Source organism: Candidatus Krumholzibacteriia bacterium, from assembly GCA_035268685.1.
Lineage (GTDB): Bacteria > Krumholzibacteriota > Krumholzibacteriia > JAJRXK01 > JAJRXK01 > JAJRXK01.
Window position 1 is genome coordinate 1 of record DATFKK010000037.1, and the last position, 56476, is coordinate 56476.

The 56476-nt window shown below is 69.5% G+C and carries 54 protein-coding genes and 1 pseudogene; 32 read left to right on the forward strand and 23 right to left on the reverse strand.

Features of this window, described 5'->3' with window-relative positions:
• The 4 genes and pseudogenes from VKA86_03985 to kynU all read left to right on the forward strand — a co-directional run.
• Positions 1–1378 (forward strand): tetratricopeptide repeat protein (locus VKA86_03985; protein HKK70353.1); only part of this gene is annotated, 1378 nt, incomplete at its 5' end.
• A gap of 97 nt (positions 1379–1475) precedes the next feature.
• Positions 1476–2441 (forward strand): sodium-dependent bicarbonate transport family permease, encoded by a 966-nt coding sequence (locus tag VKA86_03990; protein ID HKK70354.1) that lies wholly within the window; start codon positions 1476–1478, stop codon positions 2439–2441.
• Positions 2442–2456: 15 nt separating this feature from the next.
• Positions 2457–2759, forward strand: a complete 303-nt coding sequence (locus tag VKA86_03995) for a P-II family nitrogen regulator (GenBank protein HKK70355.1) — start codon at positions 2457–2459, stop codon at positions 2757–2759.
• Between the two features lie 61 nt (positions 2760–2820).
• Positions 2821–3924, forward strand: a pseudogene (kynU, locus tag VKA86_04000) (kynureninase).
• Between the two features lie 38 nt (positions 3925–3962).
• On the opposite strand, the gene VKA86_04005 reads toward kynU, so the two are convergent.
• The 4 genes from VKA86_04005 to VKA86_04020 all read right to left on the reverse strand — a co-directional run bounded on the left by VKA86_04005 (position 3963) and on the right by VKA86_04020 (position 8019).
• The gene (locus VKA86_04005; GenBank protein ID HKK70356.1) at positions 3963–4865 is read right to left on the reverse strand and encodes a FeoB-associated Cys-rich membrane protein; all 903 of its coding nucleotides are present in this window, start codon (positions 4863–4865) and stop codon (positions 3963–3965) included.
• 22 nt (positions 4866–4887) lie between these two features.
• The gene (feoB, locus tag VKA86_04010) at positions 4888–7002 is read right to left on the reverse strand and encodes a ferrous iron transport protein B (protein ID HKK70357.1); all 2115 of its coding nucleotides are present in this window, start codon (positions 7000–7002) and stop codon (positions 4888–4890) included.
• Entirely contained in the window at positions 6999–7247 is a 249-nt protein-coding gene (locus VKA86_04015; GenBank protein ID HKK70358.1) for a ferrous iron transport protein A, read from the reverse strand. The genes feoB and VKA86_04015 overlap by 4 nt, the downstream gene beginning before the upstream one ends.
• Before the next feature lie 211 nt (positions 7248–7458).
• The gene (locus VKA86_04020; protein HKK70359.1) at positions 7459–8019 is read right to left on the reverse strand and encodes a hypothetical protein; all 561 of its coding nucleotides are present in this window, start codon (positions 8017–8019) and stop codon (positions 7459–7461) included.
• Positions 8020–8245: 226 nt separating this feature from the next.
• On the opposite strand from VKA86_04020, the gene VKA86_04025 reads away from it, so the two are divergent.
• Positions 8246–9514, forward strand: coding sequence for a cation:proton antiporter (locus VKA86_04025; protein HKK70360.1), 1269 nt, complete (start codon positions 8246–8248; stop codon positions 9512–9514).
• A gap of 3 nt (positions 9515–9517) precedes the next feature.
• Here the strand turns inward: VKA86_04025 and VKA86_04030 are convergent, their stop codons facing one another.
• The 5 genes from VKA86_04030 to VKA86_04050 form a co-directional block, all read right to left on the reverse strand.
• Entirely contained in the window at positions 9518–12151 is a 2634-nt protein-coding gene (locus VKA86_04030) for a DUF5916 domain-containing protein (protein HKK70361.1), read from the reverse strand.
• 12 nt (positions 12152–12163) lie between these two features.
• A complete protein-coding gene (locus VKA86_04035) occupies positions 12164–15418 on the reverse strand; it encodes a PDZ domain-containing protein (GenBank protein HKK70362.1) in 3255 nt (1084 codons plus the stop codon).
• A gap of 106 nt (positions 15419–15524) precedes the next feature.
• Positions 15525–16391 (reverse strand): DMT family transporter, encoded by an 867-nt coding sequence (locus VKA86_04040; protein ID HKK70363.1) that lies wholly within the window; start codon positions 16389–16391, stop codon positions 15525–15527.
• Between the two features lie 25 nt (positions 16392–16416).
• Entirely contained in the window at positions 16417–17145 is a 729-nt protein-coding gene (locus tag VKA86_04045; GenBank protein HKK70364.1) for an SIMPL domain-containing protein, read from the reverse strand.
• 69 nt (positions 17146–17214) lie between these two features.
• Entirely contained in the window at positions 17215–17895 is a 681-nt protein-coding gene (locus tag VKA86_04050; GenBank protein ID HKK70365.1) for an HAD-IA family hydrolase, read from the reverse strand.
• Between the two features lie 340 nt (positions 17896–18235).
• On the opposite strand from VKA86_04050, the gene VKA86_04055 reads away from it, so the two are divergent.
• From VKA86_04055 to VKA86_04090, 8 genes are all read left to right on the forward strand, one after another.
• Positions 18236–18496, forward strand: a complete 261-nt coding sequence (locus tag VKA86_04055; protein HKK70366.1) for a hypothetical protein — start codon at positions 18236–18238, stop codon at positions 18494–18496.
• 236 nt (positions 18497–18732) lie between these two features.
• Positions 18733–20595 (forward strand): 2-oxoacid:acceptor oxidoreductase subunit alpha, encoded by a 1863-nt coding sequence (locus tag VKA86_04060; protein HKK70367.1) that lies wholly within the window; start codon positions 18733–18735, stop codon positions 20593–20595.
• Positions 20596–20622: 27 nt separating this feature from the next.
• Positions 20623–21651, forward strand: a complete 1029-nt coding sequence (locus VKA86_04065) for a 2-oxoacid:ferredoxin oxidoreductase subunit beta (GenBank protein HKK70368.1) — start codon at positions 20623–20625, stop codon at positions 21649–21651.
• Between the two features lie 18 nt (positions 21652–21669).
• A complete protein-coding gene (locus tag VKA86_04070; protein HKK70369.1) occupies positions 21670–22416 on the forward strand; it encodes an HAD-IIA family hydrolase in 747 nt (248 codons plus the stop codon).
• Positions 22413–23000: an SIS domain-containing protein gene (locus VKA86_04075; GenBank protein HKK70370.1), complete on the forward strand. Its 588-nt coding sequence runs from the start codon at positions 22413–22415 to the stop codon at positions 22998–23000. The genes VKA86_04070 and VKA86_04075 overlap by 4 nt, the downstream gene beginning before the upstream one ends.
• A 48-nt stretch (positions 23001–23048) precedes the next feature.
• Entirely contained in the window at positions 23049–23639 is a 591-nt protein-coding gene (locus VKA86_04080) for a sigma-70 family RNA polymerase sigma factor (GenBank protein HKK70371.1), read from the forward strand.
• A complete protein-coding gene (locus VKA86_04085; protein HKK70372.1) occupies positions 23636–24475 on the forward strand; it encodes a zf-HC2 domain-containing protein in 840 nt (279 codons plus the stop codon). Before VKA86_04080 ends, VKA86_04085 begins: the two co-directional genes overlap by 4 nt.
• A complete protein-coding gene (locus VKA86_04090; GenBank protein ID HKK70373.1) occupies positions 24472–25026 on the forward strand; it encodes a DUF5668 domain-containing protein in 555 nt (184 codons plus the stop codon). Before VKA86_04085 ends, VKA86_04090 begins: the two co-directional genes overlap by 4 nt.
• On the opposite strand, the gene VKA86_04095 is transcribed toward VKA86_04090, so the two are convergent.
• Positions 25017–27224, reverse strand: coding sequence for an MFS transporter (locus tag VKA86_04095; GenBank protein ID HKK70374.1), 2208 nt, complete (start codon positions 27222–27224; stop codon positions 25017–25019). The genes VKA86_04090 and VKA86_04095 overlap by 10 nt on opposite strands.
• Before the next feature lie 170 nt (positions 27225–27394).
• Here VKA86_04095 and egtD point away from each other — a divergent pair, with 170 nt between their 5' ends.
• Positions 27395–28375: an L-histidine N(alpha)-methyltransferase gene (egtD, locus tag VKA86_04100; protein HKK70375.1), complete on the forward strand. Its 981-nt coding sequence runs from the start codon at positions 27395–27397 to the stop codon at positions 28373–28375.
• Between the two features lie 15 nt (positions 28376–28390).
• On the opposite strand, the gene VKA86_04105 is transcribed toward egtD, so the two are convergent.
• On the reverse strand, positions 28391–29317 hold the full coding sequence (locus VKA86_04105; GenBank protein ID HKK70376.1) for a TerB family tellurite resistance protein: 927 nt from the start codon (positions 29315–29317) through the stop codon (positions 28391–28393).
• Positions 29318–29466: 149 nt separating this feature from the next.
• On the opposite strand from VKA86_04105, the gene VKA86_04110 reads away from it, so the two are divergent.
• The 7 genes from VKA86_04110 to VKA86_04140 all read left to right on the forward strand — a co-directional run bounded on the left by VKA86_04110 (position 29467) and on the right by VKA86_04140 (position 34929).
• Positions 29467–30327, forward strand: a complete 861-nt coding sequence (locus VKA86_04110; protein HKK70377.1) for a phosphodiester glycosidase family protein — start codon at positions 29467–29469, stop codon at positions 30325–30327.
• Complete coding sequence (locus tag VKA86_04115) at positions 30324–31745, forward strand: sulfatase (protein HKK70378.1); 1422 nt, start codon at positions 30324–30326, stop codon at positions 31743–31745. Before VKA86_04110 ends, VKA86_04115 begins: the two co-directional genes overlap by 4 nt.
• 133 nt (positions 31746–31878) lie before the next feature.
• Positions 31879–32307 carry a BrxA/BrxB family bacilliredoxin gene (locus tag VKA86_04120; GenBank protein ID HKK70379.1) on the forward strand — a complete coding sequence of 143 codons (429 nt, stop codon included), beginning with the start codon at positions 31879–31881 and terminating at the stop codon, positions 32305–32307.
• A gap of 2 nt (positions 32308–32309) precedes the next feature.
• Entirely contained in the window at positions 32310–32588 is a 279-nt protein-coding gene (locus VKA86_04125; protein ID HKK70380.1) for a hypothetical protein, read from the forward strand.
• A gap of 93 nt (positions 32589–32681) precedes the next feature.
• Positions 32682–33389, forward strand: a complete 708-nt coding sequence (locus tag VKA86_04130) for a phospholipase A (GenBank protein HKK70381.1) — start codon at positions 32682–32684, stop codon at positions 33387–33389.
• A gap of 81 nt (positions 33390–33470) precedes the next feature.
• Complete coding sequence (gpmA, locus tag VKA86_04135) at positions 33471–34217, forward strand: 2,3-diphosphoglycerate-dependent phosphoglycerate mutase (protein ID HKK70382.1); 747 nt, start codon at positions 33471–33473, stop codon at positions 34215–34217.
• Positions 34218–34335: 118 nt separating this feature from the next.
• Positions 34336–34929: a hypothetical protein gene (locus VKA86_04140; protein ID HKK70383.1), complete on the forward strand. Its 594-nt coding sequence runs from the start codon at positions 34336–34338 to the stop codon at positions 34927–34929.
• 9 nt (positions 34930–34938) lie between these two features.
• On the opposite strand, the gene VKA86_04145 is transcribed toward VKA86_04140, so the two are convergent.
• On the reverse strand, positions 34939–35361 hold the full coding sequence (locus VKA86_04145) for a hypothetical protein (protein ID HKK70384.1): 423 nt from the start codon (positions 35359–35361) through the stop codon (positions 34939–34941).
• A 117-nt stretch (positions 35362–35478) separates the two neighbouring features.
• On the opposite strand from VKA86_04145, the gene VKA86_04150 reads away from it, so the two are divergent.
• Together VKA86_04150 and serB are read left to right on the forward strand one after the other, a co-directional pair.
• Positions 35479–37314 (forward strand): ABC-F family ATP-binding cassette domain-containing protein, encoded by a 1836-nt coding sequence (locus VKA86_04150; protein ID HKK70385.1) that lies wholly within the window; start codon positions 35479–35481, stop codon positions 37312–37314.
• The gene (gene serB / locus VKA86_04155) at positions 37311–38192 is read left to right on the forward strand and encodes a phosphoserine phosphatase SerB (protein ID HKK70386.1); all 882 of its coding nucleotides are present in this window, start codon (positions 37311–37313) and stop codon (positions 38190–38192) included. The genes VKA86_04150 and serB overlap by 4 nt, the downstream gene beginning before the upstream one ends.
• A 28-nt stretch (positions 38193–38220) precedes the next feature.
• Here serB and cyoE read toward each other — a convergent pair whose 3' ends face one another.
• The 3 genes from cyoE to VKA86_04170 all read right to left on the reverse strand — a co-directional run bounded on the left by cyoE (position 38221) and on the right by VKA86_04170 (position 40152).
• On the reverse strand, positions 38221–39081 hold the full coding sequence (gene cyoE, locus VKA86_04160; GenBank protein ID HKK70387.1) for a heme o synthase: 861 nt from the start codon (positions 39079–39081) through the stop codon (positions 38221–38223).
• Between the two features lie 120 nt (positions 39082–39201).
• A complete protein-coding gene (locus VKA86_04165) occupies positions 39202–39537 on the reverse strand; it encodes a 4Fe-4S dicluster domain-containing protein (protein ID HKK70388.1) in 336 nt (111 codons plus the stop codon).
• A 165-nt stretch (positions 39538–39702) separates the two neighbouring features.
• Positions 39703–40152 (reverse strand): DUF420 domain-containing protein, encoded by a 450-nt coding sequence (locus tag VKA86_04170; GenBank protein ID HKK70389.1) that lies wholly within the window; start codon positions 40150–40152, stop codon positions 39703–39705.
• Positions 40153–40330: 178 nt separating this feature from the next.
• Here VKA86_04170 and VKA86_04175 point away from each other — a divergent pair, with 178 nt between their 5' ends.
• A complete protein-coding gene (locus tag VKA86_04175; protein ID HKK70390.1) occupies positions 40331–40999 on the forward strand; it encodes a PhoU domain-containing protein in 669 nt (222 codons plus the stop codon).
• On the opposite strand, the gene VKA86_04180 is transcribed toward VKA86_04175, so the two are convergent.
• The 3 genes from VKA86_04180 to VKA86_04190 all read right to left on the reverse strand — a co-directional run bounded on the left by VKA86_04180 (position 40996) and on the right by VKA86_04190 (position 44950).
• Positions 40996–41931, reverse strand: coding sequence for a DUF523 domain-containing protein (locus VKA86_04180; protein HKK70391.1), 936 nt, complete (start codon positions 41929–41931; stop codon positions 40996–40998). The two genes, VKA86_04175 and VKA86_04180, sit on opposite strands and share 4 nt — an antisense overlap.
• Positions 41932–41974: 43 nt before the next feature.
• Positions 41975–44233 carry an aconitate hydratase gene (locus VKA86_04185; protein HKK70392.1) on the reverse strand — a complete coding sequence of 753 codons (2259 nt, stop codon included), beginning with the start codon at positions 44231–44233 and terminating at the stop codon, positions 41975–41977.
• Positions 44234–44374: 141 nt separating this feature from the next.
• Entirely contained in the window at positions 44375–44950 is a 576-nt protein-coding gene (locus VKA86_04190; GenBank protein HKK70393.1) for a hemerythrin domain-containing protein, read from the reverse strand.
• 51 nt (positions 44951–45001) lie between these two features.
• Between VKA86_04190 and VKA86_04195 the strand changes: the two genes are divergently transcribed.
• Positions 45002–45796: a DUF481 domain-containing protein gene (locus VKA86_04195; GenBank protein ID HKK70394.1), complete on the forward strand. Its 795-nt coding sequence runs from the start codon at positions 45002–45004 to the stop codon at positions 45794–45796.
• Here the strand turns inward: VKA86_04195 and VKA86_04200 are convergent.
• From VKA86_04200 to VKA86_04210, 3 genes are read right to left on the reverse strand one after another with little or no spacing between them, the layout of a single operon-like run.
• Positions 45790–47061 carry an MFS transporter gene (locus VKA86_04200; GenBank protein ID HKK70395.1) on the reverse strand — a complete coding sequence of 424 codons (1272 nt, stop codon included), beginning with the start codon at positions 47059–47061 and terminating at the stop codon, positions 45790–45792. The genes VKA86_04195 and VKA86_04200 overlap by 7 nt on opposite strands.
• On the reverse strand, positions 47058–47876 hold the full coding sequence (locus tag VKA86_04205; GenBank protein ID HKK70396.1) for a glycerophosphodiester phosphodiesterase: 819 nt from the start codon (positions 47874–47876) through the stop codon (positions 47058–47060). The genes VKA86_04200 and VKA86_04205 overlap by 4 nt, the downstream gene beginning before the upstream one ends.
• The gene (locus VKA86_04210) at positions 47873–48328 is read right to left on the reverse strand and encodes a hypothetical protein (protein HKK70397.1); all 456 of its coding nucleotides are present in this window, start codon (positions 48326–48328) and stop codon (positions 47873–47875) included. The genes VKA86_04205 and VKA86_04210 overlap by 4 nt, the downstream gene beginning before the upstream one ends.
• A gap of 232 nt (positions 48329–48560) precedes the next feature.
• Here VKA86_04210 and VKA86_04215 point away from each other — a divergent pair, with 232 nt between their 5' ends.
• Positions 48561–49112 carry a DJ-1 family glyoxalase III gene (locus tag VKA86_04215; GenBank protein ID HKK70398.1) on the forward strand — a complete coding sequence of 184 codons (552 nt, stop codon included), beginning with the start codon at positions 48561–48563 and terminating at the stop codon, positions 49110–49112.
• A 2-nt stretch (positions 49113–49114) separates the two neighbouring features.
• Here the strand turns inward: VKA86_04215 and VKA86_04220 are convergent, their stop codons facing one another.
• Both VKA86_04220 and VKA86_04225 read right to left on the reverse strand, forming a co-directional pair.
• Positions 49115–50434: an MATE family efflux transporter gene (locus tag VKA86_04220; GenBank protein ID HKK70399.1), complete on the reverse strand. Its 1320-nt coding sequence runs from the start codon at positions 50432–50434 to the stop codon at positions 49115–49117.
• Positions 50431–51696: a phospholipase D-like domain-containing protein gene (locus VKA86_04225; GenBank protein ID HKK70400.1), complete on the reverse strand. Its 1266-nt coding sequence runs from the start codon at positions 51694–51696 to the stop codon at positions 50431–50433. The genes VKA86_04220 and VKA86_04225 overlap by 4 nt, the downstream gene beginning before the upstream one ends.
• Before the next feature lie 218 nt (positions 51697–51914).
• Between VKA86_04225 and rpiB the strand changes: the two genes are divergently transcribed.
• The 6 genes from rpiB to VKA86_04255 form a co-directional block, all read left to right on the forward strand.
• Positions 51915–52403, forward strand: coding sequence for a ribose 5-phosphate isomerase B (gene rpiB, locus VKA86_04230; protein ID HKK70401.1), 489 nt, complete (start codon positions 51915–51917; stop codon positions 52401–52403).
• Positions 52400–53485 carry a transaldolase gene (gene tal / locus VKA86_04235; GenBank protein HKK70402.1) on the forward strand — a complete coding sequence of 362 codons (1086 nt, stop codon included), beginning with the start codon at positions 52400–52402 and terminating at the stop codon, positions 53483–53485. The genes rpiB and tal overlap by 4 nt, the downstream gene beginning before the upstream one ends.
• A complete protein-coding gene (locus VKA86_04240) occupies positions 53482–54645 on the forward strand; it encodes a Na/Pi symporter (GenBank protein ID HKK70403.1) in 1164 nt (387 codons plus the stop codon). The genes tal and VKA86_04240 overlap by 4 nt, the downstream gene beginning before the upstream one ends.
• Before the next feature lie 109 nt (positions 54646–54754).
• Positions 54755–55342, forward strand: a complete 588-nt coding sequence (locus VKA86_04245) for an outer membrane beta-barrel protein (protein ID HKK70404.1) — start codon at positions 54755–54757, stop codon at positions 55340–55342.
• Positions 55332–55904, forward strand: coding sequence for a hypothetical protein (locus VKA86_04250; protein HKK70405.1), 573 nt, complete (start codon positions 55332–55334; stop codon positions 55902–55904). The genes VKA86_04245 and VKA86_04250 overlap by 11 nt, the downstream gene beginning before the upstream one ends.
• Positions 55894–56476, forward strand: a 583-nt coding sequence (locus VKA86_04255) for a hypothetical protein (GenBank protein ID HKK70406.1), incomplete at its 3' end; no start/stop codon positions are given. The genes VKA86_04250 and VKA86_04255, both read left to right, overlap by 11 nt.

The following is a 56476-nucleotide window of genomic DNA, read 5'->3' on the forward strand; positions in this document are numbered from 1 at the left end:
CGGCGACGTGCTCGAGGACGCCTACACCGAGGAGTTCCTGGCGTCGAATCCGGTCGAGCGGATCGAGACCTACGAGACCGGCACGTGGGACCGCGGCGACGACATCGTGATCGACCCCGAAGCCGGCGAGAGCATGGAGGAGATGCTCCGCTCGCTCGGCTACATCAGTGGTGGGGGCGATGACGAGGACGGTGGCGACGACACCGTCGCCAGCGGAGGCGGCATGAGCGTGGAGCACGCGGTGAACCTGGCCAACGTGCTCCGCGGCCAAGGGCGCCTGCAGGAAGCCGCCGCCACGCTCGAGGAGCAACTGGAGCGGAACCCGCGCCACGTCGAGTCGCGCATGAACCTGGCGCAGGTCCACGGCGAGATGGGGGACTTCGATCGCTCGCTGGAGCTGTTCGCCGAACTGCACCGCGAGCGTCCCGAGGACCTCGACGTGATCGAGGACTACGCCCTGGGCCTGGCCCGGGCCGGCCGGATCGAGGACGTCGTCCAGCTCTACCGCAAGGGGCTGGAGATCGATCCCGACTGGGCGGTGGGTCTGGCCGGACAGGGTCTGGCCGAGCACCGGCTGGGCCGCAGCGAGGAAGGACTGCGCAAGATCCGTCGGGCGGTGGAGATCGACCCGCGTTTCGCGCGGGCGCACTTCTACCTGGCCGCGGTCCTGCGCGACCGCGGGGATCTGGACGGCGCGCGCGATCAACTCGAGCGGACCCTCGAACTCGATCCCACGCACGAGCAGGCCGCGCTGCAGCTCGCGCAGTTCCTGCAGACCCGCGGGCAGGCCGATCGGGCCCGCACCTTCCTCGAGGACTTCCTCGAGAAGTCGGGAGCGAGCAGTGTGGTCAGTGCCGAGATCGCGGCCATCGACCTGCGGGCGGGCCGCCCGGAGCAGGCGCTGCCGATTCTGGAGGAGGCGGTGAGCGACTTCCCGCGCGACACCGATCTGCTCGGCAACCTCGGCATGGCCTACGCCATGACCGAGAACCTGCCGCGGGCGCGCGCCACCTTCGAGCGGCTGCTCGAGGTCGATCCGAACTCCGCCGAGGCGCACGCGCAGCTCGGGCAGTTCCTCCTGCAGAGCGGCGACACCGAGGCCGCGCGGCGTCATCTCGAGCGGGCGGCCGAACTCGCGCCCGACGACAGCGGCGTTCAGATCGCGCTGGCGACCTTCCACCATCGTCGCGGGCAGTTGGACGAGGCCATGCAGATCTACGAGGACGTGCTCGAACGCGAGCCCGAGAACGCGCTCGCCCTGTACCAGCTGGCGCTGGCCACCGGCGCGAGGGGGGACGAGGACACCGCACTCGAACTGCTCGAGCGAGCACGCGAACTCGACCCCACGTTGCCGATGCCGCAGCGCAAGAGCCAGTGACCATACGGCGGCGTCGCGGACCTTCCGCTTGACGCCGCCGAGTGGCCTCCGGACACTGCCCGTCGCCGCCCGTCCTCTCCGTCCGGGAACCCTGCGCATGGCGTCGCTCGACCTCCTTCTTGCGAATCTCCTGTCGCCGGTGGTGCTGGCCTTCGCGCTGGGCGTCCTGGCGAGGGTGGTGCGCAGCGACCTCGAGTTCCCCGCGCCGCTCTACGACGCACTGTCGATCTACCTGCTCCTGGCGATCGGGCTGAAGGGCGGGGCCGAGCTGAGTGTGACCCCCTTGCTGGAGTTCGCCGCTCCGGCGGGGCTCACCCTGGCGTTGGGTGTGGTGACGCCGCTGATCGCCTACGGAATCCTGCGGAAGCTCGGCCGCTTCGACCGTACGAACGCCGCCGCGGTGGCCGCGCACTACGGTTCGGTGTCGGCGGTGACCTTCATCGCGGCCACGGCCTTCGCCCAGCGGGCCGGGCTCGCTCCCGAGGGCTTCATGCCGGCCCTGGTGGCCCTGCTCGAGGTGCCTGCGATCGTGGTGGCCCTGATGATCGCCCACGTGCGTTCGGGGGCGGCGGGAACGTGGGGCGAGGCCCTGCACGAGATCATGGCCGGACGCAGTGTCGTTCTGCTCCTGGGCGGGCTGGCGATCGGTTGGTTGGCGGGCAAGGAGGGCATCGCACCCGTCGCGCCCTTCTTCGTGGAGGGGTTCCAGGGCGCGCTCACGCTCTTCCTGCTCGAGATGGGCATGGCGGCCGCGGCGCGGCTGCGCGATCTGCGTCGGGTCGGCGTGTTCCTCGTGATCTTCGGCGTGGTCCTGCCGATCCTGCACGGGGCGCTGGCGATCTGGCTGGGTGGACTGGTCGGCCTGTCACCCGGCGGCAGCGCCGTGTTCGGGGCGATGGTCTCGAGCGCCTCGTACATCGCCGCCCCGGCCGCGGTGCGCATCGCGCTTCCCCAGGCCAGCCCCACGCTCTACCTCACGGCGTCGCTGGGGATCACCTTCCCCTTCAACCTCACGCTGGGAATCCCCCTGTACTACGATCTGGCCATTCGTCTGGCCGGCTGATCCCGGAGGTGGACCGTGCACACCGTCGCCCTGAAGCTCGTGACCGTGATCACCGAACGTCTGTTGCGGGATCGAATCGTCGACGAACTGCGCAAGTGCGGTGCGAAGGGCTTCACCGTGAGCGACGTCTCGGGGGAAGGGTCGCGCGGGGTGCGCGCCAGCGAGTGGGAGGGACAGAACCTCCGGATCGAATCGGTGGTCAGCCCCGACGTCGCCGATCGCGTGGTCGAGCGGATCGCTGACGACTTCTTCGAGAACTACGCGGTGATCGTCTACCTGCAGGACGTCGAGGTGGTGCGCGGCGACAAGTACGTGTGACGCGGCGGCGGGACCCGCGCCGCTGTGTTAGCCTGACCGCTGGCGCGCCCAGCCCCACCGTTCGGCCGAACGGATCGAGGCCGTGCGACGCCAGTGGCGCGACGACCTGATCAACGCCTGGAACGAGCACCGCTGGATCCATCTGCCGCGAGAGATGGGCGCGCGCATCGCGCCGCTGATCGGGGCCGACGCCGACGAGGTGGCGGTGGCCGACTCGACCTCGGTCAACCTGTTCAAGATCGTGTCCGCGGCCCTGCGTCTGCGCCCCGATCGCCGGGTGATCGTGAGCGAGCGCGACAACTTTCCCAGCAACATCTACATGACGCAGGGTCTGATCGACCTGCTCGGGCGTGACCACGAGCTGCGCCTGGCCGAGCCCGGTGAGGTGGACGCCTGCATCGACGACGACGTGGCCGTGGTCTGCCTCACGCACGTGAACTTCCGCACCGGCGCCATGCACGACCTGCCCGCGGTCACCGAGCGCACCCACGCGGTCGGCGCGATCTCCGTGTGGGACCTGTCGCACAGCGCCGGCTCGGTGCCGATCGGCCTCGACGCCGCCGACGTCGACCTGGCCACGGGTTGTGGCTACAAGTTCCTCAACGGCGGCCCGGGGGCCCCGTCGTTCTTCTACGTGAACCGTCGCCTCCACGATTCCTGGGCCCAGCCGTTGACGGGCTGGCTCGGCCACGCGGCTCCCTTCGACTTCGTGCCCGACTACGAACCGGCGCCGGGTATCGCCCGCGGACTGTGCGGCACGCCGCCGATCCTGAGCATGGCCTCGCTCGACGCCGCGCTCGAGATCTTCGACGGGGTCGACATGGAGCAGGTGCGCGCGAAGTCGATGCGGCTGGGCGACCTGTTCCTCGACCTGGTCGAGGGCCGGTGCGCCGCGCACGGCTTCGAGGTGGTCTGCCCGCGCGAGGCCGACCGCCGGGGAAGTCAGGTGTGTCTGGGGCATCCGGAGGGCTACCGGATCATGCGCGCGTTGATCGACCGTGGAGTGATCGGGGACTTCCGCGCCCCGAACGTCCTGCGCTTCGGTCTGACCCCGCTCTACCAGCGCTACGTCGACGCGTACGACGCGGTGGAGACGCTGCGCGAGGTGATGGACGGCGAACTCTGGCGGGATCCGGCGTACGAGCGCCGGGACCTGGTGACCTGACCGCGCCGGCCGGGAAGGCGCGGTCAGGCGCGGTCTCCTCAGTTGCCGGTGGGCAGGCCCGCGATGAAGCCCAGGGTGAAGCTCCATGTGGCGTCCTGACCCGTCGGCGGCACGTCGCGGTGCAACTGGGTGACCAGCTCGAGCGACGGGGTCACGAGGCTGTTCATGCCGATGGCGAATCCGTGCACGGTCTCGTCGGCGGTACGGTCGTCGCCCACGCCCATCGTGCGGTCGTACTCCACCAGCAGTTCGTGGCGCTCGGTCAGGCGCAGGTAGGCACCCGGATTGACGGTGAAGTCGACGAGGCGCCGGGCGCTGCTGCTACCCAGCGCCGGATCACCGGATCCACCGTAGGCCGAGTAGCCACCGCGCAGGTACAGACCCCAGCTGCCCATCTCGGGATCGTGGTCGTAGTTGATTTCGGCCATGGGACTGAGGCTCAGGGTTCCGAGACCGTCGCCGGCCGCGCCGACGTCCAGCGCCAGGTCGACGTCGACGTGGTCGGTCTCGAGCGGAGTGCTGATCAGACCGAAGCACAGGCTCGATTCGCCGCGGAAGTACTGCTGGTCGACGGCGACGCAGGTGCCGAGGTAGGCCGCGAATCCGTTCATGAGACCGTAGCCGAGCACGATCTCGTTGGAGAGTTCGCGGTCGGCCGCGGCCTGACCCATTCCGCCGTAGCCCAGGTAGTACTCGGCGTCGGTGGCACCGGCGTCGTAGGGCTCGACGGTGTCGAGGGCGGCGGCCGGGGTCACGAGCAGGGCCAGGACGGCTCCGGTGATCGCCAGCTTCGACTTCAGGTCGCAGCCGAGGTTGCAGCCTCCGCATCCTCCGCCGCAGGGCGAGTCGTTCTTCGCGTTCTTCCGCGTCCCACGGATGGCCGGGGCCAGGACCGCGAAGGCGGCAACGGTGACGATGACGGTGACGAGTGCGTGTTCCATGATCGTTCCTTTCTCTCGCGGTTCAGACCAGCAGGCGGCCGACCTGGGAAACGGTGAGCGAGACGAAGTAGGCGACCACGGTGAGGCCGCCGAGTTGGAGGAGCGCCCAGCGCCAACGGCCCGACTCGCGCCGGGTGACGGCGATGGTCGCCATGCAGGGAGTGGAGATCAGCAGGAAGAGGATGAGCGAGATCCCGGTGACGATGGAGTACTCGCTGCGGATGGCGTCGCGCAGCGACGTGGACTCCTCGTCGGTCTCGCCCATCGAGTAGACGATGCCCATCTGCGAGACGAAGACCTCCTTGGCCGCGAAGGCGCCGACCATGGCGGTCCCCATCTTCCAGTCGAAGCCCAGCGGTTCGATCACGGGCGCCATGGCGTGACCGATGCGGCCGGCGATCGAGAAGCGCAGGTCCTCGGCCGCGCGGGCGTTCTCGATCTGCGCGTCGGTGAGCTGCACGGTGCCCGCCTCGACGGCCGCGTCGACGTCGTAGACGTCCTTCTTCGGGTAGGCCGTGATCGCCCACATGAGGATCGAGATCGCCAGGATGATCGTTCCCGCCTTGCGCAGGTAGATCCACGCACGGTCGCCGATCCGGGTGAGCACGCCGCGCAGCGTGGGCACGCGGTAGGGCGGCAGCTCCATCACGAAGGGAGCGTCGTCACCGCGCAGCACCGACTTGCGGAGCACCAGCGCCAGCGTCAGCGCCGCGAGCACGCCGAAGGCGTAGATCCCGAACAGCGCCGGCGCCTGCCACTTCGGGGCGAAGAAGGCCGGTACCAGGAGCAACCAGATCGGCAGACGCGCGCCGCACGACATGAGCGGCAGCACGAGCATCGTGGTGAGACGGTCGCGTTCGTTCTCGAGCGTGCGCGTGGCCATGATCCCCGGAATGGAGCAACCGAAGCCGGTGACCATGGGCATGAAGCTCTTGCCGTGCAGACCGAATCGGTGCATCACGCGGTCCATGAGGAAGGCCGCGCGCGCCATGTATCCGGTGTCCTCCAGGATCGCCAGTCCCAGGAAGAGCAGCACCACGTTGGGCAGGAACACGAGCACGCCGCCCACGCCGCCGATGATCCCGTCGACCAGCAGCGAGCGCAGCGGCGACTCCGATCCCGGAGCCCAGAGCCCGTCGACGACTCCGGCGAGCCGCGCGAAGCCCGACTCGATCCATTCCATGGGCAGGGCGCCCACGGTGAAGGTGAGCCAGAAGATGCCGTAGATGGCCGCGGCGAACAGCGGCAGTCCGAGCCAGCGGTTCACGGCCACGCGGTCGACAGCGTCGGAGAAGGCGCGGGCGTCGGCGCGCTGGGGGCGCAGCGTGACCTCGGTGAGCAGACCGTCGACGAAGCCGAAGTACTGCTCCATGAGGTACACCGAGACCTCGCGGCCCGTTTCGGCCTCGAGGCGTACGCGCTGGGCGGCGGCCACGTCGCAGACCTTGCGCGGGGCGGTCTCGTCGAGCACGCCCTCGTCGCCGGCGAGCAGGCGCGTGGCCCGCCAGTCGAGGCCCGTCGTCCGGGTCGGGAGCTCGGCGGCCACGGCCGCGATCGCATCGTGCAGGCGATCACCGAGGACCACGCGATCGGCCACGGGGCGGAGAGCGGTCGCGCGCTCGATGGCGTCGACGAGTTCCCGCATCCCCAGACGGCGGTGCGCGACGGTCGACACCACGGGGATGCCCAGGAGTTCTTCCATGGCTCCGAGGTCCAGACGCTGTCCCGCCTGTTCGGCCTCGTCGGCCATGTTCAGGCACAGCACCGCGCGGTTGCCCGTCTGCATGATCTGGGCGAGCAGCACGAGACTGCGCCGCAGCAGGGTGGAGTCGGCGACGACGACCACCACGTCGAGGTCGTCGCGCAGCAACTCCTCCTGCGCGATGCGCTCCTCGGGCGAGTACGAACTCAGGCTGTAGGTGCCGGGGAGATCGAGGAACTCGAGGCGGTTGGTGTCGGTGTTCCGGTGCCCGAGCCGCTTCTCGACCGTGACGCCCGCGTAGTTGCCGACGCGCTGGCGTGATCCGGTGAGCGCGTTGAACAGCGAGGTCTTGCCGCTGTTCGGGTTGCCGGCCAGGGCGACCCGCAGGGTCGCCGGGGCCTCGGTCGTGGTCGTCGGTTCGAGGACCGTGCTCATCGTCCTGCCTCCTCGTTGCCGGAGAGGTCGTCGAGCACGACCGCGTCGGCCTCGCTGCGCCGCAACGCCACCTGTCCGCCGCAGATCCGCACCCAGACGGGCTCGCCCGTCGGGGCCACGCGCTCCATCCGGACGGGCGTGCTCGGAAGGAATCCCATGTCCATGAGGCGCTGCCGCACGGCACCGTTGCCCTGGATCTCCCGGACCACCCCGTCGCGTCGGGGATCGAGCCCACTCAGTTTCATGTCGCCCTCCTGATCGGGGTGGAATTGAATATCGTTTTCAGTGATGAAATCTGGACTCACCAGGTCCTGAATGCCATTCGAAAACTGTGACGCGCGTCACGCGGGCCCGGAGCGGGCGTTTCCGGGCAGACGCAGGCCGGCCCGGCGCCGCATGGGCACCGGGCCGGGGTCCGGGCGGGAGTGTCGGGAGCGCGCCGGGCGGCGCGCGGGATCAGCTGCGGCCGGCGACGAAAGTGCCGCGCAGGACCGATCCGTCGGAGAACTCGATGTCGAAGGATCCCTCGACGGCCTTCTCGCTCACGTCGAGGAAGACCGCGCCGTCGACCCCGTAACGGGTCGCGCGGCCCTCGACCTCATCGGGCTCGAGGTACGAGGCGAAGAAGCCGTAGGGGGATTCGAGGTCGCGCCCGGCTTCGATCCCGAATCCACCGGTGACCGGTCGGGACTCGGTCCGGGCGCGGCCGAGCCGGAGCTCGGCGCCTCGGTGGTCCTGCAGGGTCAGCAGGCTGAAGTAGACGGTTCGCCCGTTCGGCGCGATCCGCTCGTCGAGGTCGTGGAAGACCCCGCGGAACGAGGTCTCCGACGCGGACAGGTCGGCCGCGACCGATCCCTCGAAGGGAACGGGCTCGGAATCGGGAGCCCGGAAGGTGGCGCGGAATTCACCGGGAGCCAGGGCCTCGTCGTCCGGGGCCGTGGCCGGGTTGGTGGAGTCGGAATCGCCGCAGGCGGCGAGGAACACGAGCGCGAACAGGGAGACGACCAGACGGGTCATGGCGAGAACCTCCTGAGGGCGTGGCGCGCATCGGCACGGTACCCGGCGTTCCTCACACGTGTCAATTCGGACGCGGCGATCGGGCGATTCGCGCCCCGGGGATCCGACCACCGCGCGATCGGGACCTTCCCGGATCGCCGCCGAGCCCCGTCGGCACGTGGATGTTGCCAGTTCCGGCCGCGCCTCGCGTGGCCCGCCGCCTTCCATGCGCCCGCGAGAGGTCTCCGTGGAACTCCTGCTGATCATGCTGCTGGTGCTGCTGGCCCTCAGCCGGGCCTTCGCCGAGGTGGCCGAACGCCTCGGCCAGCCCGGGCTGGTGGGAGAGCTGGCCGCGGGCATCCTGCTGGGTCTGCTGGCCGCGCCGGTGGCCCGGGTGTCGGGCGTTCCCATCGACTTCGTCCACGACGTGCAGGAGACGCACGCCTTCGAGGCCATCACCGAGCTGGGGATCTTCTTCCTCATGCTGCTCGGTGGCCTCGACCTGCGGCCGCGCGACATGGCGCAGGCCTCGCGCAGCGCCTTCGTCATCGCCCTCGGTGGTCTGTTGGTCCCGCTCGCAGCCGGGCTGGCCCTGGGCTGGTGGCTGCTGCCCGCCTCCGACGTGAAGACGGCGCAGTCCGTGTTCCTGGGCACGGCCCTGGCGATCACCGCGGTCCCGGTGTCGATCCGCGTGCTGCGCGACCTCGGCCGACTCGACACGCGCGTGGGCAGCGTGGTCGTGTCGGCGGCGGTGTACGACGACGTGCTCAGTCTGGTCCTTCTGGCCGTTCTGACGGCCCTGTTGAAGACCGGCGCCTGGCCGTCGGCAGCCGGTCTGTTGCTGCTCGGCGGCAAGGTCCTGCTGTTCTTCGCCGTGACCGTCGGCTTCGGGCGCTGGATCCTGCCGCGCATCGGTCGGGTGCTGCACCTCTCGCGGGCCAGCGAGTTCCCCTTCAGCACCGTGCTGGTCACCGCGCTCGCCTTCGGTGTGCTGGCCGAGCAGCTGGGCATGCACTTCATCCTGGGCGCTTTCATGGCGGGCCTGTTCTTCCAGCGCGGAACCCTGGACGACGAGGCGTTCGAGTCGGTCCGCCGGCGCACCGAGGGCATCACCACCGGATTCCTCGCACCGATCTTCTTCGCCTCGATCGGTCTGCACCTGACGGGATCGGCGGTGGTCGAGACCCCGTGGTTCCTCGTGGCGCTGCTGGTGATCGCCTTCTTCGCGAAGTTGCTCGGCGGTGGTCTCGTGGCCTATCTGATGGAACGTGACCCGGCCGGTGCGGCGGTGGTGGGCTCGGCCATGAGCGCGCGGGGCGCGGTCGAACTGATCATCGCCGACATCGCGCTGCGCGCCGGACTGTTCGACGCACCCACGCCGACGCCACCGATCGTCGAGAACATGTTCTCCGCGGTGGTGATCATGGCCGTGGTGACCACGGTGGCCACGCCGGTGGCCGTGAACTGGATCCTGCGGTGGGACGCGGCGCGGGACTCGAAGATGCTCGAGCAGTGAGCCCTACAGAGACCACCAGTAGCTGAGCTTCACCAGGAAGGTGTTCACCGGCCGGTTGCGGAAGAGCGCGTCGGCGTCGAAGCGGTCGCTGAACGTGCGTCCGTCGTCGAAGGCGCTGCCACGGGTCAGGTTGCCGTCGCGCGCGTGGGTCCACACCAGGAAGAGGGCCGACCCGGGGCGGTACTCCCAGCGGTAGACCACGTTCAGGTTGATCGAGGCCAGGCGGAAGTCCTCGTCGCGGATGTCGAAGTCCCGACCCACGAGGTCTCCGTCGTCGTCCTCCTCGAGCACGGTCTCGACCGGCGCGAAGTCGTAGCTCCCCGGGCGGGTCAGCGCTCGCGGGCGCGAGAAGGATCCGCGCGCCAGGAAGGGCTGCGCGTACAGCTCGAGGCTCTGGTTGCGCGTGAACAGGACGTTGCTGCGAAGGGTGAGGTCGAGGGTCTCACTGTCGAGCTCGCCGAACACGTAGCTCACCCCGCCGATGCCGGGCTGGCCGTCGGCGGTCGCGTAGTTGCCGACCCACTGGGCATCGGTGGTGGCCGTGTTCCAGCTCGCGCTCAGGCGATGGTTCATGCGTGTGTTCTGGATCCAGCGCAGCGACGCGCGCAGGTCCCGCGTGTGCGAGCCGGCTTCGGTTCCGCGCTCGTTCCACTCGGCCTCGAGCACCAGATCGCGCCGGAAGTCCGAGTTGAAACCGAGCCAGAATCCGCTGCGTGCCGGCGTCTCGATCAGGGGACCGCGGACACCGTCGAAGAAGCGGGTCTCGAACTTCGACACGCCCTCGACGTCGTGCCACAGCCCGAGCCAGCCGCGCCACCGCGATCGGGTCTGGATCGATGCGTTGACGTTCCCGCCGCCACCCGACGGCACACCGCCGCCGTAGGAGAACAGGGTGCCACCGGGATCGGTGGGGTCGATGACGCTGCGGCCGGCGTAGAGCCACTTCCGATGCAGGCTGAGTTCCACGCTGCCGTCGGTGATCGCGTCACCCTCGCCGCCTCCGAGCCGGCGCTGCAACCACAGCGAGCCGAACATCTCGTCGGCGGCGGCCAGGCGGCCGGCGTCGTTGGGGTCGAAGCGATCGCCTTCCCATCGACCACGCAGCGACCCGCGCCAGCGGCCGCCGTACTTGCCGACCCGCAGCTGCCCGGCCGTTCCGACCACCGGCTCGTGGTCGACGGGAGTGCCGTCGGCCACGGGTGCGTCGTCGATCACCGTCGCCACCATGCTGCCCTGCACGCGGTACGCGCGCTCGTCGAAGGTCAGTTCGAAGTCGGCACCCGAGCCGTAGGCGTCGCGCGAGCGGCGGGTGTCGGCGTCGAGATCGGTGCGGGTGTCGCCGTCGCGCAGCACGGCGGTCTGCATGAAGTTCACGCGATGGTCGCCGTGGGCGAACTCCTTGCCGAAGCGGGTGACCGCGTACCAGGTCTGGTCGTCGCCGTCGGCGAAGGGATTGTGGGCCCGGCCGGGAAGCGTGCGGTCGGTGGTGGCGAGCAGGGTGGCGACCGAGACGTCGCCGGCGGTCTTGCCGATCACCTTGCCGGCGAACTTGATGCGCGTGTTCTCGCCGCCCTCGCCGATGCGTCGCGAGTAGAAGAGGTTGAAGTCGGGGTGCTGGAAGGCGCGCGCGCCCTCGACGAAGAACGGGCGGCGCTCGTCGAAGAAGTTCTCGAAGGGACCCAGGTTGAGCACGGCCGGGTCCGCCTCGACCTGGCCGAAGTCGGGCTGCAGGGTGGCGTTCAGCGTGAGGTCTGCGGTCAGGCCGTAGCGGAGGTCGGCGCCGAAGTTCTGGAAGTCGCTCAGATCGCCGGCCCGGCCGCCGAAGTCCGGATTCGTCGAGCGCGCCACGACGTAGGGGATCACTTCGACCTGCTTGGCCGCGGGCACGCTGCGCAGGCCCCGGAGTTCGCCGAAGCGACTGACGAAGCCGGCGTCGTCGCGGTCCCAGTGCGCCCATCCGGTGTCGACGCCGCGGCCGTGCATCCAGCGGTAGACCTGCAGGCCCCAGGTCATCTCGTCGGCCGGTCGGTAGCGGATGGCCGCGAAGGGGATCCGCATCTCCGTCGACCAGCCGCGCTCGTCGCGGAAGGTCTCGGCCGTCCACACGGCGTCCCAGTCGGAATCGCGGTTGCCGTCGTCGAAGACATAGGCGTCGGCCTGCGATCCGTCGGGGTTGACGCGGAAATTGTAGCCCGTGGTGCGGTCGTGGTAGGGGTCGACGTACACGCTCACGAGGTCGGAGTTCTGCAGGTTGTCGCGGCGGCAGAGGGTCGACGACGTCAACGACGGATCGCGTTCGAAGCACGCCACGGCGAAGTACAACGCCTCGTCGTCGTAGGCCACGCGGAACACGGTGGTCTCGTCGGCGGCTACGCCGCGGTCGGGCTCGTGCTCGACGAATCCCCAGCCGGAGGGGATCGTCGACCACACCGGGTCGTCGAGTCTTCCGTCGAGCTCGATCGACCCGGGATCCACCCGTTGGGCGTGCACGTACGGGCGCTCGTGCAGTCGTCCGCTCGCGTGGGTGGGGTGGAGAGAAGACTCGGTGCGGTTGGGCACGAACGAGTCGAAGGCCATCGCGCTCGGACCGTACAGGCCGAGCGCGACGACCACGAGGAGTCCCAGGCGCAGGGTCACGTCGTTCCGACCTCAGCGCCGGGGCCGTGCCGGCCGCGGGTACGATGGCCTTTCGACCTCGATCTCCGGTGCGGCCTCGAGCAGACGCAGCGCTTCGTCCACTGCGCGTTCCAGTTGCGGGTCGCGGCCCTCGGCTGCCGAGCGGGCGTCCAGGCGCACCTCGATGTCGGGCGGCACGCCTTCGTTCTCGGCCACGTACTCGCCGGCGACAGGGTCGAAGACCGCGTTGTCGGGTGCGGTGAGCACGCCGCCGTCGATCATCGGGTAGTGGACCGACGACTTCACGAGCCCGCCCCAGGTACGGGTGCCGATCAACGGCCCGACCTCCTGCTGGCGGAAGGCCCAGGGGAAGTAGTCCCCGCCCGATCCGGCCAGGGCGTTGATCAGTAGCACCTTCGGTCCGAGCACACCGGTCGGAAGGACCATGGGCTGGCCACCCTCGGCCTCGTTGGTCAGGGCCGCGCGCAGACCGCGGGTCATGAGATCGACCATGTAGTCGTCGAGCAGACCGCCGCCGTTGTACCGCGCGTCGATCACGGCGCCCTGCTTGTCCTGTTGGGCGAAGAAGTAGCGGTTGAACGAGACGAATCCGGGTCCGGCGGTGTTCGGCACCCACACGTAGGCCAGGCGCCCGTCGGACAGTTCGTCGACACGGCGGCGGTTGTCCTCGACCCAGGCGCGCAGGCGCAACCGGCGCTCGCTGCGGATGGGCTCGACGGTCACCGTCCAGGCCTCGTCCATGGTGGGTTCGTCGTTCAGGTGCACCAGGGTCTGACGGCCGGCCGTGCCGTCGAGCCGACGGTAGGGATCGTCGTCGTCGGTCAGCTCGACGCCGTTCACGGCGAGCAGGTAGTCGCCCTCGTCGGCGCGCAGTCCGGGCCGGGCGAGCGGAGCGGACAGGCCGGGGTTCCAGCTCTCGAGCGTGTAGATGCGGTCGATGCGCCAGCGCCCGTCGTGGGCGACGAGGTCGGCCCCGAGCAGCCCGACCCCGGAGTCGTCGACGTCGGGCAGGTCGCCGCCGCCGACGAAGCTGTGGCCCACGGCGAGTTCGCCGTTCATCTGGTCGAGGACGTAGGTCAGATCGGCGCGGTGGCGCACGTGTTCGACCAACGGACGGTAGCGATCGCGCACCGCGTCCCAGTCGGCGCCGTGCAGGCCGGGGTCGTAGAAGAAGTCCCGCTCGTAGCGCCAGGCCTCGTCGAACAGCTGCTGCCACTCGGCGCGGCGGTCGAGGCGCATCTGCAGGTCGAGATCGAGCGCGCCGTCGCCCGGCTGCGGGGGCGACGCGGTCGACACCACGCTCCAGCCGCCCGGCGTGCGATGGATCATCGATTCACCGTCGTTCGACACGGCGACCGAACGCACCCCCTCGGCGAAGGTCTCGGCCTCGCGCTCCTCGAGCGAGAACTTCTGCAGCCGCAGTCCCGGCGCATCCTCGACCTGCTCGCCGAGGAACACCGTCCCCTCGGGACCGGCGACCGCGATCCGATAGCGGGCGGCCGGCACGGGGAGCGCCACGATCCGCTCGTGGATCCCCTCGACGTCGATGCGGACGTCCTCGTCCTCCGTCCCTTCGCCGTCCTCGCCGTCTTCGGGCTCCTCGGAGCCGGTCTCTTCCTCTTCTTCGACGACGACCTCCTCCTCGTCGCTGCGCAACGGGAAGGGCGTGGGGTCGTCGGCGCGCAGGATCATGACCCACGCGGCGTAGGTCGGGTCGGCGGGGATCGAACTCGTGTTGGCCCAGCCCGAGCCCAGGGCGAGGTCGGTGCTGGCGAGGAAGTAGAGGTGCCGGCCGTCGCGGTCGAACGCGGGGGCGGTGGAGTCGGCCAGGGGATCGGTGAGCACGGAGGTGTCGTCGGACTCGACCGACCACACGACGATGCGGCGGAAGTCGTTCTCGAAGGTCTTCGCGTAGGCCAGCCACTGCGAGTCGGGCGACCAGGTCAGGCCCATGTCGCCGCGCTCGAGATTCGTACCGCCGACGTCGACGGTCTCGACGTCGCCCGACTCGACCTCGACCACACGCACCCGGACGTCGTCGTCGACGAAGGCGATGCGTTCGCCGTCGGGCGACCACGTGACCTCCCAGGCCATCTTCGATTCGCCGATGTCGATGCGGCGCGGCTCCGACAGGCCGTCCTGGTCGGTGAGGACCAGTTCGTAGCCGTCGCCGTCGTCGCGGAACCACGCGATCGTGCCGCCGTCGGGTGACCACACCGGCGTGCGGTCGTGGGCGCCGGAGCTGCGCGAGAGGTTGCGCGCGTCGCCGTGCTCGACGGGCACGGTGAAGACCTCGCCGCGCGCCTGGACCACGGCGCGCTTGCCCGTCGGCGAGAGCCGCGCCCACGAGACCGAACCGCCCACGTCCTCCCACTGCGGCCGTGCCCAGGGGAAGTCCCCGCGCACGGTGATCCGCAGGCGCTCCACGTCGCCCGACGCCGGATCGAGGAGGTGCACGAAGCCGTCACGTTCGAACACCAGTCCCTGCGTTCCACCGTCGAGGGTCTTCACGTCGGTGCCCTCGAAGTCGGTGATCTGCTCGAGCGCGCCGGTCGCGACGTCGTAGGACCACACGTTCATGGTCCAGTCACGGTCGCTGAGGAAGACCACGCGGTCGCCGACCCACACCGGGTGGCGGTCGGTCGAGCGATCGGGATTCGGCAGCCAGGTCTCCTCGAGCGATTCGAGGTCGAGGATCACCAGCGGCGTGTTCTGTCCGCCGCGGTAGTTCTGCCACTCCCAGTCCCAGCGGGTCACGCGGTCGATCACGATACGCTCGCCGTCGCCCGCGAAGGAGCCGTCCCAGGCCCAGGGCGCGGGCAGCACGGTCGACGGACCGCCGTCGGCGTCCACCGTCCAGAGCCGGCCGTAGCCGCGGGGCGCGGTACCGCGGGTCGACATGTACAGGATGCGGTCGCCGTCGGGCGACCAGCCCCGCGCGGCGCTCCCGGCCGGATGCCAGGTCAGTCGTCGCGGCGTGCCACCCTCGATGCCCACCACGTACACGGCCGGGGTGCCGTCGCGGTTCGAGGTGAAGGCGATCCACCGTCCGTCGGGAGAGAAGTGCGGATCGCTCTCCACGGCCGCCGTGGCGGTGAGACGCCGGGCGACGCCGCCGTCGCGGCCCACGATCCACAGATCGGAGCCGTGGGTGAAGGCCACGTGCTCGGCGCTCAGCGTCGGCTGGCGGAGCAGGCGCGTGTCGTCGTCGGCGGTGGTGGTGGTCGGAACGGCGAGCAGGAGCAGTGGCAGGATGCGGAGCAGCACGGAGGTCTCCCCGGGAAGGGAACGGAACGAGGACGTCGACTTCGGGCGGGGACCGCGCACAAGGTCGGGTGCAGTCCGCACGCTGGCCACGCCGGGTTGCGCGGGATCACTTCTTCGCAGGATCCACCGGGGCGGAAGGTCGTGAACGCGCCGACAGCGTGACGGCGACGCCTCCGAGGATCAGCATCGCGGCGACCGCAAGCCGCAGCGTGAAGGGCTCGCCGAGCAGGAGCAGACCTCCCACCGCGGCGATCACCGGCACGGTGAGCTGCACGGCCGCGGCGCGCGTGGCCGTCAGTCCGCGCAGGGCGTCGTACCAGATCACGTAGCCCAGGCCGCTCGCCAGCGCGCCCGAGGCCACGGCCAGCAGCGCGCCCCGGGGTTCGAGGTCGACGGTCGACAGGGCCACGACCACGAGCACCCCGACCATCGGCACCGACCGGACGAAGTTGTCGGTCGTCCGCACGACGGGATCGCCCGGACCACGCCCGCGCAGCGAGTACACGCCCCAGGCGACGCCGGCGCCGGCCATGGCGACGGTGCCGAACGGCGACGGCGCGGCCATGCCCGGCGACACGAGGTAGGCCAGTCCGCCGAGGGCGAGCAGGATCCCGATCCACTGCCGCGGGCGGGGGCGTTCGCCGCGCGCGATTCCCCAGGTGATCATGGTCACCTGCACCAGCGCGAACAGGATCAACGCGCCGGTCCCCGCCGGCAGCTCCAGATAGGCGAAGGAGAAGAGGGCCGCGTAGGCGAAGAGCGCGGCGGCCGACGTCCAGTCGCCGCGGTCGACCGGCGTTCGCCGGCGCCCGCGGGCCCGCGCGACGACGAGCAGGGTCACCGCACCCGAGGTCAGGCGCAGTCCGGTGAAGCTCGCCGCGTCGATGTCGGGCGGGTCGAGGGCCAGGCGGGTCAGGACCGAGTTGGCGGCGAAGGCCACCATGGCCAGCGAGGTGATCAGGAGCGTGCGCATCCGCAATGGGTCCGTCGGCACCGGATCAGTCCGCCAGGTAGTAGTCGATCGTCGACACCACGCGGACCTTCTTCACGTGCGGCGTGCTGGCGTCGCGGTCGGTGATCGTGAACTGCCCCTGGCGCGCGCGGCGGATGCGTCCCACCCGGCTCTGCGAATCCTCGGCGAACTTCCGGGCGACCTCGCGCGCGGCCAGCGTGGCCTCTTCGATCATCGCGGGCTTGATGTCGTTCAGCCCGGTGAACAGGAACTGGGGTCGGGCCTGGTGGTGATCGGTCTCGAACACGATGCCCTCGCGGCCGAGTTCCTCGAGCCGGGACATGGTCTCGCGCACGCGGTCGACGTCGCCGGTGTACACCGTGATCGTCCGCGACGCCGTGTAGCGCAGACCGACGTCGCCCGGGCTTCCGTAGCGCTGGGCGAGCTTGTCGACCACCGCGGGCGGCGACACGGTGACGTCCTCGTCGGCGAAGCCGGCCTCGCGCAGGAAGGTCACGATGCGCGCGGTCTTCTCCTCGAGCGTGCGGTACAGGGCCGAGTAGTCGTCGCCGGCGTCGACGAAGCGCAGCGGCCAGATCGCGACGTCGGCCGCGACCTCGCGTTCGGCCAGCCCTTTCACCGTGACCACACGGTCGCGCTCCTTGAACTCGACGATGCCCCGGTGGAGCTGCTGGCCGAGCAGGAACAGACCCGCCACGAGCGCGATCGACAGGAACAGGAACGACGGCGAGCGTTCGGGGCGGACGACGTTCATGGGGCTCCTCGGTGGTGGCGGCTCGGTGATTCTACCGGATCGGCGCTGAAGCGTTCCCGGTGATCGTGATCAGACGACGGGATCGGAGTCCACCACGCCGAGTTCCCGCCCCAGGGTCGGGACGTCGGCCACGACGACCCGGGCACCGGCGGTGAGCAGCCGGTCGGGGTCGTGCGATCCCCACCCGACGCCGACCGCTTCGGTCCCGGCGGAGAGGGCAGCGCCCACGTCGTGGATCGAATCGCCGACGACGACGGTGGCCTCGGCGGGGACCCCCGCCTCGTCCATGGCCCGGAGGATCATGCCGGGATGCGGCTTGCTCGGCGCGTCGTCGGCGGTTTGCAGGGTCACGAAGTGCCGCTGCAGGTCGTGTTCCTCGATCACCGACAGCAGGCCGCGGCGCGACTTCCCCGTGGCGACACCGAGCAGGACGCCGCGGTCGAGCAGCCGGTCGAGCAGATCGCCGATCCCGTCGAAGAGGTGATCCCGGCCGTCCCGCTCCTGGGCCGCTACGTGCTCCTCGCGGTAGGACGTGATCAGGGCGTCGACCCGATCCGGAGGCAGACCGCCGATCAGGTCCTCGACGAAGGCCGACAGCGACAGCCCGACGCGCTCGCGCACGGCGTTCGCGGAGGGGACCGGCAGGCCCTGGCGGGCGAAGGCGCGCTGCACGTTCCGCACGATCGCGTGGTGGCTGTCGACGAGGGTGCCGTCGCAGTCGAAGACGACGAGGCGAGGGGCGGCGTGCAAGGTCCTGGAGCTCCTGGTTGGCCACGAATCCATGGATTCGTGGTCGAATTCGTGGTTCTCGGATCGGGGGCGAACGAGTGTCCGCGCCTCGCCCGGCGGCCGAATTCGGTCGCGAATCCTGCCCTAGCTACGAAAAAAACGCATTTCCGCGCGAGAAATACCTTGTACCGACCGCTGAATTGCCGTAAATCCGCCCGCAGTGAGCACAGGCGACGGTTCTCGCCGGGCAGGACCCGGTCCCCGACCGCGCCGCTCGCCCATCCCCGCGCGTGACGGGCCGGATCGTCCGGCCGGCGCCGAGGCCGATCAAGGACGAAACGAAAGCCCAAGGAGGGTCACCATGGCCAAGAAGGTCGCCAGGAAGAAGAAGACCGCCGCCAAGAAGAAGAAGACCGCCGCCCGCCGGAAGCCGGCGAAGCAGCAGGAGATGCTGCTGGTCGGCAGCAAGACCAAGGCGGCCCTGAAGGACCACGGTCTGAACGTCGCGGGCGATGCCCTGGACAGCCTGAACGCCGTGATCTACCAGTACATCGATCAGGCGGCGAAGCGCGCTTCGGCCAATGGTCGCAAGACCGTCCGCGGGCACGACTTCCACGTCTGAGCCCGGGGCCAGACCGATGGTTCCGAGCGGCCGGAGCACGGGCTCCGGCCGTTCGCGTATGGTCTTGGTGCGAGAGGGGCGACGGCGAGGTGCCGTGACTCCTCAAGTGTGATATCCATAGGGGCCGGAGGGCGCTCCCATTGTCCCCCGCGCGGCCCGCGCATAGTCTTTGCCCGCGAGGCGTTCGAGCCCGCTTCGCATCCCCCCTATCGCCAATCTCCAGAGGACCGAGGACCATGACGGAACGAGTCGTCCAGGAAGTCGAGAGCGTCTGCATCCGCTTCGCAGGGGACTCCGGTGACGGCATGCAGCTCACCGGCACGCGCTTCACCGACACCGCGGCCCTGATCGGCAACGACGTCGCCACCTTCCCCGACTTCCCGGCGGAGATCCGGGCTCCGGCCGGCTCGCTGCCCGGCGTCAGCGGTTTCCAGGTCCAGTTCAGCGCCCGTGACATCCACACGCCGGGGGATCGCCCCGACGTCCTGGTGGCCATGAATCCGGCTGCTCTGAAGACCAATCTGAAGGAACTGCCCCTGGGTGGGACCCTCTTCCTCGACGTCGACGCCTTCACGCCCGCCAACCTGAAGATGGCCGGCTACGAGGAGAGCCCGCTCGAGGACGGCTCGCTGTCCGACTACCGCACCTTCGAGGTCAAGATGACCAGCATGACGCTGGAAGCGGTGTCGGAGGTCGGGCTCGGCAAGAAGGCCGCGGCACGCTGCAAGAACTTCTTCGCCCTCGGCATGCTGTACTTCCTGTACGAGCGCCCGATCGACCCCACCGTGGAGTGGATCGAGGACAAGTTCGCCAAGTCGCCCGACCTGGTCCGCGCGAACGTCCTCGCGCTGAAGGCCGGCTACAACTTCGCCGACACGCTCGAGGCCTTCCAGGAGGTCTACCGGATCAAGAAGGCGACGCTGCCGCCGGGGACCTACCGGAGTGTGAACGGCAATCTGGCCACGGCCTACGGCTGCGCGGTCGCCGCGAAGAAGGCCGGCCTGAACCTGTTCTACGCCAGCTACCCGATCACCCCGGCCAGTGACATCCTCCACGAGCTGTCGCGGTTGCGCGCCTTCGACGTGCGCACCTTCCAGGCCGAGGACGAGATCGCGGCCATGGGTGCCACCATCGGCGCCGCGTTCGCAGGGACCGCGGCGGTCACCGGGACCAGTGGTCCGGGCGTGGCGTTGAAGTCCGAGGCCCTGGGCCTGGCCGTCATGACCGAACTGCCCATGCTGATCGTGAACGTGCAGCGTGGCGGGCCGAGCACGGGCCTGCCGACCAAGACCGAGCAGGCCGACCTGTTCCAGGCGGTGTTCGGACGCAACGGCGAATGCCCCATGCCGGTGATCGCCCCGAACAGCCCGGCCGACTGCTTCGCCACCGCGATCGATGCCATGCGGATCGCCCTGCGCTACATGACCCCGGTGCTCATCCTCAGTGACGGTTACGTGGCGAACGGGGCCGAACCGTGGCGGATCCCCGACCTGGACGAGATCGAGGACTTCCCGGTGCGTTTCAAGACGAGCGCCGACGTCCCCGAGGGCGAGCCCTATCTTCCCTACGAGCGCGATGAGAAGACGCTCGGCCGGCCGTGGGCGACTCCGGGGACCGAGGGACTCATGCACCGGATCGGTGGCCTGGAGAAGGACCACCTGACCGGGAACGTGAGCTACGTGCCCGAGAACCACTTCGAGATGGTGAAGACCCGCCAGGAGAAGGTGGACCGGGTCGCGCAGGACTACCCCGCGACGAGGGTCGAGGGCCCGCAGTCGGGTCCGCTGCTGGTGCTCGGATGGGGCAGTACCTACGGAAGCATCACCGGTGCCTGCGAGCGCATGCGCGATCGCGGGCTCGAGGTGGCCAATGCCCACCTGCGCCACATGTATCCCCTGCCGAACGACCTGAAGGACGTGCTCGATCGCTACGAGACCGTTCTGGTTCCCGAGCTGAACATGGGGCAGCTCGCGTTCGTGCTGCGCGGAACCTACCTGCGCGACGTCGTGAGCATGCCGAAGGTGATGGGCCAGCCCTTCAAACTGTCCGAGATCACCGCCAAGGCCGAGGAACTGCTCGGCGTCACGTCGAAGGCCTAGCCCGAGCTCCGAGAGAGGACACCGACCATGACGACGCAGAAGACCGACGCCCCCCAGAAGCTCACCAAGAAGGACTTCGCGAGCGATCAGGAAGTCCGCTGGTGCCCGGGTTGCGGGGACTACTCGATCCTGGCCCAGGTGCAGAAGACCCTGCCCGAGCTGGGGATCGCGCGCGAGAACATCGTCTTCATCAGCGGGATCGGCTGCAGCAGCCGCTTTCCGTACTACATGGAGACCTACGGTTTCCACAGCATCCACGGCCGGGCCATGACCCTGGCCTCGGGCGTGCGTCTGGCCAACCCGGACCTGAGCGTGTGGGTGATCACCGGCGACGGCGACGGCCTGTCGATCGGTGGCAACCACTTCCTGCACACGCTGCGGCGCAACTTCGACCTCAACGTGATCCTGTTCAACAACCGGATCTACGGTCTGACGAAGGGCCAGTACTCGCCGACGAGTGAGCAGGGCAAGGTGACCAAGTCGACGCCCGACGGCGTGATCGACCATCCGATCAACCCGGCCCACGCCGCGATCGCGGCCGAGGCCACCTGGGTGGGGCGCGCCTACGACACCGACACCAAGCACCTGCCCGGTCTGGTCGAGAAGATGGCCCAGCACAAGGGGATCTCGTTCCTCGAGGTCTTCCAGAACTGCAACATCTTCAACGACGGTGCCTTCGCCCACTTCACCAGCAAGGAGTTCCGCGAGGACCGGATCCTGCGCCTGGTGCCGGGCGAGCCGATGATCTTCGGCAAGGAGCGCGACAAGGGCATCGTGCTCGAGGGCCGCCACCCGAAGGTCGTGAAGCTGGGCGAGAACGGGATCAGCGCCGACGACCTGATGGTCTACGACGCCACCGATCGCAGTCTGGCCTACATGATCAGCAATCTGGACTACCCCGAGTACCCGGTGCCGATGGGCGTTCTGCTCGACGTCGAGCGCCCGACCTACGAGGACCTGCTCGAGGACCAGGTGCAGAAGGCCCACGACCGTGTGGGCGGGCAGGGCGACCTGCAGGACCTGATCCGCGGTACCAACACCTGGACGGTGGAGTAGCTCGTGGCCGACCACAGCCTGCGCGCCGTCATCTGCGACATCGACGGTGTCCTGTTGCACGACAATCAGGCCATCGACGGCGCGCCGGGCTTCGTCTCGCGCCTTCGCGAGCAGGGCAACCCGCTGGTCCTGCTCACGAACTACCCTTCGCAGACCGCCGGCGATCTGCAGAACCGCCTGGCCGCCTCGGGCTTCGACGTCGCGCCCGAGAACTTCTACACCTCGGCCATGGCCACCGCCGACTTCCTGGCCGCCCAGGACGGGCGCAAGGCCTTCGTGGTGGGCGAGGGCGGGTTGACCAAGGAGCTGTACGACGTCGGCTTCACCATCACCGACATCGATCCCGATTTCGTGGTGGTGGGTGAGACCCGGTCGTACAACTGGGACATGATCCAGAAGGCGGCCTACTTCATCATGCAGGGAGCGCGCTTCATCGCCACGAACCCCGACGTGGCCGGTCCGCGTGGTTTCCCCGCCTGCGGGGCCCTGTGCGCTCCGATCGAGCGGATCACGGGCAAGGAACCGCTGTACATGGGCAAGCCGCAGGCCTGGATGATGCGCTCGGCTCTCAACCGCCTGGGGGCCCATTCGGAGAACGCGATCATCATCGGCGACAACATGCAGACCGACATCCTGGCCGGGATCCAGAGTGGTGTGGAGACCGTGCTCGTCCTGAGCGGCGTGAGCCAGACGGCCGATCTGCCTCGCTACCCCTATCGGCCGCACCACGTGTTCGAGCGGGTGGCCGAGGTCGACATCGTATGAGCGGGCCGCTGCGCCGCGCTCTCGACGAGGCCGCCCGGCTCGTGCAGTGGCTGCACGACGACACCGACGCGCTCGCCACCGTGGACAGCATGGCCGACGAGGTCGCCACCTGTTTCGGTGCCGGTGGCCGGCTGATCGCTTGCGGCAACGGCGGTTCGATGTGCGACGCCATGCATCTGGCCGAGGAACTCAGCGGCCGCTTCCGTGACGACCGCCCGGCTCTCGACGCCACGGCGATCAGCGATCCCGGACACCTGACCTGCGTGGCCAACGACTACGGATTCGAGCGGATCTTCTCCCGGGCCGTCGAAGCCCACGGCCGAGCCGGCGACGTGCTGGTCGGTTTCAGCACGTCGGGCAACAGCCCGAACGTCCTGGCCGCCCTGCGGGCGGGGCGCGAGCGCGGCCTGCGCTGTTTCGGGCTCCTGGGCAAGCGTGGGGGGGCGGCGCTCGAGCTGTGCCACCACGCGGTGGTGGTGCCCGCCGAGGACACCGGTCGCATCCAGGAGATCCACATCAAGATCGTCCACGCGCTGATCGAGGGCGTGGAACGACGGATGTTCCCGGCGAACTACGCGGACTGAATCCTTCGACGGAACCCTCGCTCTGGCCGCTGCGTCTTCTGGATCGAGATGCACGACGACGTCACGCAACTGGTGCGGCGCTGCCGCGAGGGCGACGAACTCGCCTGGGAGGAACTGGTCCGCCGCTTCCAGGGCCGGGTCCTGGGCCTGGTGACCCACTACGTCCGCTCGCGCGAGGACGCCCGCGACGTCGCGCAGGAGGTCTTCATCCGCGTCCACCGCTCGCTGCCGAACTTCGAGCAGGAGGACCGCTTCGTTCCCTGGCTGCTCCGGGTGACGCGGACGTGTGCGATCGACCACACGCGGCGGCGCGCGGCGCGCCCCCCGGCCCAGGACGTTCCGGTGGAGAACGTGCTCGCGCTGGCCGACCCCGCACCCGATCCGGCCGAACACGCGGAGCGTCGCAGTGACCGCGGCCTCGTCCGGCGTGCGCTCGAACGGTGCAGCGAGCTGCATCGCGAGATCCTCGTACTGCGCGACATCCAGGGCATGGCGCTGCAGGACGTGGCCGAGCTGCTGGGAATCCCGGGCGGCACGGCGAAGTCCCGCGCTGCACGGGCCCGGGCGGAGCTGGCGCGGGCAGTCCTCGCACTCGAGGACGAAGAGGCGCGGTCGATGGGAGAGGAGGGAGCGCGATGAACTGCGAAGGACTGCACGAGCATCTCGACGCCTACCTCGCCGGAGCGCTCCGGGGCGACGCATCCGCTGCCGTCGACGCGCATCTGGCCGCGTGTGCCGAGTGCCGCTCGGTGGTCGCGGTCGTGCGCGGCGGCGATCGGCCGTCGATCGTGCAATCGGTCCTGGCGAGCACCACCGGCCGGACCTGTTCCCGCGTGCAGGAGGAGCTGGCTGCCGATGGCCACGAGGTGTTCCTGCAGGACCACGTGGCCGAGTGCGCCCACTGCCGACGCTTCGCCCGCGCCCTGGCCCGGTGTCGGCGGATCCTGCCCGAACTCTCCGAGTTGGAGCCCGATGCCGACTTCGCCTCGGACGTCGTCATGTCGACGGTCGATCGTCCCTCGCTGAGGCACGTGGCGTGGCGACGGGCAGTGGACCGCTGGAACGGATGGATCGATCGCCCGCGAGCCGCGCGCGATCTCGCCGTGATCGTGACGGCGGTGCTGGTGCTCCTGACCTCGAGTCCCTTCGCGCCCTTCCCGCAGCTACCGGGCCGCGCGCTCGACGCCGTGCGTGGCACGGTGGCGGTTCCCGGACGGGCCGCCGACGCCGCGTGGAGTTCCGTGGTCGCCACGCCGACCGTCCGCCACCACGGCCCGCGCCTGATCGAGGAGCTCGACCGTCTCGGCGACGGCCTGGCGCGCGCCGGCACCGGGTTCCTGATCGGCGACGCCGATCGCGTCGTCGAGGGTGCCAGCGAGATCGAGTGCGGGCTGCAGGGTCTGTGGCTGGGACTGCGGTCTCCGGAGGAGCGTCTCGACGGACCGTGTGCACGTGCCCCGGGAGGACGAGCGTGAACGACGAACCGCGGAACGACCCGAACGCGGGGCATTCCCGCTGGGACAACTGGTCGGAGTCGGACAGCGGTCACGACACCGCCGCTCCACCGGCCGAGGAGAAGTCCGCCGTGCTGGCCGCCCTGCTGGGATTCCTGCCGGGTGTCGGTCATCTGTACGTGGGCGCGATCCGGCGGGGTCTGGTATTCGCCGGGGCCTTCGTGGTGCTCCTCTTCTCGCTCAACACCTACGAGTTCCGTCCCCTGTACCCGCTGTTCTCCCTGGCCCTGCCCTTCCTGGTCGTCTACAGCGTGGTCGACGCGGGCCGGGCGGCGCGCGCGATCAACCACGCACGCCGGCTGGGACGCCCGGCGCCACGCTTCGGCGTGCCCTGGGTCGACGACCGTGGCACCGGCGACGGACGCATGTCGGGATGGATCCTCATCGGCATCGGCGTGCTCCTGCTCGGCGTCACCCGCTTCGACATGGATCTGCGCTGGATCGTGGAGTGGTGGCCCGCGATCCTGATCGTCCTCGGTGCGCGGATGATCGGCCGGAGCCGTCAGGACTGAGGCGGTTCGGTGCTCTCGTCGCTCTGCGTCGAGAGCAGGGTGCGGATCCGCTCCCGTGAGCCCATGAGGGTCCGCAGGGCCGAGTCCGGATCGGCGGCCGCCGGTCGCGGTGTTCGCTCGGCGACCTCCAGCTTGGGCCACAGCTGTTGGCGGACGTCGGCGGGCAGGACGCCGTCGAGGTATTCCAGCGCGGTTCCCCGGAGCTGGGGATCCCGCGTGAGAATGCCTTCGAGGCACAGGCCCAGGGCCTCGTGCGGCAGGACCAGTCCCAACAGACAGAACACGTGTCGGAGTCCCGCGGGGGCCTTGCGCACCGCGGGCGAGTCGACGAACCGCGGTCCGCGGTCCTGACCGTCGAGCAGACGGTGGGAGCGCCACAGGGTGTCGGGAACGGCCACCTCGCGTCGCACGTGGTCCATGATCCGGTCGCGCGCGACGGCGGTTCCGTCGTGGACGTGATGACGTGCCAGGGCCTGTCCGCACTGGAAGCGGATCTCGAAGCGGTCGGCCTCCAGACCACGCAGCAGCGCCTCGCGGACCCACGGTTCGTGATGATCGGGAAGTGCGCGGGGCGCCCGACGCCGGACGCTGAAGTCCTCGGCCTCGTCGAGCAGTGCGGACAGCAGGGGTCCGGTGGCGCGCGGACCGGTGTGGCGCAGGCTCTCGATGGCGGTCTCGGCCACGGCGTCCCACGCGAGGAGCGGAACCACGTGGCCGACCAGCTCCGGCGCGAGCGGTGTCGAGGCCGCGAGCGTGCGGACGACGACCTTCGCGTCGCGATTGCGCAGACCTTCCACGGTCTTCAGGACCGGGTCCTCGGTCGGCGGGGAGGGGCGGGGCGGCTCGGGTTCGGTCGCGGGGTCCGGATCGGCCGGACGGGTCCGCAGGACCATGGTGCGCGTGGCGGTGTCGACGACCTCGTCGAGCTCCAGCTTCACGTGTTGCCGCATCAGGCTGCGTTCGAGCGCGTCGATGTAGCCACGGTGCAGGCGCACGGCCATCAGCAGACCGAGGACGCCGGTGATCGCGGTCGTCGCCAGCAGAATCGTGTGCAGGGTCTCGCCGGGAGCCGTCACGGGAAGGGCCAAGAGCAGGACCTGGACCGTCAGTGCGCCGAGAGCATCGCCGAAGCGTTCCCCGCCCACGTCGATCAGACTCTTCGAGGCGCGCTTCTCGTCGGGCGCGAGCGGCGTGTAGAGCGGCTCGTAGGCCGAACGGAAGAGAGAGCTGCGCAGTCCGCTCTCGGCCGCCCGTGCGATCGCCGCCACCGGCCACAGGGGCACCAGCAGGAGCGTGACCGCTCCCAGAGCGAGCCCGGCGGGCAGCGTGGCCAGGGTCCGGGCCAGTCCGGCGTGGCGCAGGAGCACCGGCGCGAAGGCCGATTGCAGCAGGAAGGTCAGCAGGGCGCTCCCGGTGTGGAAGGCGCCGAAGAACGTGACCAGTCCGATGGCCTGTGTCCCGTCGCCGAAACGCTGCTGGGCGAAGTCCTTGAAGACGTAGTCGAGGCAGGCCGCACCCGCGGTGAGAAGGATCACGATCACGGCGAGGTCTCGCACGAAACCCTGCCGCCGCAGCACCTGCCAGCCCTGGCCGACCGGGCCCGGCTCGTTCTCCTCGTCGGCCGAGGTCGAGCCCGAGCGCCCGAAACGATGCACGACCACCGCGGCCACCAGGTGCAGCGCGGCGAGCAGCACCAGCAACCACTGGGCGCCGACGGCGTGGCCCGCTACGAGTGCGACCACGCCCCCCGCCAGACCACCGAAGGTCGCGCCGGTGCCGATACGCCCCGCGCTCCGGCGCGCCGTGCGGGGATCGAAGCGCTCGTTCACGACCGACCAGAAGCCCGAGACCAGGAGCGCCCCCGTCGCGGCCACCAACAGGTAGTAGCCCACCGCGGCCGGGGCGGGAGCCACGCGGGCCCATGCGAAGACCCCGAGCTGCAGGACACCGCTCGCGACCAATGCGGCCGGCACCACGCGTGCCGGACCGAAGCGGGCGATCAGACGGCCGGCCCCGAGCACGAACACCACCGTGACCACCGCCGCCGCAGCCAGGGTGCGGGGCAGCAGCGACACGTCGAAGTTCTCGAGGAACAGCGTGTCGCGCGTGGTCTTCGCGCCCACCTGCTGCGCGATCAACAGCGCCGCGCACAGACTGGCGGCACCGATCGCGTGGGAAGTGGACTCGCGGTCGCTCATGCCGACTCCCGCGGTTGCCGGTGGAAATGCTGCCCGGTATGGTAGACCGAAAGCACGCTTTCGTCGGCGCCGGTCTCGGCGGTGCCCGGATCACCCCCTCGCGATCGCGAAGCCCCACCCCCGCCCGCACGACCGCGCCGGCCCGGACGGCCGCGCGGGGAGGTCATCCCATGGACGAATCGGCCGCCCCTTCCCTGCTCGACCTGCATCCCTCGACGGGGAGTTTCCTCGACGACGTCCGCGCGGGGCTCGAGTCCGATCCCCGGACCCTTCCGTGCAAGTACTTCTACGACGCGAAGGGTTCGCGCCTCTTCGACCGCATCACCGAGCTCGACGAGTACTACCCGGCACGGACCGAGGTCGCGATCCTCGAGTCGAACATGGACGACATCGTCGAGAGTCTCGAGGACGACCCGCTCGTGATCGAATTCGGCAGCGGGAACAGCTCGAAGACGCGCCTGCTGCTCGACCACCTTCCCGAGGCGGCCGGCTACGTTCCCGTGGACATCTCTCGGGACCATCTCGTCGACGCGGCGGCCCGGTTGCAGGGACGGTATCCCGACCTGGAGATCCTGCCGGTCTGTGCCGACTTCACCGAACCGATTCCGATCCCGGAACCGAAGCACCGGCCCGGCCACCGGGTGGTCTTCTTCCCGGGCTCGACCATCGGCAACTTCACGCGGGACGAGGCCGAGCACTTCCTGCGGACCGTCACCGAGGACTGCGGCGACGACGGCGGCCTGCTGGTCGGGGTCGATCTCAAGAAGGATCCCCGGCGCCTCGAACGGGCCTACGACGACCGGGAGGGCGTCACTGCGGCCTTCAACCTGAACCTGCTCGATCGCATCAACCGGGAGCTCGGCGCCGACTTCGACGTCGACGCCTTTCGTCATCGCGCGATCTGGAACGCGGATCTGGGCCGGGTGGAGATGCATCTCGAGTCGCTGCGCGATCAGGAGGTCCGTCTGGACGGACGGACCTATCGTTTCGCGGCGGGTGACACGATCCACACCGAGAATTCGCACAAGTACGAGGTGGACGAGTTCGCGGCCATGGCGCGCGCCGCGGGACTCCGGCTGGCGAAGGTGTGGACCGACCCCGACGAGCAGTTCAGCGTGCACCTGTACTGGGTCGACCGGGCGGCGGCCTGAGTCGCCGTCCCTGGGTCACGTGTCGCGGAATCGGTCGGGCAACGAGAGCTTCGCGGCGATGAAGTGACGGTGCGACAGGAGCAGCCCGCGGCCGATGCGGCGCACCTCCTCGATCTCGTCGAAGCTCGCCCGGCCGTCACCGGCGGCCACGAGGAACACGGCGGCCAGGAAACGCTGGCGGCCGTCTTCATCGGTGACGTCGACGAAATCGCGCATCAGCGTGTGCAGGTCGACACCCCGAGCGGTCTCGTCGAGGGCGAGGTCGGCGACGAGCGTGGCGGCGTTCTCGCCCAGGCCCCACTGCTGGGTGAGTGCGCCGATCAGGGCCTGCCGCTCCCCGGACTCGACCACGTCGTCGAGGCGCACGAGGTGGGCCAGGATTCCGGCACCCAGGGCCAGCCGGCGGAGGGTGGTGTCGTCGGGGTAGGGCTCGTCGTCGGGCCAGTGCGAGCGCAAGCGGCTCTCGAGGGCCAGACGAATCTCCTCTTCCCGGCCCATCGTCTGGCGCAGCCGGCCGGCGTGGCGCCCGAGGGATCCGCCGAAGGCCCGGCGGAAGCGTCCGATCCACCCGCCCTCTCCCGTCTCGTGGGCGGCTTCGGCGCTGGCGGCGTCGACGGCGGCCAGCGCGTCGGCCAGGGCCCGTCCCTCGTCGCTCTCCGGTCCCACGCGATCCATGAGCTGTTGCAACGCCTCGCGCGCCCGCAGACGCGTGTCCGGATCGCCCAGGGCGGCCTCGAGCTCGCGGACCAGGGTCTCGCGGTGGGCGGGGTCGAAGGGACGGCCGAGCTCGCTGCGCAGCGCGCGCCAGGTGTCGGCGTCGAGGTCCGGCATCGAGAACAGCAGGTCCTCGAGGGCGACCCGTTCGTCGGCGCTGAGCTCGCCGTCGGCCCAGGCCGATGCGATGAGGACCCGGCCCAGGGTCAGCGCGAAGGGTGTGCTCACGGCAGATCTCCCGATCGTGGAGGAAGGACCGTTCCGAAGATACGGACGAACCGGAGCACGTCGACCGTCGGGAGCCGGGGCAGGGACTTGACCGGGAGCCGGGGGGGCGCCACCATGCCGCTCGCCCACGCTTCCCCGGGAATCGACTCATGCCGCGCACGCACCCCTCCGCCGCCCGATGGACGCATGCCGCCCTGCTCGGCTGCGCCGCGGCGACCGCGGTCGGCTGCGGGGCGGAGCCGAACGCCGGCGGTGCGCGTCCCCCGTTCGTGACGCTCGAGCCGGGGCTGGAGGTGGTCCGGCGCTGGCCCGAGGGCGGTGCGCAGGGTCGCCAGGATCCCGTGACGCTGGTCCACGTCGACCCCGCCCGCTTCGAGATGCGTCTGCTGACCGCGGCCGAGCACGGAGGCGCGCGTCCGGTCGACCGGTGGGTCGAGGACTTCGACCTCGTCGCGGCGATCAACGCCTCCATGTACCTGCCGAACGAACGCAGCACCGGCTACATGGTCGACGACGAGCGGGTGAACAACCCCGCGGTGAATCCACGGTTCGGAGGGATCCTGGCCTTCGGGGCCCGGAGCGACGACGTGCCGCCCTTCCGGCTGGTGGGTCTGGAGTGCGGTGGCGTGACGTTGGAGGACCTGCAGCGAGACTACCGCGCGATCGTGCAGAACTATCGGCTGCTCGATTGCCGCGGCGAGCCGATCCCGTGGCAGGACCGCAAGCTCTACGCGACGGCGGCGATCGGCGTCGACCAGCGGGGATGGCTCGTTCTGGTGCACAGCGGCGCACCCCAGCAGACGGCGGATCTGGCGCGGTGGTTGGCGCGCGAGGACTGGGGCCTGGTGGCCGCCCACTTCGTCGAGGGGGGACACGATGCCTCGCTCTACGTGACCGGTGGCCGCGAGACGATCTCGGTGGTGGGCCGCTACGAGGGCACGGCCGCTCCCCGCGAGTTCCGCGAGGTGCCGAACGTGCTGGGTGTGGTCCGTCGGGGAACGGCGCGATGAATGGCTCCCGGAGCCGGACGATCCTGGTGGCCGTCCTGGTCCTGCTGGCCGGTTGCGGCCGTGCCGAACGCCGCGAACCCTTGATCGATCCGAGCCTGGGACCGCCGAACGTGCTGTTCCTCGTGCTCGACACCTTCCGGGCCGACCATCTGGGCGTGTACGGCGCGACCGAGGTCGAGACGCCGAACCTCGACGCCTTCGCCGAGGAGGCGATCGTCTTCGACGACGCCGCGTCGACGTCGACCTGGACGCTGCCGAGCATGTCGTCGGTCTACACGGGACGCGAGCCCCAGCACCACACGGCGATCGGCGGCGAGCGCCTGCGGATCCCCGAGTCGATGCCCGTCATGGCCGAGATCCTGCGCACGCGCGGCTACGAGACCTGGGGTCTGGTCGCGGTCGACTACCTGGGCAAGGGCTTCGGCATGGACCGCGGTTTCCAGCAGTTCCGGGCGCAGGTCACCGGCCCGGTCAGCACGCGGCTACGGAACTACCAGTCGAGGGTGGCGGGCACGCTCTCGGTTCCCCCTCGCGAACCCTGGTTCGGACTCGTCCACTACTTCGACGCCCACGACCCCTACCGCCCGCCGAAGCCCTTCGATCGCATGTACTACGAGGGCGAGCCCGACTCGATCCCCGACGATCCGGTGCGCTCGATCGACGTCATCTACAGCGACCGCAATCGCATCGCGCAGAATCCGCGCAAGCGCTACCGGTGGATGCGGGACGTGAAGGACCTGCTGTTCCCGGTGAAGCAGTACGCCGCGGGCGTGACCTATCTCGACGATCATCTCGGCCAGGTGTTCGAGCGGCTGCGCAACAACGGACATCTCGACGACACGATCGTGGTCGTCCTCGCCGACCACGGAGAGCACCTGACCGAGCACGACGTCTACTTCACGCACCGTCTGCCCTACGCCGAGGTCCTGCAGGTCCCCCTCATGATCCGCCTGCCGGGCGGTCGGCTCGGCGGAACGCGCGTGCAGGATCCGGTGAGCCTGGTCGACGTGCTGCCCACGCTCATGGAGCTGTTGGACCAACCGCTGGAGAGCCCGGTGGACGGGGTGAGTCTGGTGCCCGCGATACGCGGCGACGACCTCGGCGAGCGGCTGCTCTTCGCCGAGTACGGGGCCGGCAGCCGGAACTGGGCCAAGTCGGTCTGGAACGCGCAGTGGCGCTACACCGAAATGAGCCTCGACGGCGTGCAGACGGCCGAACTGTTCGACCGACGGTCCGATCCGCGCGAAGAGGAGGACCTGGCCGACATCCGGCCGGAGGTGGTCGGCACCCTGCGCGCGGCGCTCGACCTGCACTTCGGTCCGGAGCGCCGCGTGGTCGCGACCGAGGACGATCGGCCCGCCGACACCATGGACCCCGAGACCGAGGAGCGCCTGCGCGCCCTGGGTTACATCGAGTGAACCGGAGCCGCACCGACCTCTTGCGGCCCTGGTGCAAGTGCACTACTCAATACCTACCAATCAGTAGACTTTCGCGCCGGATCCGCCAGCGCGCGGTGACGGCCGTCCCATGACGACCCGTGGAGGACGTCCGATGCCCTACGATCCGATGCTCGTCGCACCCATGCGCGAGGAACTCACCCGACTCGGTGTGCAGGAGCTGTTGACCGCGGGCGAGGTCGACGAGTGGTTCGCGAACGAGCAGGGCACCGCACTGCTGATCGTGAACTCGGTGTGCGGCTGCGCCGCGGGCCAGGCGCGCCCGTCGGTGGCCGTGGCCCTGCAGCACGGGAACCGACCCGACCGCGTGGCGAGCGTCTTCGCCGGTCAGGACGTCGAGGCCACCGAGAAGGCCCGTTCCCATTTCGCCGACTTCCCGCCGTCGAGCCCGTCGATGGTCCTGTTCAAGGATGGTGAGCTCGTGCACTTCGTGCCGCGCCACCGGATCGAGTCGCGTTCGGCCCAGGAGATCGCCGACGAGTTGACCGAGGCCTTCGACAAGTTCAGTGCAGCCGGAGCCTGATCGTGGGCACCTTCCACGAGGGCAAGGGGCAACTGCACGGGATCACCGTGGTGGTCGACACGGACGGCCCGGAGGTCTGGGTCGGCCGGTGCGACACGATGACCGTCGATCGCATCGTCCTGCTTGGCGCCGATCGGCACGACGAGTCCGAGGGCGCCTCGAGCAAGCAGGAGTGGATCGAACGCGTGGCGACGGTCGGCTTCTTCCCTCGCCACGACCGCGTCGTGCTCGAACTGGGCTCGGTGATCAGCGTGAAGCGCCTGGGCGAGATCGCCGCGTGACATCCGGGCATGGCCGGTGTTCGCTGGACCCCGCCTCCGCGGATCGGAGGCGGGGTTCGTCGTTTCGTCGTCTCGTCGTCCGGAGTCCGACCGGTGGTGCGCCTCTTCCTGACGATCGCGGTGCTCGTGTTCTCGGTCCCCGCCCGGCCGGCGTCGGTGTCCTTCGACGCCGCGGGGGACCCGGCCGACCGTTCGGCGAAGTTCCGACTGCACGTCGATCTCCCGGTGCTCCGTGTGCAGCACACCACGGTCGGCGCCGTCTACGGGCAGCGCTCGTTCTGGGACGTCGACGACGACGACGATCCCTTCCGCGTCGAGACGAACTTCCGGCCCGAGGTGTATCTGCAGACCTCGGCGGCTTCGTGGAGGTGGAGGGGCAGCTACGTCCACGAGTCCAACGGTCTCGAGCAGGGGCTCTCACGCGGATGGAACCGGGTGGTCCTGACCGTGGAACGGCGGTCGGGGTCCTGGCGTGTGACGGCGGCGGCGTGGATCGGCTTCCGGGTCGAGGACACCAACCCCGATCTCCGTCGCACCGTGGGCGACGGGGAGATCCACCTGCGCGGCGACGAGCAGTCGTTCCTGGCGCCCGCGTTCCGGGCCCGCTGGTCGCTCGACCCGGTCGACGACTCGCCGGTCACCAGCATCCGGGCAGCGCTCAGGCTCCCCCTGCCGCACCGGGTCGTCCCCGATCGACGCGTGCGCTTCCTGGTGGAAGTCTTCTGGGGTCGAGGCGAGATGCTGCACGACGACGCACGGATCACCCGTGCGCTGCGGCTGGGCGTGACGCTGGACCGCTGACGCGACACGGTTGCTTCGCTCGCCGACCGCGCTAGACTCCCTCCGAGTCCCGGATCGTTCCCATTCCGCAGGAGCCCCGCCATGCCCACCGTCGTTCTGCTGCGCCACGGTCAGTCCGAATGGAACCTCTCGAACCGCTTCACGGGTTGGACCGACGTGGGTCTGACCGAGCAGGGCGAGGCCGAAGCCCTCGAGGCCGGCCGGATCCTGAAGGCGGAGGGCTACGACTTCGACATCGCCTTCACCTCGGTTCTGCGGCGTGCGATCAAGACGCTGTGGATCACGCTCGAGGAGATGGGACTGGAGTGGATCGACGTGGAGCGTCACTGGCGCCTGAACGAACGGCACTACGGCGCCCTTCAGGGTCTGAACAAGGCGGAGACCGCCGAGGAGCACGGAGACGAACAGGTCCTGATCTGGCGGCGCAGCTACGACGTGCCGCCGCCCGCGCTCGAGCCCGACGACGAGCGTCACCCCTCCCACGATCGGCGCTACGACCACCTGACCAGGGACGAGTTGCCGCTCACCGAGTGTCTGAAGGACACGGTGGAGCGCTTCCTGCCGTACTGGAGCGATCGCATCGCGCCGACGGTGCGCAGTGGCAAACGTGTCCTGATCTGTGCCCACGGGAACTCCTTGCGTGCCCTGGTGAAGTACCTCGACGACGTCAGCGACGACGAGATCGTCGGTCTGAACATTCCGACCGGCGTGCCCCTCGTCTACGAGCTCGACGATGCGTTGCAGCCGATCAAGAGTTTCTACCTGGGCGATCCGGAAGCGGTGGAGGCTCGGGCCAAGGCCGTGGCCGAGCAGGCGAAGAAGAAGTAGCCGCGGCGGATCTGTCCGCTCCGATGACGTTCTCGCGCCGATCCGCGCCTGGGCGTTGACCCGGGGGCGGATCGATCGCTAGCGTGTGCGCACTCGACCTCCCGGGGAGGATGCGCTCATGCGTTCCCCCGTCGTTCCCGTCCTCGTCGTCCTGTCGATCTCGGCGTTCGCACTCGTTCCCGGTTGCGGTGACGACGCCTTGCCCGACGATCCGCGTGGGGACACCTCGGCGCCGCAGCCGACGGTCGATCCCGCGGTGGTCGAACTCCATGCCGTCAGCTCCGAGGTGCTCGGACGTGCGCGCGCGCTCGGCGTGAGCGGCGACGAGTTCCTCGCCCTGTACGATTCCGCCGATCCGCGGGCCCTGGCGAAACGGCTCGGCTTCTCGCTGGCCGAAGAGCAGGACCTCGTGGCTCGCATGGTGCAGGCCCGCGACGACCTGTTCGCGCGTCACCCCGAGTTCGTGGAGCAGGCCCGGCGCGCGGCGCCCTGCACCGACTGCGAACGCGAGGCCGTCGCTCTCGTCGCGAACGCCCTCGACGCACCCGCGCCGGACGAACTCGCACGGCTGCAGATCGTCTGCGACATCCCGGGCCTGATCGGAGACCTCTACGGCTGCATGCGCGCGAGCCTCTGGTCGACGGGCTGCGCGCAGCGGGCGATCTGCACCAACTGCGACGGGTCCGCACTCGATGCCCTGTGCAGCTTCTGACGCGATGTCTCAGTCGTCCCGGGCGCCGTCCTCGATCCACGTACGGATGGTCGTGATCCGGAGACTGTCGAGCGAGCCGAACAGGGGCATGCGGTTGCCGACGTCCGGGTCGCCGATCAGCTTCAGGTACAGCAGCGAGGAATCCGGTTCTCCCGGGACGACGCGGATCCGGTCGGCGTAACCGTCGGCCGGAACGCCCACCAGTCCGGCGTGGCTCGCGCCGGGCGACAGGTCGAGGTTTCCGTTGAGCGTCGGCGGGCTGTGGCAGGCCTGGGTGCAGCGCAGGTCGAAGATCGGCTGGACGTCGGCTTCGAAGCCCACGCCGGCCGGCTCGGGCCCGACCGGATCGTCGGTGTCGTCGTCGCCGCACCCGGCGGCGACGAGGGCGAGCACGACGAGACACGCCGACAACGAGGCCCGGTGACGGCGCACCACGGGTCTCCCGTGGGCGAGGAGGGGTGCGGGGGAGTCCATGGCAGGAGTCTACCGCAGGAAGTCCGGCCACGGCGACCATCGCCGTCGCCGAACGATCGTGCTAGATACGACGGCATGGCCGAACTGCTCCAGATGCGCGGCGTGGGTGCCCACGCCGGACCGCGGGTCCTCTTCCGCGGGATCGACCTGACCCTCCACTCCGGTGACCGTCTGGGTCTGGTCGGACCGAACGGGGCGGGCAAGTCCACGCTGCTTGGCATGCTCGCGGGGGAGGAAGAGCCCTGGGAGGGCGCCCTCAGCGCGCGGCGCGGTCTGCGGGTGGCGTGGTCGCGCCAGGAAGTCGAACTCGACGACCGCGTCGCCGTGGTCGACGTCGTCACCGCCCGGTTGCGGCGCGATCCGGGTCCCCCCGTGGGGACCGACCCCGAGGTGGCCGCGCGCCGCACCCTGGGTCGCTGCGGCTTCGACGACGTCGATGCCCGCGTGTCGAGCCTGTCCGGGGGATGGAAGCGCCGCCTGGCCCTGGCCGCGGAGTTGGCGACCGGCGCTGATCTCCTGTTGCTCGACGAGCCCACGAACCACCTCGATCTCGAGTCGATCGAATGGCTCGAGCGGACCCTCGTCGGCCAGCGCGTGACCTGTGTCGTGATCAGCCACGACCGCCGCTTCCTCGAGACCGTGGCCACGCGCGTCGCCGAGATCGATCCACGGCATCCCGGCTCGTTCTTCGTCTGCGACGGTCATTACAGTGATTTCCTCGAGCAGCGTACCGCGGCCCTCGAGCAGTTGCAGCGCACCGAAGACTCGCTCTCGGCCCAGGTGCGCGAAGAGATCCGCTATCTGCGGCAGGGGCCCAAGGCGCGGCGCAGCAAGTCGCAGACCCGGGTCGACCGCGCGCACGCCACGATCGCCGAACTCGACCGGGTCCGGTCGCTCAATCGTGAGGACCGTGTCGAGGGCTCGTTCACCGACACCGGCCGGCGCACGCGCCGTCTGCTCGTCGCGGAGGGCGCTCGGCAGGAGATCGGTGGCAGCCTCTGCTTCGAGGAGCTCGATCTGGTTCTCGGTCCCGGCCGCCGAGTCGGTCTGGTCGGACCGAACGGCAGTGGGAAGACGACGCTGCTGCGCACACTGCTGGGCGAGATCCCGCCCGAGGAGGGCCGGGTCGACGGGGCGCCCGGTGTCCGTGTCGTCTACTTCGACCAGGAGCGCGAAGAACTCGACGAAACGGTGACCGTGGCCGAGGCCCTCTCGCCGGAGGGCGACCACGTCGAGGTGGCCGGCCGGCGCATGCACGTGAAGAGCTTCGCGCGGCAGTTGCTCTTCCGCGACGACCAGCTCGCCCAGCCCGTCCGCACGCTCTCGGGCGGGGAACGCGCTCGCGTGCTCGTGGCCCGGCTCATGCGCACCCCTGCCGACGTCCTCCTGCTCGACGAACCCACGAACGATCTCGACATTCCGACCCTCGAACAGCTCGAGCGCAGTCTGCTGGACTTCGAGGGCGCGGTCGTCCTGGTCTCGCACGACCGTTTCCTCGTGGACCGGGTGACCACCGACCTGATCGCCCTCGACGGCCACGGTGGCTGGCGCGAGTTGGCCGACCTGTCGCAGTGGGAGGAGATGCGCACCGAACTCCGCCGAGCGGAGACCGAGCGGGCGGGGACGCAGCGGAACCCGTCGACCGCCGTGACGGACACGGCGACTCCCTCGAAGTCCGCGTCGCGGCCGGCCAAGTTGTCGTACAAGGAGAAGCGGGAGCTCGAGTCCATGGAGCCGACGATCCTCGAGGCCGAGGAGCGCGTCGAAGCGCTGGAAGCGCTCAGCCAGGACCCGGCCACGCTCGCCGAGCCCGAGCGCATGCACGAGGTCTACGCCGATCTGAAGGAAGCCCAGGACACCGTGGAGGCGCTGTACGCACGTTGGAGCGAGCTCGAGGAGAAGGCGCCGTGACCGCTGCGGTGATCCGGTGGCTCGCCGACGATGCCCGCGCGGCGACCGAGATCGAGACGATCCTCGATCGGCGCGAGGTGGAGCGTGGTCGCGTCGAACTCTCCGGGGTCGCCGGTCTGACGCGCGCCGAGATCGAGATCGATTCCCATGGGTCGACGCTGCGTGCCGAACTCCTGGCCGCTGCCCGCGAGCACACCTTCAGCGTCGGGTTGGTCCCGGCCGTGCACCGGGACGTGGCACCGGGCTGGATCGCCTTCGACGCCGACTCGACCCTGGTCGATGCCGAAGGGATCGACCGACTGGCCGAGCGGGCGGGGGTCGGACCCGCGGTCTCCGCACTCACCGCCCGCGCCATGCGCGGTGAGCTCGACTACGAGGCGTCGCTGCGCGAACGGACGAAGCGCCTGGCGGGGCTGGCCTGGAGCGAGGTCGAGGCCGAGGCCGCGGACCTTCCACTGGTCCCGGGAGCCATCGAGGCCGTGTCGACCGCCCGCGACCGGGGCTGGCACGTGGCGGTGATCAGTGGAGGCTTCCTGCCACTCGTCGAGGCCGTCGCCCGCCGCCTGCGGCTCGACCATGCCACGGCCCACGAGCTCGAGGTGATCGACGACCGGCTGAGCGGACGGATCTGCGGGCCGGTGATCGATGCGGCCGCCAAGGCGTCGATCCTCGACCGGCTGCGCGCCGGTCGGCCGGCGATCGCGGTGGGCGACGGCGCGAACGACGCCCCGATGCTCGCTTCGGCCGGACTGGGTGTGGCCTTCGGGTCGAAGTCCGTGCTCGACGCCGTGGCCGACGTCGTCGTGCACCGGCACGACCTGCGCGCCACGGTGGCCCTGGCCCTTCCGTCGTCGGGGCACCCACGTCCGTCACGGTGATGGTCGACGAGCCGCGGGTGCGGCGGAATCACAGCCGCACGAACTGGTCGACGACCAGCACGCCCAGCAGGACCGGCAGGTAGATCAGCGTACCGAAGAAGTATCCTCGGGCCCACCGGGGTCCGGAATCCGGGCGCATCCCCCACAGGGCGCCGATCAGCGATCCCGCGGCCAGGAGCAGCGCGGTGATCGTGTAGAGCGGCCCGCCCACGTGGTAGAGGATCGGCAAGAGGCTGGCGACGATCAGGCCCAGGCAGGTCCCGAACATGTGCCAGATACTGTGGCGATGGCCGTACTCCACCGGCAGGACCTTGAGTCCGGCCGCGTCGTACTCGTCGCGCCGGAAGATGCTGATGGCGATGAAGTGGGGAATCTGCCACAGGAACAGGATGGCGAAGAGCGCCAGGGCCGGGCCCTCGAGGGCCCCCGTCGCGGCCGTCCACCCCATGAGCACCGGGGTCGCGCCGGGAACGGCACCCACGTAGACGGCGGCCACACTGCGCCGCTTGAGCGGTGTGTAGGCGAACAGATACACGACCCAGGCCATCAGTCCGAGTCCGGCGGTGAGCAGGTTGACGCGCCAGGCCAGCAGCGGTAGCGAGACCAGCAGCAGCACCACACCGAAGACCAGCGCCACGCGCGGCGACATGCGACCGGTCGGCAGCGGCCGGTCGGCCGTGCGACGCATCAGGCCGTCCACGTCGCGCTCCAGGTACATGTTCAGGGTCGTGCCCGAAGCGACGACCATGGCCGTCAGCAGCATGGCCTCGACAGCCTCGACCATCGGCAGGTCGACGGGGGCCACCAGGATGCCCACGCCCGTGGTGAACAGGACGAGCGTGGCCAGACGGGGCTTGGTGAGCTCGACGAGATCGACGAGGAACTGCATGGGGCGCGTCTCGCAGGCCGGAGGTGCACCGGCGCCGGGCGGCCCTGGTGCAGATGGACTAGTTAGCGGGCGGGTGGCGCCCCGGCAAGGACCGGGGCACCGTGGACCCTCGCGTGGCACCTAGGGGTAGGTCGGAAGCGTGCCTTCCTCTTCCATCTTCTCGAGTTCCTCGAGGGGCTTCGCGGTGGGCAGTGGGTCGATCTTCTCGACGATCGTGTCGTACTGCTCGCACTCCTCCTCGTTGATCTCGGTCCAGTGGGCCCACTTCTCGGGGACCTCGTCCTCCGGATAGATCGCGCTGACCGGGCATGCGGGCACGCAGGCATCGCAGTCGATGCAGGTCTCCGGGTTGATGTACAGCATGCGCGGGCCGATGTGGAAGGCCTCGACGGGGCACACCTCTGCGCAATCGGTGTAGCGGCAGTCCACGCAGTACTGCGTCACGACGTAGGTCATCGGATCTCCTCGAGTCCAGAACGGGCGAGTCGGGGCGGTCGTGGATCCGGTCCGGGTCCGGACCGCCTCGCCAGGGCTTGAATCGACGGTCCCGGAGCGGAGCACCGGGCGTCCGAAAGGTATCACGCCGCAGCCGGATTGCAGCACCCGATGGGGCGCAGTGGGTCAGCCCGCGGCGGCGGTTGCCAGTTCCGCCGACGGAAACCACTGGTAGAGCATGAAATACACGAGTACGCCGGTCACCGACACGAACATCCAGATCGGCCAGGTGACGCGCGCGACCCCGCGGTGACGCTCGAATCGGCCCCGGAGGGCGAACCACAACGTGGCGAGGATCAGCGGAACCTGCACGGTGGCCAGGATCACGTGCGGGATCAGGATCGCGAAGTACACCGTGCGAGCGGTGCCCTGATGCGTGAACGGGACGGATCCGAACCCGAAGTGGTAGATCAGATAGCTGGTCAGGAAGGCGGCGCTGACGGCGGTCGCGGACAGCATGAGCTTCTTGTGCCGCTCGACGTCGCCCCGCTTGATCGCCACGAAGGCGAGAACCAGGAGAACGGCGGCGATGGTGTTCAGGGTGGCGTTCAGCGCCGGGAGATCGCGGACGTCCAAGATGGGGCCTTTCGGCGACATGTGGATGGGGCTCGGCGCTACGCAAACTCGCGAGAGTGGAGTTCGCCACTGCGTGGCGCGCGGATTCCGACCCATGGCACCGTTCTTGATACATGGTGTTATCTTGATCAATGCTTTATATATGATCCTTCCGAGAGTCCACGAGGAGGTCCGTGCCATGTTCAAGTCCCTCTACGACGCGTTGCGTGCCAAGGACCTCCTGGCGCCAGCGGTGGAGATCACCGACGAGAGCCTCGTCCTGGCCGGACGCTTCACCGAGCAGGTGTCGGGCGGTCTGCTCCTCGGTGAACCCGTCGAGCTCGACGTCATGGCCACCGATCAACAGATCAACGCGGCCGAGATCGAGGTGCGGCGCATGGTCTTCGAGCACCTGGTCATGCAGCCCAGCGTGGACCTGACGACCTCGGTGATCCTGTTGTCCACGATCGGTGACGTGGAACGCATCGGCGACTACGCCAAGAACATCGACCAGTTGCGGCCCCGGCTGCGGGGCGCGTGGCCCACGGGTGGGGGCTTCGATCATCTGGTCATGTATCGTGGCGAGCTGCTTTCGCTCTTCGACGACACCATCGAGACCATCCGCAAGGGCGACGTCGATCTGGGCACGCAGGTGATGGACCGTCAGCACGGCCTCGGCCGGCGTTGCGAGGATCTGGTCGACGGCTTTTGCCGGGACGAGAAGGTCCTGGGCTGCAATGCGGTGGTCGGTTCGTTGACCGCACGCTACTTCAAGCGCATCAGTGCCCACCTGTCGAACCTGGCCTCGGGTGTGGTGAATCCGATCGACCGGATCGGATTCGAGCCGGTGCGCGGCGACGGGTCCTAGAGCCCGGCCAACGGCACGGGATCCAGATAGTGCTGTCGGCGCGACCACGCGTCGCCCGCGCGCAGCACGAGCCCGCGGGCGAATTGGCGGGCGACTTCTGTGTCGGTCTCGCCCCGCTCCACCTGATCGATCAACACCCCCAGGCCGGCCCGTTCGTGCGCCGTGACGCCGTGCATGCGATCGAACAGCACGGCGAGGGCGCGCACGTGCCCGACCACGGTGGGATCGGCGTACATGCGTTCGGCGAGGAGCTGGCCGGTGGCCCGCAACGCGGCGTTGTCGGCGCCGCAGCGGTCGAAGGCGATCGGGGTCCGTTCGCGACACGCGAGGAGCAACGCGTGGCGATCGAGGAGATCGGCCACCGCTTCGGCGCGATCGACCGCGTCGGCGGGAAGGGTCGCGATCCGATGCCGCCACCGTGCCCGCGCCTGGGCCCGCTCGAGGAAGTGTCGGCGTCGTTCGGGCACCTGCACGTCGTCTTCGTCGCAGGTCGGCAGTTGGGGGGCGACGGCGAGCAGCCGTTCGGCGAAGAAGCCGCGGGCGCGGTCGATCGCCGTGCCGCCGTCGAAGACGTCGACGCCGTTCACGCCGCAGCTCGGGCTGCGGGCCTTGAACACGTAGCCGTCGAGGGCCTCGAGGTCGAGGTCGCCGAGTCTCTCGTCGGCCCAACCCTGCAGCCGTTCGGTGTGATCGGTCGTCGCCTCGACCTCGCGCACGCGGACCGAACCGTCGGCGCTCTCCAGCTGGATCTTCGGGCGGGGAACGCCGAGTCCGGCCTCGGCCTCGGGGCACACGCGCACCCACTCGACCATGGGACCGAAGCGGTCCGCCACCCAGTGGTCGTGCTCGTCCGACCCGTCGTAGCGAACCGCTTCGCCCAGTAGACAGCTGCTCACGCCCAGCCGGAGCCGGGTCCCGAGCGAGAGATCCATCTCCGCTCCCGTGCTCGCCCGCCGCGCACGGCGGGTGGCCGGATCAGCCCTGTTCCTTCTGGCGGATCAGGTTGAGGGCGCTGCCGGCGCGGAACCACTCGATCTGCTCGTCGGTCAGCGTGTGCTTCGCCTCGAAGCGATCCTCGCTGCCGTCGGCGTGCTTCAGGACGACGGTCACGTTCTTCTTCGGCGCGAGTTCGGTCAACCCGAGAATGTCGACCTGGTCGTCCTCCTGCACCTCGTCGTAGTCGGCGGGGTCGACGAAGGTCAGCGGCAGCACGCCCTGCTTCTTCAGGTTGGTCTCGTGGATGCGCGCGAAGCTGCGCACGAGCACCGCCCGGGCGCCGAGGTGCCGCGGCTCCATGGCCGCGTGCTCGCGGCTGCTGCCCTCGCCGTAGTTGTCGTCGCCCACGGCGATCCAGCCGATGCCCTTGTCCTTGTAGGCGCGGGCGATCTTGCTGTAGCCGTCGATCGAGCCGTCGAGCTGGTTCTTGCCCTTGCCGGGATCGTGGCCGAAGGCGCTGACCGCACCGATGAACATGTTGTCGCTGATGTTGTCGAGATGTCCGCGGAAGCGCAGCCACGGACCGGCCGGGCTGATGTGGTCGGTGGTGCACTTGCCCTGCGCCTTCACCAACACGCGCAGGTCGGAGAAGTCCTTGCCGTCCCACGGCTCGAAGGGTGTGAGCAGCTGCAGGCGCTTGCTGTCGGGCTCGACCACGACCTCCACGGCGCTGCCGTCGGCGGCCGGCGGCTGGTAGCCACGTTCGCCGGCGTCGAAGCCGCCTTCGGGCAGCTCGTTGCCGGTGGGCGGGTCGAGCTTCACCTGCTCGCCCTTCTCGTTGGTCAGCGTGTCGGTGAGCGGGTTGAAGCTCAGCCGGCCGCTCAGGGCGATCGCGGTGACGATCTCGGGGCTGCCGATGAAGGCCAGCGTGTCGGGATTGCCGTCGTTGCGCCGCGGGAAGTTGCGGTTGTAGCTGGTCAGGATCGAGTTCTTCGTGCCCTCGGGCACGTCGTCACGCTGCCACATGCCGATGCACGGACCACAGGCGTTGGCCAGGACCGTTCCACCGATCTCGGTCAGTTCCTGGAGCTGGCCGTCGCGGGCGATGGTCGCGCGGACCTGCTCGCTGCCAGGGGTGACCATGAACTGGGTCGCGGTCTTGAGGCCCTTGTCCCGGGCCTGGCGCGCGATGCTCGCCGAGCGGTCGATGTCCTCGTAGCTGCTGTTCGTGCAACTGCCGATGAGCGTGCTGCTCAATTCGTCGGGATAGTCCTCGTTCTGCACGGCCTTCGCCATCTCGCTGATCGGACGCGCGAGGTCGGGGGTGTGCGGACCCACGATGTGCGGCTCGAGCGTCGACAGATCGATCTCGACGATCTTGTCGTAGTAGGTTTCGGGGTCGGTGTGGATCTCGGGATCGGCCACGAGTTCGGGTGCGTGCTTCTGGGCCAGCGCGGCGACCGCCTCGCGGTCGGTGGCCTCGAGATAGCGGGCCATGGCCTCGTCGAAGGGGAACACGCTGGTGGTGGCCCCCAGCTCGGCGCCCATGTTGCAGATGGTGGCCTTGCCGGTGCAGCTGATCGACTTCGTGCCCTCGCCGAAGTACTCGATGATCGCGCCGGTGCCGCCCTTCACAGTGAGCAGGCCGGCCAGCTTGAGGATGACGTCCTTGGGGGCGGTCCAGCCGCCCATCTTGCCGGTGAGCTTCACGCCGATGATCTTCGGCCACAGCACCTGCCAGGGCATGCCGACCATGGCGTCGACGGCGTCGGCGCCACCCACACCGACAGCGAGCATGCCCAGTCCACCGCCGTTGGGCGTGTGGCTGTCGGTGCCGATGATCAGCTGACCCGGGGCGGCGTAGTTCTCGAGCACGACCTGGTGGATGATGCCCGCGCCGGGCTTCCAGAAGCCGATTCCGTACTTCTCGCTGGCCGATCGCAGGAACTCGTAGACCTCGGAGTTCTCGTCGTTGGCCACGGCCAGATCGGCGTCGGCGCCCACGCGGGCGCGGATCAGGTGATCGCAGTGCACGGTGCTGGGCACGGCCACGGTCGGTTTGCCCGCGCTGATGAACTGGAGGATGGCCATCTGCGCGGTGGCGTCCTGCATGGCCACACGGTCGGGGCGGAGACTGGCGACGGTGACGCCGCGTTCGGGCTTCGCCTTCGGGTCGTCGAGGTGCGCGACCAGGATCTTCTCGGTCAGGGTCAGGGCTCGACCGTAGGTCTGGCGTCCGATCGCGTGTCGTTCGGCGAACGACCCGTAGAGGGTCTCGAGGGCCTTGATCGTCTCCATGTTCTGCCTCGCGAAGGAAGAAAGGGCACAGGCGGCGCGGAATCGGGTGGTCGCGCCGGGCGCACGCGCACAGGATAGTGCGATCGTGCGCGAGGTCCACCGGGCCAGCCCCTTTCCGTAGCGACAGAGGCGGTCTGCGGGTCAGCCCTCGGATTCGGCGGCGCTGGGGGGCGGTTCGCCGTCGGCGCGCTCCAGGATCGCCCGGCGCAGACTCTGGTAGCGCTCCTCGGCCGGCTGGTCGAAGACGGGGTCGGGCTGATCGAACATGGTGAAGTCGATCACTTCCCAGTCTTCTGCGCCCAACATGCGCTCGGCGGTGGGGAAGAAGACCCGTTCCTCGGTCTCGAGGTGTTCGCGATAGACCTCGGAGAAGTGCCGCAATTCTGGGGCGAGCGACGGATCGGGTCGGCCGGCGGCGCGGCGGGCACGGTCGGCGGTCCGGCGTGTGAGCGCGGTGAGTTCTTCGTGGTCGTCGATCAGGTCGCCGAGACGGCGTGCGGCGTCGGGGTCGCGCACCTGCAACCGACGGAGCACCAGGTCCTCCTTCGGATGGTGACAACAGTCGGGGTATCCGAGAAAGTACTCGAAGACCTGGTCGAGCAACCGGGCGTCGAAGGGCGTTCCCCGCTCGATTCCCCGGGTGATCCCCTCGAGGACGTCGAGAACGCGCAGGAAGTTGCGATGCTCCAGGCGCAGGAGCACGAGCGTGTCCGCCATCAGTGTGCAGTCCTCGCAGTGGATCGGGACCGGGCGTGGACAGGAGGGCGAATGACGCGATCACTATACCACGGCCGGACGATCCGCGAGATCCCGGGTTCCCTGGCGATCGTGCTGGCGGTCCTGGTCGCGCTCTCCGGGCCGTCGCGGGCTCAGATCGTGAACACGCTCGAGAGCCTCGATCCCGAGGCCTCCGGATTCGACGCCGTCCTCGACATCGCCCTGGAGGCATCGGGCGGGAACACCGAGACCTTCGACGTCGCGGTCACGGCCACCCTGCAGTGGGCGAGCCAGCGCGACCGGCTTCGCGCGATCCTCGGCTACGACCTCGAACGTGCCGATGGTACCGACAACGCCGACGACACCTTCTTGCACCTGCGCCACAACCGTGCCTTCGGCGAGGTCCTGAACTCGTTGCTCTTCGTGCAGTGGCAGCGCAATCCCTTCCAGCGTCTGCGGTCGCGATTCCTGCTGGGTGTGGGGGCGCGCTTCGACCTGGTCCGGGCGGAGGCCGTGCACCTACGTCTCGGCACGGCCCACATGGTCGAGATCGAGCGCATCGACGGCGGCACCGAGGTCGAGGACACCGACCAACGCCTGTCGAGCTTCCTGGACTTCGCGTGGCGCCTCCCGAGTGGGGTCACGTTCTCGGCCAACGCCTTCGTCCAGCCGCGCTGGGACCAGCCGGACGACCTGCGGGCGATCGCCAGTGCCGGCCTCGAGGCACCGCTCGGCGGCGGATTCGCGCTGCGGACCACCGTCGACGCTGCCTACGACTCCGAACCGCCCGACGATGTCGACGAGCTCGACTGGGACCTCGCCACCGGCCTGCGCTTCCGCTACTGATGCCCGGCCTCGGCGCGGGCCTTGTGCAGATCCACGCGTGTGAGAACCGCGATCCCGCCCAGGAACAGCAGGATCAACGCGATCACACCGTAGCGTGATTCGCCCGTGAAGCGGGCCACCGTGGCCAGCAGGGCCGGCCCGATGATGCTCGCGAACTTGCTGCTGACGTCGTAGAAGCCGAAGAACTCGCTGCTCCGATCGAGTGGGATCATGCTCGCGAACAGCGAGCGACTCAGCGCCTGGCAACCGCCCTGGAACATCGACACACCGATCGCCATGAGGAAGAAGTCGCGCTCGGTGTGCACGAACCAGGCGAATCCGCACAGGATCGTGTAGCCCACCAGTCCCACCAGGATCGCGTTCCGGGTTCCGATGCGTTTCGCCAGCCGGCCGAAGAGGATCGCGAAGGGAAAGCCCAGGAACTGCACCAGTAGAATGGCCAGGATGAGCTGGGTGCGATCGAGGCCGATCTCGGCTCCGAAGGCCGCGGCCATGACCACGATGGTGCCGATGCCGTCGTTGTACAGCCAGAAGGCCACGAGGAACTTGAACGCCTCGCGGTAGCGGCGAAGTTCGCGGAAGGTGCGTCGTAGGCGGCGGAAGGCCTCGGCGACGCGTCGGAAGGTTCCCAGCGTGGCCACGGTCGGATCCGCGGGGCCGTGCTCGTGCACCTGCCGCAGGATCGGCACCGTGAAGGCCGCCCACCACAGTCCCGTGGTCAGGAACACGATGCGTGTGGCCCAGGTGGTGTCGGGGATCCCCAGCCAGCCCGGGTAGCTGATCACCAGGACCTGCAGCGCCAGGAGGATTCCGCCGCCGAGGTACCCGAAGGCGAAGCCGCGGGACGAGACGGTGTCGTAGTCCTCGGGCGGTGCGACGTGCGGTAGCAGACTGTCGTAGAGCACGACCGAACTGGCGAAGGCGATGCGTGCGAGCACGTACAGCGCGGCGGCCAGGACCCAGTCGCCCGGCCCGGCTCCGAAGAGCGCGGCCGTGAAGAGCGCCCCGGCGAAGGCGAAGCCCCCCAGCAGCTTCTTGCGCCCGGAGCCGGCATCGGCGAAGGCACCGAGCACCGGGGCCGCGAAGGCGGTCAGGGCCATGGCCAGCGTGTTGGCGTAGCCCCAGTTCGACGTCGCCATCGCCGGATCCAGGCCCTCGCTCGCGACGCGCGAGAAGTACACGGGCAGGACCGCCGCCATGATGGTCGTCGCGAAGGCGGAATTGCCGACGTCGTAGAGGATCCAGGCCCGCTCGGCGCGGTTCATCGTAGTCCCCTGCTCCGGAGGAGGTCCCGCAACCGCGCGGGATGGTCGGTGATGATCCCGTCGGCGCCGCGATCGATCAAGCGCTGCATGGTGGGGACGTCGTTCACCGTCCAGTAGCGTACGGCGATGCCGAAGCGGTGCGCGTCGGCGAGCAGGAGTGGAGTGTCGAGCCGCTGCCCCCTGTACGACACCGGGATCTGCAGGGACCGGGCGCGTGGGTGATAGCCCCACCAGACCCGGGTGCGATGTCGCAGGAAGAAGCGCCAGGCCGACGCACGATCGAAGAAGCGCGGCAGGTCGGGGTCCAGGGCGGCCAGGCGCCGCGCACTGCGCGCGGACTCCGCACTCACGGCCACGCGCCCCCGGGCGCCGGCCGCGTCCACCAGTTCCACTGTCCGCCGCTCGGCGGCCGGGTCGCCCTCCTTGAGATCCAGCGACAGCCAGGTGTCGGGATACCGCGCGAGCACGTCCTCCAGGGTCGGGACATGGATTCCGCACCCGCGGAAGGGGTGTTCGCCGGCCTCGTCACGGAAACGGTGACCCGCGTCCAGGGACTGCAGCTCGTCGAGCGTGAAGGCGTGGGCGGGGCCCCGGCCGTCGGTGGTCCGGTCGACGGTGCGGTCGTGCAGCACCACCACGTAGCCGTCGCGGGTGCACCGCAGGTCGAGCTCCAGACCTTCGGCCCCGTCCTCGAACACCGCGCGGTCGAAGGCCTCGATCGTGTTCTCGGGGGCGCGGCCGCTGCTGCCGCGGTGGGCGATGACGAAGGGCGCCGCCGCCTTCGGACGGCGCCCCGTCGGCTCGGTCGGGGTCACGACCGGTCCCGGACCAGGCGCAGGAGCGACGAACCCACCCAGGGTGTGTCGTCGCCGCGAACCAGAACCGCTCCGAAACTCCACCCGACCTCGCCGACGTCGTCCGGGAACACGTCGCGGACCGGGCCGCTGAGAACGCGCGGTTGCTGTCGGGTGAGCAGGAAGGGCTGCGGGAACGCGCCCTCCACGAGCCGGAGTCCGCGGACCCGGCGGAGGCTCGGTCCCGTCCAGTCGAGAGGGCGGCCGTGGACGAGGACCAACTCGTCGGCGAGCAGGTCTCCGTCGAGGCACCACCGCACGCGCGGGCGATCGTCGGCACGCCGGGCCTCGGCGGGAACGTGGATCTCGGCGTCTTCGACCTGGACGCGTCGTCCGTCCCGGTGAACACGGATCCGGATGTCCACGACGGGGAGCGGGGCCGGGCGGACGGCTTCGGCCATTTCCCGGATCATGTCGGACCTCCTCCTGGCGAGAGAGGAATGTCCACGGGCCGGGCTCGAGGGGGTCGGGTCGTCGGGGTTGCAGGCCTCGTGTCCTGATGGATCTTCGACATTCTAGCGCATCGTGGCGGTCGGCGTCCAATTGCGGTGTCAGAGCGCCGGAATTGCCGACACCCGTGGTCTTCTGCTAGCTTGCGGGCCGGGCTCCCGCCTGTCTTCGCTCACCCATGCGGGAGGATCCGTCATGGCTCGCGCCCTGGTCCTGCTTGCCGAGGGATTCGAGGAGATCGAGACCGCGACCGTGGTCGACGTGCTGCGGCGCGCCGAGGTCGAGGTCGTCCTGGCCGGCCTGCACGGGGAGAACGCCGTGCAGGGCTCGCGCGGCATGGTCTTCGTCCCCGACTCCGCCTTCGACGAGGCCGATTCCGACGTCGATCTCCTGGTCCTGCCGGGAGGGTCGCGGGGCGCCGAGAACCTCGCCGCCGATCCCCGGGTTCGCGCGCTGCTGCGCGAGCGTGTCGACGCCGGGCGACCGGTTGCCGCCATCTGCGCCGCTCCGTTCGCGCTCGACCAGGCGGGCGTGCTGCGCGAGGGCGAGTTCACGTGCTACCCGGGCTGGGAGTCGCGGCTCGACACGAAGGGCCGTCGCCACGAGCCGGTGGTCGAGACCGAGGGCCTGGTCACGTCGCAGGGACCGGGGACCGCCATGGACTTCGCCCTCGCCCTCGTCGCGCGTCTGTGCGGGCGGGCGAAGTCGCTCGAGGTCGCGCGCGCACTGCTGCACGCGGCGTCCTGATCTCAGCGATCGACGGTTCGCAGATGCCCGGCGACCTGCCGGCCCAGCGTCCACGTCCGGGCCAGCATGAAGGTGCTGAGGGCCGCCCACAGCCAGTGGACGTCGCCGGTCGTGACGGCCACGGCGGCGAGGGGCACGAAGCCCCCGAGCGTCGACACGATCATCGCCCGTCTCAGCGTGGCCCCCGCGGTCAGTCCCAGGAAGAACCCGTCGTACACGTAGGCCGGCGCGCTGAACACCAGGACGGGCACGAGCCAGAGCACGATCTCGACCATGCGGTCCATGACGTCGACGTGATCGACGAGCAGGCCGAGGAGCGCGCGGGGAAAGAGCACACACGCGACCGCCACGATCGTGCTCGTGCCCACGCCCCAGGCCATGGCCACGCGCAGGGTGCGGTGCAGGGCTTCGCGATCGTTCTCGCCCGCGAAGACGCCGACCAGACTCTCGACCGCAAAGGCGAAGCCGTCGACGAACCACGCGGCCAGCATCACCACCTGCCGTAGCACGGCCGTGGCGGCCAGCGTGACCGTGCCCATGGCGGCGGCGATGTTCGTGAACACCGCGAACACACCGACGAGCAGGAGCGTGCGGATCGTGATGTCGCGTCCGAGCGAGAAGAAGCCACCGAGGGCTCGCCGGTCGCGCAGGCGCGGCAGGACACGGCGGACCGCACTCCACGGAAGCGCGGGGGCGACGAGGCGCAGGGCGACCGCGGTCATGGCCACCTGGCTCAGTGCCGTGGCCGCGCCCGCGCCGGCGGCGCCCCAGCCGAGACCGGCGATGAACGCCACGTCGAGTACGATGTTCGTTCCGTGTCCGACCATCGACATGACCAGCGCCTGACCGCTCCGTTCCCGGCCCAGCAGCCAACCCAGCCACGCGTAGTTCAGCAGGACGAAGGGCGCGCCCCAGATCCGCGCGTCGAAGTAGGCCCGTGCGGCGACCTCGAGCTCGGCCGTTCCCTGCAGGGCCAGGAACCCGGCTTCACGCAGGGGCCACTGCAACACCAGGATCGCCACGCCGGCCGTGACGGCGATCGCGACGGCCCGCAGGGCGATCGTGCGCTCGGCGTCGGGATCGCGTCGGCCCCGCGCCTGCGCGGTGAGGCCGGTCGTGGCCATGCGCAGGAATCCGAAACCCCACAGGAAGACGTCGAACAGCACCGTGGCCAGGGCCACACCGGCCAGGTCCCGTACGTCGGCCAGGTGTCCGAGCAGTGCCACGTCGATGGCGCTCGCCAGCGGGACCATGAGGTTCGACAGGATGTTCGGCACGGCCAGCCGCAGGAAGCGGCTCTGCAGTCCGCGGATCCCGTTCATCCTCCGACGCGCGGCTCCGGGTACGTGCGTCCGGGGTCGACGGTCGCCGACCAGGGCGCGTTCCACACGCGTTCGAAGAAGGCGTCGACCTCGCGGGCGAAGCTCGCTCCCTCGACGACCAGGCCGTGGTGGCGGCCGCCGTGGAAGTAGTCGTGGCTCCAGTTGCTCGTGCCGACCCAGGCGAACCGTCCGTCCACGCTCAGGGTCTTGGCGTGCAGGACGCGCCCGTAGGGAACGAATCCGCCGGACCAGCCGGGGACCGTCGCGATGCGGACCTCGATCCCCGGGACACACTGCAGACTCTGCAGGTGCTCGATCTGTCCCGGTCGCGTGTTCCAGTGCGACACGAGCAGCTCGACCCGGACTCCGCGGGCAGCCGCGCTGCGCAGCGCGTTGTCGAGATCCGGCCAGAACTCGCCGTCGCGCGTGATCGGGCTGTAGGTGAGCATCTGCGCCCGCACGCGTTCGGTGGAGGTGTCGATCGCGTCGAGGAGGTGCGGGAGATCCCACAGCGTGCGGTCGGGCAGCAGTCGGGGACCCCCGAGCACCGGCACGATCTCGACCGTGGCACCGTCGTGTTCGACGGTGCGCGGGAACACCGACGTGTCGACGTCCCATGCATCGTTCGACGTCGCGACACCGGTTCCGCCCGCGACCCTCCAGTCGGTGTCGAACACGGCTTCGTAAAGGCCCACCGTCTTCGGTTCGACGATGCGAACCCCGAGCTCGACGATGTGTTCGAGTGCGCGCCAGTCGAAGTTCTGGCTGCCGACGAAGGCCTCGCGCCCGTCGACCAGCATGAGCTTGGTGTGCAGCGGACCGCCGAGCAGCTCACGGGTGCGCAGACGGCGGACCTCGATGCCGTCGACGGCGTCGAGTCGACCGAGGGTCTCGGGATAGGTCGCGTGGAAGGAGTCCTCGGCGAGCCAGCGCACGGTCACCCCGCGCGCGGCCGCACGCTCGAGCGCCACGATCACCGGCTCGAGCCGTGACCCCTCGCGGTTGCTCGCGTAGAAGTGCGCCAGATCGATCCGCACGGTCGCGTCGTCGATCATGTCCACCCACACCGCGTGCGCCGCCGGCAGCGCGGGGGGTGCGGGATCATCGACTTCGATCGGCCAGGTGGCCACGAGCTGCAGCGCCGTCGGACCCGCTACGGCCGCGTCGCGGGCTCCGGCGCCGGCGACGAGTGCGGTGGCGGCCACTCCGAGAGTCCGGAGTTTCTTGAAGATTCGATGAAGGGAGCGCAGGCCGCTGCTCATGGTCGCGGACTCCGTCTGGGGTCGGAAGGTACGCCAGGGCCGCGGATCGGGGCTTCCTCCGGTCCCCGGATCGGCTCCGAAGTCGTGACAAGGTGCCATGAGGGGGGCGGACTGCCCAGTGTGGAAGTTGCCTGCCACCGGACTCCCGCCTACACTCGGGCGGACCGTGCCCCGTGGAGCCATCCGCGGGGTGAGCACCTCGCATCGAGTGGGCGAGTATGCACGTCGCCGTGGGTTGCGACCACGCGGGGTTTCCCCTCAAGGACCTGGTGCTGCGCTGCGTGACCGAAGCCGGTCACGTGATCGTCGACTGTGGCACCCATTCCACGGAATCCGTCGACTATCCCGACTACGCCGCCGCCGTCGCGCGCGAGGTCGCCGAGGGGCGGGCCGAGCGGGGGATCGTCCTGTGCGGCAGCGGGGTCGGGGCCTGTGTCGCCGCCAACAAGGTGCGGGGCGTGCGGTCCTCGGTCTGTCACGACACCTACTCGGCCGCTCAGGGTGTCGAACACGACGACATGAACGTCCTCTGCCTCGGCGCGCGGATCATCGGTCCGGCGGTGATGCCCGATCTGCTGCGAGCCTTCCTGGCCGCGCGGTTCAGTGGCGAGGACCGTCACGCCCGGCGGTTGGGGAAGGTACTGGACATCGAGGCCGGTCGATGGCCGGACTCCGTACCCGCACCGCCCGACGGAGGAAGCCGATGAGCACGAAGAATCCCCTGGTGGCCCTGCACGACCTCGGTCAGTCCTTCTGGTGGGACCAGCTGTCCCGCCGCGAGCTCCAGGAGGGACTGGTCGAGCGCATGCGCGACGAGAACGGCATGCGCGGCATCACCAGCAATCCCGCGATCTTCCAGAAGTCCCTGCAGGACGGCGACGTCTACGACGACGACATCGCCCGGTTGTTCGCCGACGGCCACGACGCCCAGGCGGTGTTCTGGAGCCTGGCCGTCGACGACATCCAGCGCGCCTGCGACGTCCTTCGGACCGTGTACGACGCGAGCGACCGGGCCGACGGGTTCGTGAGCCTGGAGGTCGATCCCCGTCTGGCCCACGACACCGAGACCACCGTGGAGGAGGCGCGTCGTCTCTGGGGAGAGGTGGATCGTCCGAATCTCATGATCAAGATTCCAGGCACCCCCGAGGGCGTGCCCGCGATCCGTACCGCATTGACCGAGGGCATCAACGTCAACGTCACGCTGTTGTTCTCGCCACAGGCACACATCGACGTCATGCACGCCTACGTCGACGCCGTCGAGGCTCGCCACCGGGCCGGCGAATCGATCGACGACGTCGCGGGCGTGGCCAGTTTCTTCGTCAGCCGCGTCGACTCGCTGGTCGATTCGAAGCTCCCCGAGGGGTCCCCGCTGGGCGGACGGGCCGGTGTCGCCAACGCCAAGGTGGCCTACGCGAACTTCGAGGAGATCTTCGGGTCGGACCGCTGGGCGGCACTCGCGGCTGCCGGCGCGCGCGTGCAGCGCCCGCTGTGGGCCAGCACGAGCACGAAGGATCCGTCCTACCGCGACACGATCTACGTCGAGGAGCTGATCGGTCCCGACACCGTGAACACCATGCCCACCGTCACCCTCGAGGCGTGGCTCGACCACGGCGAGCCCGAGGCGGACACGGTGAAGCGCGACGTCGACGGAGCTCGTCGCGTCTTCGAAGACCTGGGCGCGGCCGGCGTCGATTTCGACGCCGTCACCGCGCAGCTCCTGCGCGAGGGTGTCGAGAAGTTCGAGACCGCCTTCGCCGGTCTGATCGAATCGATCGACGCGAAACGATGAGCGACCTGACGGAAGAACGTCCCGAGGACCTGCCGCGCGTCGCCGCGCCGGCCGCGTCGATGTCACATCGGGAGCGCTGGCTGCGCGTCCTGGCCCTGGCTGGTGTCCTCTACGTCTTCCTCATGTCGATCGAACTGATCGGCGACACCTTCAAGCTCATGGGCGACGACTTCGCCCGCGGCCTATTCGAATACACGCTCAATCCCTTCAGCGGACTGCTGACGGGCATCCTGGCCACCAGCATGGTGCAGAGTTCGAGCACGGTGACCTCGATCATCGTGAGTCTGGTGGCGTCGGGCAGTGTGGGGATCGAACAGGCCGTGCCCATGGTGATGGGTGCCAACATCGGCACGAGCATCACCAATACGATCGTCTCGCTCGGCCACATGACCGCGAAGCAGGAGTTCCAGCGGGCCTTCGCCGGGGCCACCGTGCACGATTTCTTCAATCTGCTCGCGGTGGCCGTCTTCCTTCCGCTGGAGCTGGCGACCGGGTTCCTGCACAAGGTCGCCGTGGCCACCAACGAACTGCTCATAGGCCGGGGTGGTGTCGACTTCGACAGTCCGCTGAAGCAGGCGGTCGAGCCGACCGTCGAAATGCTCGAGTCGACGTTGGTCGCCGTGAGCCCGAACAACGTCGTCGCCGCGTTCATCCTGCTGGTCATGGGGCTCGTCCTTCTCATCGGCAGCCTGCGCTACCTGGTCCGGCTGATGAAGTCGCTGATGATGGGCAAGGTCGAGGTGGTGCTGCACCGCTACCTGTTCAAGCATCCGATCCGCGGGATCGTCGTCGGCTCGATCATCACCATCCTCGTGCAGAGCAGCAGTGTGACCACGAGTCTGACCATTCCGCTGCTCGCGGCCGGGTTCGTGAGTGTGGAGAACATCTTCCCCTTCGTGCTCGGCGCGAACGTGGGCACCACCATCACGGCACTGCTCGCGAGCATGGTCACGGGGAGCTCCGAGGCACTCACGGTGGCGTTGTGCCACGTCTACTTCAACATCTTCGGGATCGCGGCGCTGTACTGGTTCCGGCGGATCCCGATCGGTCTGGCCAAGGGGCTAGGGCGCATCGCGGTCCACTCTCCCGGATACGCGATCGGCTACGTTCTCGGCGTGTTCTTCCTCCTGCCCGTCGTGCTGATCTGGATCGCGCGCTAGCCCGGTCTCCGTCGGGCGTGCTCGTCTGGTCCTTGACGAGCGCGGGTGTCGCGGGGGACATTCACGGGCACGTCCTCACACCCGGGGCGGATCGGCTCCTCCTGGTGACATGAATCCGAGAATCCTCTGCACGATCCTGGCCGGGTGCCTCCTGGCGAGTCTCGCGACGCCCGCGGAGGCCCGGGACAGGGCGCCCGACCGCTGGGTGCTCGAATTCGGGCCCTACGTGGGCTACTACGACTTCGACCGGCTGACCGACTACGAGGACTTCGGCCTCTTTGGCGCCCGACTCGGTGCGCAGATGTCGTCGTGGTTGCGGCTCGAGGGCAGCTTCGACGAGGTCTACACCGAGCGCGCGGTCAGCGGGAACAGCGCGCGGCAGGTGAGTTTCGGGCTGCACGCGCGCATCGAGCCCTGGGCGACCCGCTGGGCGCCGTTCCTCCTGGTCGGTGGTGCGCTCGTGATCCTCGACGATTCCGACGACCCGGACTCGTACGGTGAGGCCTACGACGTCGGTCTGGGCCTGCGCTACATGGCCAACCGGCACTGGATGGTGCGCGGCGAGTGGGTGCTGCGGCGCCAGGCCTTCTCTCGCTGGACCGTGCAGCAGGACGAACTGGGCGATCTCGAGCTGGTGGACGACGGCGTGTCGCTGTGGGGCCGGGCCCTGCGGATCGGAGCGAGCTATGTCTTCTAGGCTCGTGCTCGGGATCGTGGCGATGTCCGTGCTCATGGCCGCGCCGGCGTGGGCGCAGCTCGGCGGCCGGGGACTGGAGTTCTCGGTCAACGCGGGTTGGACCGACTTCGACGAGGAGATCCGCTTCGAAGACGACGTCAGCGTCAGCGCGACGGTGCTCGCCGAGGTGTTGCCCTTCTTCTCCATGGGACTCGAACTGGGTCGTGTGGGCGCGCGCGACCGTGTGCGCGACGAGTTCCAGGACGTGGTCGTGGTTTCGGTGCGCGGCCGTGTCGAGCCCTGGCGCGAACGGCGCCTGAACGGCGGCATGCTGCTGGGCGTGACCTTCGTCGCCTTCGAGAACCGCCCGAACATCGACTCGGTCAGTGAGGGTTTCGAGTTCGGCGGCAGCGGCCGGTGGAACATCGACACCGACTGGCGCGTGCGCTTCGACGCCATCCTGCGCCTGCAGACCGTGAGCCGCCCCGTGCTCGACGAGGCGGGCATCCCCACCGGCGACGAACAGGAGATCGGCTTCGTGTGGAGCCAGGTCTACCGGGTCGGAGTGGGGCGTGGCTTCTAGATGGACCCTCGTCGGTCTCGCGCTGGCGCTCGCACTCGGTGGGTGCACGGGCGACCTGTTCGTGCCGGAGGGTGAGCGCGGGGTCGTCGACGAGTCCGAGGCGCCGGCCGACTCGCTGGGGGACTTCGAGCCGTGGGCACCGGCCTTCCGGGTGATCGGCGTCGACGGTGTCGAGTGGTCGGACTTCTCGATCTTCGTGTCCAACGAGGTCTACTATCCCGGGACCGGACCCGCGGCCGCGCGCCGGGACTGGTTCACGTTCCGTTCGGACGGTGACGAGGCCCGGCCCATCCATCCGCCACTGGACCTCGAACTGGCGTTCGTTCCCGACAGCGTGGCCACGTGGTCGGACTTCGCGGTGATCCCCGTGTCCGGCGACACCATCGAGGTCGACCTGCGGCGTACGACCCACGCGATCGGCGTCGCGTTCGACGTTCCGTCGGACTGGGGACCGCCCAGCATGAGCGCGCGCGTGATCGCGGAATCGGAGCCGCCTTCGGACACGGAGACCATCCGCCGCTCGCGGTCGGTGCGGATCTCGCGGGTCGTGGGCGATTCGCTCCGTCTGTGGC

What these genes read in the sequence shown, in the direction of transcription:
- VKA86_03990 (HKK70354.1), top strand. Translation starts at nt 1,476, where the DNA reads ATGGCGTCGCTCGACCTCCTTCTTGCGAATCTCCTGTCGCCGGTGGTG.
- VKA86_04005 (HKK70356.1), bottom strand. Translation starts at nt 4,865, where the DNA reads ATGGAACACGCACTCGTCACCGTCATCGTCACCGTTGCCGCCTTCGCG.
- feoB (HKK70357.1), bottom strand. Translation starts at nt 7,002, where the DNA reads ATGAGCACGGTCCTCGAACCGACGACCACGACCGAGGCCCCGGCGACC.
- VKA86_04015 (HKK70358.1), bottom strand. Translation starts at nt 7,247, where the DNA reads ATGAAACTGAGTGGGCTCGATCCCCGACGCGACGGGGTGGTCCGGGAG.
- VKA86_04020 (HKK70359.1), bottom strand. Translation starts at nt 8,019, where the DNA reads ATGACCCGTCTGGTCGTCTCCCTGTTCGCGCTCGTGTTCCTCGCCGCC.
- VKA86_04040 (HKK70363.1), bottom strand. Translation starts at nt 16,391, where the DNA reads ATGCGCACGCTCCTGATCACCTCGCTGGCCATGGTGGCCTTCGCCGCC.
- VKA86_04045 (HKK70364.1), bottom strand. Translation starts at nt 17,145, where the DNA reads ATGAACGTCGTCCGCCCCGAACGCTCGCCGTCGTTCCTGTTCCTGTCG.
- VKA86_04055 (HKK70366.1), top strand. Translation starts at nt 18,236, where the DNA reads ATGGCCAAGAAGGTCGCCAGGAAGAAGAAGACCGCCGCCAAGAAGAAG.
- VKA86_04060 (HKK70367.1), top strand. Translation starts at nt 18,733, where the DNA reads ATGACGGAACGAGTCGTCCAGGAAGTCGAGAGCGTCTGCATCCGCTTC.
- VKA86_04065 (HKK70368.1), top strand. Translation starts at nt 20,623, where the DNA reads ATGACGACGCAGAAGACCGACGCCCCCCAGAAGCTCACCAAGAAGGAC.
- VKA86_04075 (HKK70370.1), top strand. Translation starts at nt 22,413, where the DNA reads ATGAGCGGGCCGCTGCGCCGCGCTCTCGACGAGGCCGCCCGGCTCGTG.
- VKA86_04080 (HKK70371.1), top strand. Translation starts at nt 23,049, where the DNA reads ATGCACGACGACGTCACGCAACTGGTGCGGCGCTGCCGCGAGGGCGAC.
- VKA86_04085 (HKK70372.1), top strand. Translation starts at nt 23,636, where the DNA reads ATGAACTGCGAAGGACTGCACGAGCATCTCGACGCCTACCTCGCCGGA.
- VKA86_04095 (HKK70374.1), bottom strand. Translation starts at nt 27,224, where the DNA reads ATGAGCGACCGCGAGTCCACTTCCCACGCGATCGGTGCCGCCAGTCTG.
- egtD (HKK70375.1), top strand. Translation starts at nt 27,395, where the DNA reads ATGGACGAATCGGCCGCCCCTTCCCTGCTCGACCTGCATCCCTCGACG.
- VKA86_04110 (HKK70377.1), top strand. Translation starts at nt 29,467, where the DNA reads ATGCCGCGCACGCACCCCTCCGCCGCCCGATGGACGCATGCCGCCCTG.
- VKA86_04115 (HKK70378.1), top strand. Translation starts at nt 30,324, where the DNA reads ATGAATGGCTCCCGGAGCCGGACGATCCTGGTGGCCGTCCTGGTCCTG.
- VKA86_04120 (HKK70379.1), top strand. Translation starts at nt 31,879, where the DNA reads ATGCCCTACGATCCGATGCTCGTCGCACCCATGCGCGAGGAACTCACC.
- gpmA (HKK70382.1), top strand. Translation starts at nt 33,471, where the DNA reads ATGCCCACCGTCGTTCTGCTGCGCCACGGTCAGTCCGAATGGAACCTC.
- VKA86_04140 (HKK70383.1), top strand. Translation starts at nt 34,336, where the DNA reads ATGCGTTCCCCCGTCGTTCCCGTCCTCGTCGTCCTGTCGATCTCGGCG.
- VKA86_04150 (HKK70385.1), top strand. Translation starts at nt 35,479, where the DNA reads ATGGCCGAACTGCTCCAGATGCGCGGCGTGGGTGCCCACGCCGGACCG.
- cyoE (HKK70387.1), bottom strand. Translation starts at nt 39,081, where the DNA reads ATGCAGTTCCTCGTCGATCTCGTCGAGCTCACCAAGCCCCGTCTGGCC.
- VKA86_04165 (HKK70388.1), bottom strand. Translation starts at nt 39,537, where the DNA reads ATGACCTACGTCGTGACGCAGTACTGCGTGGACTGCCGCTACACCGAT.
- VKA86_04175 (HKK70390.1), top strand. Translation starts at nt 40,331, where the DNA reads ATGTTCAAGTCCCTCTACGACGCGTTGCGTGCCAAGGACCTCCTGGCG.
- VKA86_04180 (HKK70391.1), bottom strand. Translation starts at nt 41,931, where the DNA reads ATGGATCTCTCGCTCGGGACCCGGCTCCGGCTGGGCGTGAGCAGCTGT.
- VKA86_04185 (HKK70392.1), bottom strand. Translation starts at nt 44,233, where the DNA reads ATGGAGACGATCAAGGCCCTCGAGACCCTCTACGGGTCGTTCGCCGAA.
- VKA86_04190 (HKK70393.1), bottom strand. Translation starts at nt 44,950, where the DNA reads ATGGCGGACACGCTCGTGCTCCTGCGCCTGGAGCATCGCAACTTCCTG.
- VKA86_04195 (HKK70394.1), top strand. Translation starts at nt 45,002, where the DNA reads ATGACGCGATCACTATACCACGGCCGGACGATCCGCGAGATCCCGGGT.
- VKA86_04200 (HKK70395.1), bottom strand. Translation starts at nt 47,061, where the DNA reads ATGAACCGCGCCGAGCGGGCCTGGATCCTCTACGACGTCGGCAATTCC.
- VKA86_04210 (HKK70397.1), bottom strand. Translation starts at nt 48,328, where the DNA reads ATGATCCGGGAAATGGCCGAAGCCGTCCGCCCGGCCCCGCTCCCCGTC.
- VKA86_04215 (HKK70398.1), top strand. Translation starts at nt 48,561, where the DNA reads ATGGCTCGCGCCCTGGTCCTGCTTGCCGAGGGATTCGAGGAGATCGAG.
- VKA86_04220 (HKK70399.1), bottom strand. Translation starts at nt 50,434, where the DNA reads ATGAACGGGATCCGCGGACTGCAGAGCCGCTTCCTGCGGCTGGCCGTG.
- VKA86_04225 (HKK70400.1), bottom strand. Translation starts at nt 51,696, where the DNA reads ATGAGCAGCGGCCTGCGCTCCCTTCATCGAATCTTCAAGAAACTCCGG.
- rpiB (HKK70401.1), top strand. Translation starts at nt 51,915, where the DNA reads ATGCACGTCGCCGTGGGTTGCGACCACGCGGGGTTTCCCCTCAAGGAC.
- tal (HKK70402.1), top strand. Translation starts at nt 52,400, where the DNA reads ATGAGCACGAAGAATCCCCTGGTGGCCCTGCACGACCTCGGTCAGTCC.
- VKA86_04240 (HKK70403.1), top strand. Translation starts at nt 53,482, where the DNA reads ATGAGCGACCTGACGGAAGAACGTCCCGAGGACCTGCCGCGCGTCGCC.
- VKA86_04245 (HKK70404.1), top strand. Translation starts at nt 54,755, where the DNA reads ATGAATCCGAGAATCCTCTGCACGATCCTGGCCGGGTGCCTCCTGGCG.
- VKA86_04250 (HKK70405.1), top strand. Translation starts at nt 55,332, where the DNA reads ATGTCTTCTAGGCTCGTGCTCGGGATCGTGGCGATGTCCGTGCTCATG.